The sequence below is a fragment of the Streptomyces sp. NPDC030165 genome, from assembly GCF_055573595.1.
The window spans coordinates 230,169-287,839 of sequence record NZ_JBVIBD010000012.1; the positions used below are offsets into that span (position 1 = coordinate 230,169).

Consider the following 57,671-nt stretch of genomic DNA (forward strand, 5'->3'; position numbering starts at 1 on the left):
GGCCCGTGGTCAGCGCGTTGACTGTCCCGATCGCGCGCAGGTTGACGCCGTCGCGCCCGAGTTCCAGCCCGACGGCGCCCCCGGTGCCGTAGCCGACGGCGGCGATCCGGTCGGGGTCGGTCCGCGGCTCGGCGCGCAACACGTCGAGCGCCGCATGACCGATGCCCCGCATCCGGTCGGGGTCTGCGAGCAGCGGCATGCAACGGGCCAGCATCTCCTCCGGGTCACCCAAATAGCGCCCGCCGTGAAGGTCGAAGGCCAGCGCTACGTATCCCAGCTCGGCGAGAGCATCGGCCCGGCGGCGCTCGACGTCGCTGAGCCCCGTGCCCTCCGGCCCGAGCAGCACCGCGGGCCGGCGATCGACTCCGGCCGGGAGTGCGAGGTGCCCGATCATCGTCAGACCGTCGGCCGGGTACTCGACCGTGCGCGTTGTAATCGTCGTCATGCGACTGGACTTTAGTGATCGTCGAGCCCGGTCGGGCCGGGGTTCACCGCTGGCAGAACAGCGTGGGTGTTCCTGTGAAATGCGGCGATGGCTCACGATCCGCCGCAAACCCCGTTCCCGCGGCAGCGGTTTCGGATAACCTGCCCTGGCCACGGTGCTGGAGGTGGACCTGCCGGTTCTTCCGCCCGGGGCATACCCCGCGCCGGACGAGCAGCCATCGGATGCGCCTTCGGTCGCTACAGGGCGCACGCCCTCACGAAAATCGCTGGTCACCGGCTCTGGCAGCTTGGACGTGTCGCCGTGATGGAGCACATGCAGGACCACCTTCCTCGGGCACTAAAAGGTGCCGAATAGTGATCGTTTTCTTGGTCCGGGAAATCCCGGCCGGCCGGCTTGCGGCTCCCGCACCCGCCCCTGAGTGCCGGTTCACTCCGGTTCCGGGACCGACATCACTCGGGCATGCTGGGTGCCCGGCCTGATTCGGGCTTCTGCCTCGGGGGGCGTGATGGCGGACAAGGAACGCGGCGTACTCGGACAGCTCGTGAGAGTGCTGAGTCTGGCGGTACTGATCACCCTGTACATGGGCGGCACCTTCCTGACATACCGTCAGCTACGGTCGCGGACACCGGAGATCGGCGCCCTGAACGCCCCCGTGTGGACCTACGCGGCGCTGGTGCTGGGGCTGATCATCTGCGGCGGGCTGGGCGTGGCCGCGGCCGTCGTCGACGGGCGCCGGGAGACCCCGTCGTGGGTGATCGCGCTGGCCGGCACCCTCGCCGCGCTGGCCTGGAGCCTGTGGGCCGTCGACAGTCAGGGCGAGGACGCGGTGGGCATGCTCTTCGCCGCCACGCCGCCGCTGACCGCCTTCCTGGTCCTGATGGAGCTGATGCGGCAGTTGCGGGCCAAGCGCCGTCCCCCGGCCACCGTGTGACGACAGCCGACACCGACGAGGCCGCCGTCAGGAACCGGTCCCGTTCGGCGCCGGAACGACGGTGATACAAGGGCCGGGCACTCAATTCGGGGCCAAGAGCGGTCACCGTCGCAAGAAGCCTGTCGCCCGCCCTTCGGACCGGCACATGCTGTGGGCAGCGCAGGCGCGGCGGGCGCCCTCGAAGGCGCCGCGGGGGGACGGATGCTGGATCACGAGGCAGCGGTGCACCGCGAGCGGCGGGTGCGCACCGCACCGGCGGACGACTGGGCCGACGGCACGCTGCTGGCCGAATTGCGCAAGCTCGAACCCGAGTCGCCCGGCCCCGCGCGACTGGCCCTGGAACGGGCCGGGACCGCCCGGGTCCACGCCCGCGGCGAAATCATGATCTTGGCTGGTGGTGCGGACACCTTCGTCCTGCTGCTGCTCGACGGCTTCGCCAAGGTCGCCACGACCGAACGCTCCGGTGTGGCCGCGCTGATGGACATCAGGGCCGCCGGTGACGTGGTCGGCGAGTCCGCCGCGTTCGACGGCCGGCCCCGGTCGGCGACCGTCACCGCCGCGCAGCAGATGCCCGTCCGGCGGATCGCGCAGGACGAGTGGCTGCGGTGGATCAGCCACAGTCCGGTGGCGGGGCTGGCGCTCGGCCGCAGTCTCGCCCATCGCAGCCGTACGGCGGTGCGCCGCCACACCCGGCTCGCGCACGGCCCGGTCATCGCCCGGCTGGCCAGTGCCGTCCTCGACCTGGCGGAGCAGTACGGAATCCGCGTACCGGACGGACTGCTGGTCAGGCCGGGGCTCACCCAGGCGGAGTGGGGCGAGCTGATCGGCGCCCGGGAACGGCGGGTCCACCACGTGCTGCACGAGCTGTCCCGCCTCGGTGTCCTGACGTTCGGACGGCGGCGGATCATCGTGCGCTCCCTGCCCGCGCTGCGGAAGATCGCGGCGACCGGCCGGGACACACCGTGAGCCGGGCCACCGGACAGCACCGAACCGAAAGGAGAAGGCCATTGGCCCCCGACATCCGCCCGGACGCCTCACATCCGGGAGCCCGGCAGGCTTCCGGCGCGGCGCCCGGCGGCCGGCGGCACGGTCGCGCCGACACCGGCTTCGTCCTGCCCGACGACGTTGCCGCGACGGCAGGCCTGTACACGGAGCCACCGGTCCCGGGCACCAAGGCGCCCGAGGCCGAAGGCCCCGAAAGCTCCGTCAGGTTCTACCGCCCGCTCGTCTACCGCCTGCACGGCGATCCGGGAACCGCCGGGCCGGTGGACCTGCTGCTCTGCTTCCCGTACGACCTGGCGCCGCTCACCGGCGGCCGTACGTACGGGGCCACCCAGGTGGGCCTCGACTTCGGGGACAGCGGGGCGCAGGCGCTGGCGGTGCAGCCCGCACCCGGCAGTGTGCAGCCCGACGGCACCGGCGTGTCGGTCTTCGGGCGCGGCCACCACCGTCTGCGCTGGGAGTTCCGCCCGCCGCCGGCGGGTCTGCGCCCGGACGGCCACTGGTGCCAGGTACTGCTGCGCCTGCCGCCCGGCCGCTCTGGCGTGTACTGCCACCTGACCTGCGACGTCGTCGTGCGGCGTACGGTCCTGGGCCGGGTCGTGGGCAGCAAGGCCGGCACACGAGGCAACCTCGGGCTCCGCGTGAACGTCGCGGACGCCTGGGCGGCCCGCCCGCCGCTGCCCGGACTCCCGTACCCGATGGAGGCGCCCGGCGGTCCGGCGCCGCGCGTCCGGGGCCCTGAAGGTGACCGTGGTGAGGGCGCCGCGGAGGACGCGCGGTGGCTCCGGCGCCTCTTCTTCGCCCTGGACGTGGAGCGCTACAGCCGTCGGCACAACACCCACATGGCGCGCGTCCAGCGCGACCTGTGGCGCACCGCGCGGGCCGCCTGCGCCCACGCCTCGGTCGACTGGCACGCGTGCGGACGCCAGGTCAGCGGCGACGGGTACCTCCTGGTCCTGCCCACCGGCATCAGCGAGCCGACGGCCGTCGCAGGGCTGCTCAGGGGCGTCACGCTGGCCCTGCACGCCGTCAACACCGACCCGGAGCGCCCCGTCGGCATCGGCCCGACCCGGATGCGCGCCAGCCTGCACCAGGGGCTGACGTGCGAGGGCGCGAGCGGCTTCCTCGGTACGGCGGTGGTGGAGCTGTTCCGCGTCCTGGACGCGGGGCCGCTGCGCGCGGCGCTGCGCGAGAGCGCGCACGCCGACCTGGCGGTGGCCTGGTCCGACAGCCTGTACCGCGACCTGGTGCCGCACGCCTATCCCGGACTGGACGAGCGCGCCTTCCGCCAGGTCCAGGTCGACCTGCCCGAGAAGGGCTTCACGGCCGGCGCCTGGATCGAACTGCGCGCCCGCCCCCTGGAAGGCGAACGCCCCGCACCCGCCGGGGCGGAGCCCCCCGTCACCGAAGACGGTTCCCCGAACCCGCACTGAGACGGGATGCGCCACCTCCCGGGCCGCTGTACTGGGCCCATCCGGGGCTGGGCGGCCCGTCGTTCGGCGGGTCGCTGCCGGCTGCGGCGGCAGGAGGCCCAGCGGGCGCGGCGGTTCCAGGTGGACGAGCGGCTCTCGGCTTACGGGCGGCAGGCCGAAAACGCCGTGTCCGGAGCGTGCCGCCGGATGCTGCGGGGCCATCCGACCGCCACCTCGTGGGGCGTCGGGCGCGACGGCGTGCGCGTCGGTGGCGCGGGAGAACACGTCACGGTGCTCCGGCCCCGTTGCGGCCGTTGCACGCACTGTTCCGGACCACCGGCGGGAGGCCTTCCATGACACCGGCGAACGAGATCATCGCTCTGCTGCTGGCCACCGGCCCTCCCCTGCCTCAGGGCCCGGCCGGCGGGGCGCCGCTGGTGGCGGCGGCAGGCGCGCTCGCGGTGGGCGAGCCGAAGCGGGCGCTGCGGATGCTCGACGGCATCGGCGGCTCACGGGAGGCCGGTGCGGTGGCCGCCGCCCTGCGCCTCGCGGCCCGCACGCTCGACCTCAACCGGTTCCCGGGGCAGGGCGGGGCCGTCATGGCGTGGGAGGAGATGCGAAGCGCCGCCGGAACGGTACCGGAGCCGGACACCCCCGAGGCGGCTCCGGTCGTCCTGGCCGCGGCACGTCTCGTTCCCGTGCTGCAGTCGGCCCGTGGCATCGCCGGCAACTCCCGCATCGCAGGCGACCCGCAATCCGCCGCGCAGGCCATGGAGTTGCTGCAACAACTGAGCGCAGACATCGAGGCGTCGGGAACGCCGTCGCTGCTGGCGTACCACCGGGTGGCGCTGGCTGACGTGGCCCGCCGGGCAGGCCGTACGGAAGAAGCGGCGACGCGCCTGGAAGCCTGCCGGCCGCTGGTCCGGGGCGACGCTCTGGCCGGCGCCCACCTCGCCCTCGCCGAGGGCGATTTCGCTCTGGAGCCGGAATCCCATCCTGAGTTGCTCGGGCTGCGCCTGGTGGAGACGCCTGGTTCTGCCGCGCTGTCCCCGGCAGGCGATCCCGCGGCCGCCGAGGCGTGCTACGTACGGGCCGAGGCGCTGTACGCACGTCTCGGCGCCGAGCTGGGCGCTGCCGAGATCGCGCTGAGGCGCGCGCACCTGGCACGCCGCCGCGGTGATGCGGCGGCCCGTGACCGGTTCGTCGGGGAGGCGCGGCAACGGGCCGGACGCGCCGGTGGCGGCGCCCTGTCACGGCTCGTCGAGTTCCATCACACGCTCGACCGTCTCGGAGACGGCGTTCAGGTTCCGGACGGCATACTGGACGCCGTCACCGGCTGGACCGTACGGCACGGAAGCACCAGCTTCACGCGCGGGCTGCTCAGGCTGGTCGCCGCCCACTGCCGGGCCTGGCGGGAGGAGGGCGCGACGCTGCCCGCGCTCCGGGCGCTGCGCCTGGCGCGCCGGATCGCCGCCGGGACGGACGCGCCCTCGGAGCGCGACATCGTGGACGCCGCCCACATCGACATCGTCGGAGGGGCGCACTATGGCCGTGCCCCGGCGGTGCTGCTCGCCGCCGACACCGCCCAGGCGGTGTCGGGGCTGCACGGGGCCCCGGCCGGCGTGCTCGGCTGGTCGCGCGCCGCCCTGCTCGCGATGAGGTTCGACCAAGCCGCCGAAACGCTCGCCGACCCTGAGCTGAAGGCGATCGCCGTCGCGCGGCTCGCCGAGATCGAGGCCGTCGGCGCGACGCTCGCCGGCCCTTTCCAGGACGCCGTCGGTCAGGTGGCCGAGGCGGTACGCGAGAGCGCCCGGCGGGCTCGGACGCTGCTCCTGCGCTATCGCGGCCGGCGTGCCGAGTCGGCCGGTTTCCGCGACGAGGCCCGGCTTCTGCTGCTCCGCGCCCTGGCCCTGGCCGAGGAGCAGGGGGACGCCGCGCTGCGCGCGGTCCTGCTGGGCGAACTCGGACGGCAGCCCGAAGCCCGCGCCCTGGCCGGGCAGCTCTTCGACGCGGGCGGACTCCACCCCGACCACGCGGTGAGCCTCTTCCTGGCGGTGCGGGACCCGAGGGCCGCCCAGCGGGCACAGGCCGCCCTGGACGCCTCGGCCCCGGACGCTTGCGGCCGGTCCCGGAAGCCCGAGCGGCCGTGGGAGGGCCCGGCGCGCCGTGCCGAGCTGTACGAGGCGCTGGGGGATCACGCGGCCGCGGCGCGGACGGCCGGATGCGCGGTGGAACTGTTCGAGCACCGGACGGCGCAGCTCGTCCGCGACACCCTCCGTTCCTCGGCCACCGACCACCCGCTCGTCGCCGGCATGTACCACACGGCGGTCCTGGCCCACCTCGGGCTGGCGGCGCGGACGACCGGCTACCGGGCCCGGGCCGAACTGGCCGCCGCGTTCGAACTGGCCGACCGGTGCCGTGGCATCGCCGCGGGTGTCGTGCGCGCCCTCGACGCCCTGCCCACCGGTGCGCCGACGGCAGCGGCCCGGCGTTGGCTGCGTGCGGGTTCGGCCTGGGCGGCCACGTACGAGGGACTGGTCGACGAGGTGTCGGCCGATCCGGCGCGTACGCCGTCCTCGGCCGCCCTGCGGCGCGAGGTGCTCGCCGCCGAGGACATCCTGGACCGCGCGGAGTCCGAGGTGGCACGGTTCGCCCCGCAGTTGCTCGCCCACCGGCGGCTCGCGCTGCCGGACGCCGGCGTGGCGGAGATCCAGCGGGCGCTGCCGGCGGACAGCGCGCTCCTCCTGTACGAGACGCTCGACGACGAGCTGATCGTCTGGACCGTCGAGCGCAAGACCATCCGCTGTCACCGCGCTCCGGCCCGGGCCCGCGACCTGGCCTGCGGCGTCCGGCACTTCCACACGGCCTGCGCCACCGGCCGCCGCGACGAACGCGGCGCCGCCGCGCTGAGCGAACTGCTCCTCGCCCCCGCCGTGCGCCGGCTCGGCTCCTGCGGACGGCTGTTCGTCGTCCCGCACGGCGCCCTGTCGCTCCTGCCGTTCCACGCCCTGCCCGTGCGCGGCGGGCTCCTGGGCGAGCGGTTCACCGTCTCGTACCTGCCGTCCGCCGGGCTGCTCACCCGCGCGGGCGCCGGTGGACGGCCCCGGCTCGACGGGGCACTGGTGGTCGGAGACCCGGATTACGCCCCGGACCGGGGCCTGCCGCGTCTGCCGGGTACGGCGACGGAGGCCGCGACCGTCGCGCGGCTGCTCGGTACGGAACCGCTGATGCGGTCGGCGGCGACGGCGAAGGCCGTGGCCGGAGCCGCTCCCGGGCGTCCCGTCCTGCATCTGGCGACCCACGGGGTGCTCTACGAACAGGGCCCGAACCGGAGCTTCGTGGCCCTTTCGGGATACGACCGGCTGACCGTCGGTGACCTCCTGGGGCTCGACCTCAACGCCGGCCTCGTGGTCCTGTCCGCGTGCCACACCGGGCGCGGCACCGCGACGGCCGGCGGCGATCTCGTCGGGCTGGCCCGGGCGGCGGTCGCGTCGGGGGCCCGGCACGTCGTGGTGTCGCTGTGGCCGGTGGAGGACGAGGCGGGCTGTCTCCTGATGGCCGCCCTGTACGAGGGGCTGGTGTCCGGCCTCGGGGTGTCCGACGCCCTGGCCGCCGCCCAGCGGCGGGTCCGTCCCCTGGACGCGGCGGGACGACAGCGGGCCTACGCGTCCCTGCGGGAGCAGGCGGGCACGGAGGCCGCGGCACCCGGCCCACGGGACGCCCACGTGCCCGCGGCCGTCCGCGCGGCGCGCCCCGAAGGCCCGTACCTCTGGGCCCCGTTCATCCACATCGGCGGCGCGGACGGCCTCCGGGCCACCGGTGATCGCAAGCCCGTCAGCACAGACCGTACCGGCCTTCACGAGACTCCCCCGGGGGACGGACATGCGTAAGCGAGCACTACTCATCGGCTGCCGCACCGGAGTGCTGCGCGGCGTCCACGCGGACGTCCGCCTCATGGACAGCGTCCTGGGCCCGCTCGGATTCGAGACGACCGTCCTCATCGAGGAGGCGGCGACGCGCCAGGGCATCATCGACGCCTACCGGGCGCTCACCGCCGCCACCGCCACGGGTGACACGGCGGTGGTGTACTACACGGGGCACGGTGCCCGCCTGCACAAACCGGGGTGGGCGCGGGACACGGACCTTCCGGACCGGATGCAGTATCTCTGCCCGACGGACATCCGCCACCCCGGGGGCGCCTTCCGCGGGCTGCTGGCCGAGGAACTCAGCCGTCTGCAATGGGAATTGGGCGAGAAGACGCAGAACGTCACGACCATCCTCGACTGCTGCCACGCGGCCCGGATGTCGAGAGACCCGGCGCAGATCCCGAAGGCCGACCCCTGGCCGCCCGGCGCCTCCGGCTGGGAAGCCGTGGCGGCGGCGTGGCGCACGGCCACCTGCGCCGCCCCCGCGACCCGCGCCGCGCACGCCGAGTCGCATCCTTCGGTGGTACGGCTGGTGGCCTGCGCGCCCGACGAGACGGCGTTCGAGCTGGCGGCGGAGGGTTTCGACGGGTGGCACGGCGCGCTGACGGGCACACTCGCCCGCCTGCTGCGCCAGCCCGGCAGCGCGGCGCTGACCTGGGACCGGCTGATCGCTCTGTTGCGCCCGGCCGTCACCGAACTCGCGCCAGGACAGCGGCCGGACGCGGAAGGGCCGACGCGCCGGTTCCTGTTCCAGCTGCGGGAGGAGAACGCCGCCGGGGCCCTGCCGGTGCGTCTGGAGGGCGGGGCCATGTTCCTGGACGGTGCGGAACTCTTCGGCATCGGCGAAGAGGACCGCTATGCGATCGTGGCCCCGGGCAGCGACCGCGCGGCGCCGCCGGTCACCGCCACCGTGGACCTGATCGCGGACGGGCGGGCGCGGCTGCGGCCGGATTCCCCGGTCCCCGCCGGGGAACTCACGGGTCTGGAGGCGCGGCCCTTGCGGGTGGCCCTCGGCCGCCGTCCCGTCGCCGTGGTGCCACCGGGCCACCATCAGTACCAGCGGGTGGCGCGGGAGCTGGGCCGCTCCCCCTTCCTGCGCGTCAGCGGCGGCGGCGAGCCCGTCATGGCCACGGTGGCGCTGGACGACGGCCTGCACCTGCTGGACACGTACGGCGAACCGCTGCTCGCCCGGCCGCACGTCTTCGCCGACGGCGACACGGACCTGCTGGCCGCCGGCCTCCACCAGCTCGCCCGCGCCACCCACCTGCGTACCCTCGGCTCCGGAACGGGCACCGCGCGGCTCGACGGCGACGTGGAATTCGCCTGCGTCCGGCTGCTTCCGGACGGCGGCGAAGAGCCGCTCGCCCGCAGTGGCGCGCACCTCTTCAGCGGCGACGAAGTGGTCGTACGCCTGCGCAACCGGAGCAGCGCCAAGCGTTACGTCTCCGTCTTCGACATCGGGCTGCGCGGAGCCGTCACGCTGCTCTCCACCGCGGAACCCTCGGGTATCGGTATCGAGGCGGCCGGACATTACGAACTGTTCCGGCTCCCGGCCTCGCACGCGCTCGCCGGCGTCGAACTGTACTGGCCGGACGGGCTCCCGGCCGGTCCGCCCCGCCCCGAGACGTTCGCCGGCATCGTCACCGACCGGCCCCAGAACCTGTCCCTGCTCGCCCAGTCCGGCGTGCTCACGCCGCGCTCCGAACCGTACGGCTCGGAGTTGCAGAGCCTGGTGGCGGGCATCGCCACCGGCGTACGCGACGCCCGCCCGCCGGGCCGGCAGGAGCAGGTGCGCTATGAGGTGCGGTGCTTCGATTTCCATCTGCATTCCGGGTCCCGTCCGGCCGAGGAACCGCCGTTCGCCGTCGACGAGCGGCCCGACCTGTCCTTCCGCCTGGTGGCACCACAAGGTGTCGCTCCCCCACCGGCCCATGTCACCGTCAGCCTGCGGGACCTGGTGCTGCACGGCGGTCACACCCTGGGCACGGCCTCGGTACGGATCGACTCCCTCGTCGTCACCCGGCCCGGCGCAGGGCGCGTCCCGTACCGGGCGGCCACCCGCCGCACGATCCGGGCACGCGACGGTGGGCAGCCGCCGGCGGACCACTTCCCGCTGTACGACGGCCCGGTCGGCGGCTTCCTCGACCTGGCCGTCTGGATCTCACCGGACGACGGGGACGAACCGCCCCTCGCCCAGCTCCTGGCCGCGGAGACGGGAGCGGGCGAGACCGGCCGGGCCGTCGCGCTGCTCGCCGCAGCGGACGAAAACACACCGGCGGCCGGCAGCGTGGGAGCCGTCGCCGTCCTCATCAGCACCGGCGCCAGGCTGCTTTCCGGGGCGACCGGTCAGAGTATCGGGGTGTTCCGCACCACCCACCTGCCGCACGAGGGTTTCGGTGCGGCCGGCCCGGGCGGGCGGCATCCGGGGGCGGGGCTGCTGCACGCACCGGGCCTGGCCTTCGCGTACGAGATCGTGGAGAGGCCCAACGGGTCCCGCGGGGACGGGTGACCGGCGGACCCGCGCGGGGACGGGAAACCCGTTGTCTCCGGCCCACCGGTGCCCTACCGTCCCGATCATGCTGCCACCGGTGGAAACGGACGACGACTGGGACGCGATCGTCCCCGACGAGAGCGTGATGCGTCCCGCGGCGGCGGACCTCTGTGCGCGCCTCGGTCTCGCCGGCACACCGCTGACGCGTTTCCCGGACGGGTCGCAGCCGGTCTACGCGGTGGGTGAGGAGCACGTACTCAAGCTGTTCCCCGGAGCCGCCGCCCAGGACGGGGTCGCCGAGGGCCGCGTCCTCACCCATCTCCAGGGGCGGCTGCCGGTACCGACGCCGCTGGTGCGCACCTTCGGTCCGTACGAGAACGGCTGGCAGTACGTCCTGATGTCCAGGCTCCGTGGCGAGAACCTCGCACAGGTCTGGGACCACGTGCCGCAGAACCATCGTGAACGGCTCGTCACCGAGATCGGTCGGACCCTGGCGGTACTGCACTCCCTCAGCCCCGATCCGCTCACGGACGTCCTCGGGCCCGGGGACTGGGGCGCCTTCCTGGACCGCCGGCGTGCCGCCGCGGTGGATCAGCAGCGCTCCCACGGGCTGCCGGACGCCTGGCTGGAGCAGATCCCGGGCTTTCTCGCCGCGGTCCCGCTGCCGCGTGCCCCGCGCCGTTCCCTGCTGCACACCGAGGTCATGCGGCAGCACTTCCTGGTCGATCCCGACGGGTGGCGGCTGGCCGGGCTGTTCGACTTCGAGCCGGCCATGATCGGGGACCGTGCGTACGACTTCGTCGGTGCCGGTCTGTTCGTCACCCGGGGTGAGCCGGACCTGCTGGCCCGGCTCACCAGGGCGTACGGTCACACCTTCGAGCCGTGCGAACTCCTCGCGTACACCTTGCTGCACGTGTACAGCAACCTTCCCTGGTACCTGCGCGAACTGCGCGTACCTGCCGAAGGAACGCTGCATTCGCTCGCGGAGGCGTGGTTCGGCACGGCCGCGGCGCGGGCGCCCGGCATGTAGCACGCCCCCGCTGGTCAGAGCACCCGCACCGCCCGCACGGGCAGGTGCTGCTCGTCGTCGTCCAGGCAGGCGCCGGTGCGCAGGTCGAAGCGCTGCTTGTACATGGGCGAGGTCACCACCGGCACCCCGTCGACCGCCCCGTAGATGCCGCGGGAGATGACATCGGCCCGGGAGACGGGGTCGGTGTCGGAGACGGCGAAGACCTCGCCGTCCGGCGAGCGGAAGAGCGCGACCGGTTCTCCCCCGTCGCCGACGCGGACCGGCACACCGCGCCCCGGTTCGAGTTCCGCCAGCAGGCAGACCGACTGCCAGCCGCCCTCGTCCGTACGGACCTGGACGTGCCCGGGGACGGCCGGGCCGGCGGGGGCGGGGAAGGAACTGGTGAAGCGGCGCAGTTTGGCCGGGTCCTCCAGGACGGCCCGCCACTCGTCGCGGTAGGCGTTCACGTGCCGCTGCATCTGGGATTCCAGTTCGTCGGCCAGTCCCAGGGAGTCGTGCAGGATCACGTCCCGGACGTGGTCGACACCGCCGTCGATGCGTTCCAGCCAGGCCGCGGTGCGTTCCAGGCGGTCCGCGGTGCGGATGTAGAACATCAGGAAGCGGTCGATGACCCGGATCAGTTCCTCGTCGCTCAGGTCCTGGGCCAGGAGGTCCGCGTGGCGGGGTGTGACGCCGCCGTTGCCGCCCACATAGAGATTCCAGCCCTTCGCGGTGGCGATGACGCCGACGTCCTTGCTCTGCGCCTCGGCGCATTCGCGGACGCAGCCGGAGGCGGCCAGCTTCAGTTTGTGCGGGGCCCGCAGTCCGCGGTAGCGCAGTTCCAGCTCCACGGCCATGCCGACGGAATCGCGCTGCCCGAAACGGCACCAGCGGGAGCCGGCGCAGGATTTCGCGGTGCGCAGGGACTTGCCGTACGCGTGGCCCGATTCGAGACCGGCGTCGACCAGCCTGCGCCAGATCTCCGGGAGCTGGTCCACGGTGGCCCCGAACAGGTCGATGCGCTGACCGCCGGTGAGCTTGGTGTAGAGGCCGAATTCGCGGGCGATCTCGCCGAGCACGACGAGGTGGTCCGGGCTGATCTCGCCGGCCGGCAGGCGGGGCACCACGGAGTAGGTGCCGTCCTTCTGGAGGTTGGCGAGGAAGAGGTCGTTGGTGTCCTGCAGCGCGGCCTGCTCGCCGTCCAGGATGTGGTGCAGTCCCAGATCCGGGCCGAGGGTGGCGAGGAGTGAGGCGACGGTCGGGCGGCAGACCGCGCAGCCGTGCGGCGGCTTGCCGTCCGGGCCGGGAACGCCGTACTCCCGTGCCAGGCGCGAGAAGCTGTCGATGCCGGTCACCCGGATGATCTCGTACAGCTCCCGGCGGGTCCGCATGAAGTCCGGGCACAGCCCGCCGGGCCCCGTCTCGACGCCGTCGGCCGCCAGTTGCGCTTCCATGACCGACGTCACGGCGCCGACACAGCCGCCGCACTGGGTGCCGGCGCCGGTGGACTTCTTCACCGCGGCCAGGTCGTGCGCACCGCCCCGGACGGCGTCGCGCAGCGCCTTCTTGGTGACACCGTTGCACGAGCAGATCACCGCGTCGTCGGGCAGCACCGCGGTGGTGTCCACCGGGCCCGTCTCGTCGGCGGGCAGCAGGAAGGAGGCGGCGGGGCCGGGCAGCTGGGCTCCCACGAGGGGGCGCAGGGTGCCGTACGCGTCCGCGTCCCCGACCAGGATGCCGCCCATCAGCTTCCCGTCCGGGCCGAGCACCAGCTTCTTGTAGACCCCGGAACCGGAGTCGGCCCAGAGCACCGAGTCGCCGGCGTCCGGGGCGAAGGGGTCGCCGAAGGAGGCGACGTCCGCGCCCAGCAGCTTGAGTTTGGTGGAGGTGTCGGCGCCGGTGAAGCTGCCTTCCCCGCCGGTCAGGGTGTCCGCCAGGGCTTCCGCCATCCGGTAGCCGGGCGCGACGAGCCCGTACACCTTGCCGTCGGCGGCACGGGCGCACTCACCGAGCGCGTAGACCTCCGGCGCGGAGGTGCGGCAGCGGGTGTCGATGACGATTCCGCCGCGGTCCGCGACGTCGAGGTCGGCCGTCCTGGCGAGTTCGTCGCGGGGCCGGACGCCCACGGAGAAGACGATGAGGTCGGCCTGGACGCTTCCGCCGTCGGACAGCGACAGGCCGCGCACCCGTCCGTCCGCGCCGGTCCACACCTCGGTGATCGCCGTGTCCGTGTGCACATGCACACCCATCGCCTCGACGGTGCGGGCCAGGACGTCGGCGCCGCCCGTGTCCACCTGACCGGGCATCAGCCGGGGCGCGGCCTCCACCACGCTGGTCTCCAGGCCGAGTGAGCACAGGGCACCCACCGCCTCCAGGCCCAGCAGCCCGCCGCCGACGACGGCCGCGGTACGGGCACCGCGCGCCGCCTCCCGGATGGCGCGGACGTCCTCGACGGTGCGGTAGACGAAGCATCCGGGCGCGTCCCGGCCGGGCACCGGGGGGATGAAGGCGTACGAGCCGGTGGCCAGCACCAGCGCGTCGTAGTGCCACGCCGCGCCCCTGCGCGTGGTCACCGTACGGGTGGCGGTGTCGACGGCGGTGGCGGGGTCACCGAGGCGCAGCGTGATGTCGTGCTGTTCGAAGAAGTCGGGTTCGGCGAGGTTCAGTTCTTCCGGGGTGGTGCCGGTGAACAGCGAGGACAGGTGGACGCGGTCGTAGGCGCGGCGCTCTTCCTCGGCGAGGACCACGACGCGCCACCGCCTGCCGTCGCCCATGCCGTCCGGGCTTCCGGCTCCGCCTGTGCCGTCCGGGCCGGCCAGCGCGTCCCGTACGGCCAGCTCTTCCAGCAGCCGTTGGCCGACCATGCCGTGACCGACGAGAACCAGGGTGGGCCGGTCGGTGGATGACACCATGAGAGCACTCCTGCCAGCTGCTTGGCGACGGGACGCGTATTTCCGTTTTTCACGACTGCCGCCCGGAGCCCGCGCCTTCTCAGACCGCAGCGCTTTCAGGCTATGCCCGCCCCGCGCCTGCACCCCGCGCCGAACGGCCTCTTGATCGGGGCCGGTCGTCCTTGGGCAACCGGGACCAGCAGTGCCTTATCGCGGCGACAGGACGCCATTAGCGTGACCGCATGGCCTCCCTTTCCCCTGTATTGATTGCTGCCGCACACGGCAGTCGCGAGGCCCGGGCACAAACGGAGACGAACCGGTTGCTGGCGCGAGTGCGCGCATTGCGTCCCGCTCTGCGGGTGGAAACCGCGTTCTTCGACATTCACCGCCCCACGGTCGACGAAGCCGTGGCCGCCCTGAAAGGCGCACCCGCGATTGTGGTGCCCCTGTTGCTGGGAGCGGGCTTTCATTTCACCGTGGACCTTCCCGCACTGCTCGGGCCCGCGCGCGCCGCGAAACCGCTGGCGCCGCACCCGCTGCTGACCGAAGCCCTCGTGCACCGTCTCCAGGAGGCCGAGTCGCACGCCGGTTCCCCGGCGGACGCCGTCGTCCTGGCCGCCGCGGGCTCACGGCGGCCGGGTGGCAACGACAGCTGTCACGCCGCTGCCCGGGCCCTGAGCACCAGCCTGTACGCCCGGCGAGGCGGCCCCGTTCCGGTACGTCCGGCCCTGCTGTGCGGCGGCCCGGAGGAGGACCGGACCGTGGCCCGTACGGCACAGGACCTGAGGGCCGAGGGCCGTACCCGTATCGCGGTCCTCCCCTACCTGATGGCCACCGGCCGCTTCTCCGACCGCCTCGCCGTGGAGACCGACCGGGCGGGGTGCATGTGCGCCGCCCGCCCGCTCGGGGCCCAGGCCGCCCTGGCCCGCCTTGTTCTCGCCCGGTTCGACGAATGCGCCCGGCTTTCCACGGCGGAGAATGGTGCTGTTGCCCGGTGATGCTCTTGCCCGGTGATCCGATGAGGCCTACCGGACGTGTCGCACAAAGCCGAGCGTCGTTGACTGCGTAACGGTCCTGTCCGGCCGTTCAGCCGTCTCAGAAAAGGATGAACGATGCGTGTCTTCCGTCCAGTCGTCGTAGCCCTCGCGGGGCTCACCTTCGCCGCGACCCTCTCCACGGGCGAGGCATCCGCCGCGAAGGGGTCATTCATCTGGCTGGGGCCGAAGGGCAAGTCGTACGTTGTCGACAACCCGCCGAACGGCCGGTGCTTGACAATGGGACAGCATGCGCGCGGCGCCCACAACGCGACGAAGACGCCGGCCGTCCTCTATTCCGGAAGGAAGTGCAAGGGGCGGGCCACCCCGCTCGCGCCGGGGAAGCAGGCACCGCGCAACGCGGCCTTCTCCAGCGTGCGCTTCGGCTGACGAAGCGTCGGCTCGCACACCGCCGTCAGGCCGGCCCCCTCGAAAGTTCCGCGCGCCGACGCCGTCTCCGACCCGGTGGGGGCCGGTGACCCGCAAGTGGCGGGCGGGGGGGCCAGGACTTGGTGCAGCCGAAGTCGGCGTTGATCCCGGCCCGGAGGCCGAAGGCTCCTCGGTGGGTGGCGGGCCAGGTGCCGGAAGGCCGTTGGTCCCCCGGCGCGGGACCTTGGGGCCGTCCCCACGGTGCCCGTCGTGCCCGGAGAGTGGGGATCGGACGTACTCCCGTTCCTGCCTCAGGAGGCTCGTATGCCCGGGATCATCACCGTCGGCCTGGACGGAACCGATCACAGCCTCGCCGCGGCCGACTGGGCAGCCGCCGAGGCCGTACGCCGCGGAGCGCGCCTGCGGCTGGTGCACGCGTGGATATGGCGTCCCTTGGACGTACCGGTCGCGGCGGACGAGGAGGTGCAGCGCCGCTGGGCCGCGGACGTGCTGCGGGAGGCCGCGGACCGGGTGGCCGAGAACTTCCCCGAGCTGCCCGTCACCCGGGAGATCCTGGCGGCCGAGACCATTGCGGCCCTGCTCACCGAGGCCGCCGCGGCAGACCTGCTGGTCCTGGGCTCACGCGGGCACGGCACGCTGGTCGGCTACCTGCTCGGCTCCGTGGGCCTGCAGGTGCTGCGGCAGACGGCCACCCCCGTGGTCCTCGTGCGCGGCCCGCGTCCCGACGAGGCGGGGCAGCCGCGGGACGAAGTGGTGGTAGGGGTGCAGGACGCTCTGGAGAGCGACCCGGTCCTGGAATTCGCCTTCGCGGCGGCCGCGGCCCAGGGGGCGAGCCTGCGGGCGGTACGGGCCTGGAACATCCCGCCGGTACTGGTGTGGGGCGGCGAAGCCATGCGGGCGGCCGACGACGCCGGCGGCCTGGAGCCGCTGGAGCGCAAACGGCTGGCCGACGTCGTACGGCCGTGGCGGGAACGCTTCCCCCAGGTGGAGGTCGTCGAACACGTCGAGATGGGCGGCGCGGGGCAGGTCCTGCTGGCCGGCAGCGCCCGCGCCCGCCTCCTGGTCGTGGGCCGCCGCAGCCCGGGCCGCCACGACCTGAGGAAGATCGGCGCGGTGGCGCACGCGGCGCTGCACCACGCGCCGTGCCCGGTGGCCGTGGTGCCCCACCCGTAAAGCCTGCGCACCCGCACGCATCCCGGCCGGACGCGCGGACCCCCGACACAGCAGACACAGCAGACACAGCAGACACGACAGCAGACACGGACTTCGACGACACGGCCCTCATCAGGGTCCGTTCGGCCCTGTCCCCGGAAGTCTGCCTCGGAGAGGCTGGCAGTCAGGCAACGAGTGCCCGGACGAGCGCCGCCGGAGCAGAGAGTGTGCAGCATGAACCACGAAGACGCACAGCAGGTCGAGGAACGCCGTGAGCCGGTGGCTCCCCGGGAGATGCAGCAGCTGCCCCGGGCCGAAGCGCTGCGGCTGCTGGGCAGCGTCCCGCTCGGCCGGCTCGTGTTCACCCAGAACGCCCTGCCCGCCATCCGCCCCGTCAACCATCTCCTCGACGGGGAGGACATCGTCGTCCGGCTCAACGACGGGGCGACCCTCACCTCGATCGCGCCGCCCGCGGGCGAGGCGGGCCTCGTGGTCGCGTACGAGGCCGACGCCATCGATCCGCTCACCCACCTGGGCTGGAGCGTCATCGTCACCGGATACGCCCGGCTGGTGGCCGAACCGGCACAGGTGGCCCGCTACGAGGACCTGCTGCGGCCCTGGGTGGCGCAGACCACGAACGGCGTCCTGCGCATCCAGCCGGACCTGGTCACCGGTTTCCGGCTGGTGGCGCAGCCCGCGGTCGTGGTGTGCGCCGCGGGCGGCGAGGGGCGGTGAGGTCTCGGTTCCCGGTGGCTCCCGGTGGCTCCCGGCGACTTTCATGAGCCTCTTCTGAAGGCTGGTCGGGGTCTTGTCGCACCGAATGGCGAGGCCGCGTCACTGGTCCAAGCGGTTGATGCACCCGCTCAAGATCGAAACTGCGGAGATGGCCTTGCCACCAGCGGTCCACCTCGGCGGCTGTGGCGCCGGTGCGGGAGGACCACAACCACACCGGCGGCGCGTCCCGTTCTTTCGACAGGTGCTCGACCTCCAGCCGGATCGAAGTGCCCTCGGTGGCAGGCGGTTCGCCGGAGTGGTCGAGCCAGGCCGGGCGGTGGGTCGGGTCAGCCGGGTGCACCCGGTCCCACGCCTGGGCCTCGGACGAGAACTCACGCATCACACGGAACACGATCGCGCGAGGACCACCCCGACTACCGCAGCCTGCGGCAATTTGCCCCAAGTCGGAACCTGTTCGAGGTGGTGGCACCATGTACGGCATGACGATCAACCGAAAGATCCATGCCGCGTAAACGGCCAGGACGCATCCGGGCCGACCTCCCGCGTCGGCGCCGGACACAGGGCACCACCACGGTCATAAAGGGTCTCTCCTCGCGAGCACTGGCTGAGACAGGCCGCCTTGAGCGCACCCGGAACCACCTGGAACCGGGAGACGTCGGCAAGGCCGTACGCCTGTGGAAGAACTACGTCCACCGCCCGAAGCGAGAGCTGTGGCACGACTTCGACCATCTCCGGCACGACGACAAGTGGTCCGACCTTCACTGGCACTGCTGTGGAAACCCGCTCGAAGCCCGAGAACTCCTCGGCATCGTGCTGCAAGCCCTGCCCCATCACGGAGCCCGAGAGCTCCGAAAGGCCATCAGCAGGCTCGACGCCTTCTGGACCTTGCCCTCACTCCCCTCAGTGACAGACGAGAGATGAAGAACAGGCTCAACGGTTCCGGCGACGGGTGGGGCCCGTACTCGGTTGCCGCCGTCCCTCACCGGTCCTGTGCCGGCGCTCCGGCGGCGGCCGTGAGCCGGTCGCCGAGGGCGCTTCTCCGGTACAGCACATGCCGTCCGTCGCGTGTCCTGGTGACCAGTCCGGTGGCGTGCAGGACGCGCAGGTGCTGGGAGACAGCGCTCGAGGTGACCCTGAGGCGGCGGGCGAGTTCCACGGTCGGCAACGGCTCTTCGAGGAGGCTGAGCAGTCTCGCCCGGGCGGCGCCGAGCAGGGATGCCAGGGCGGCCGTATCGACGGCCGGTACCTCCGGGCTCCACAGCGTGGCCACGCCCCGGCTGGGATAGACCAGGCTCGGCGCCTCGTCCGGGCTGACGGGAGGCGCGGGCTTGTGGGCGAACACGGACGGGAGGAGCAGCAGTCCCCGCCCGGACACCGCGACCCGGTGCCGACTGATCATCTTGTGGACGTGCAGCTCGCCGTCCTGCCAGCGCAGGTTCGGGTGCATGTCGGCGAAGAGCAGCCGGGCGCCTCCCAGGGCGAGCTGACGGGCGCGGTAGGTCATGTCGGCTTCCAGCACCAGTCGCATCTGCGGCCACAGCGACTCGATGGCCACCTTCCAGTACTGCCGCAGGAGATCGCAGAGAGCATCGCGGAGTCCGGCGACAGGTGCGTCGTCGGTTCGGGTGGCGTCGCGAAGAGCCTCGGGAAGAGGGTCGGGGTCGTGCGCGAGCAGCAGGTCGTGGCGGACCCTGGCGGGAGGCACCTGGCGGACGACGGAGAGTTCTTCGTGGAAGGCCGGCGCGAAGCTCGTGGGATTCGGTGTCAGGAAGTCGGGGAGAGTACGCCGCTGCGCGACCAGGGACATCAGCAGACCGGTGTCGAGCGCGCCCAGCTTGCCGAGTACGGACCTGCGCCAGGGCAGGTGCAGCGCGGACAGGCCCGGATCCTGCAGCACCCGCAGGCTGAACAGGGTCTCGTGCAGGGGCGACAGGGCGAAACGGGTGTCCGCGAGGTCCTCTACACCGAGCACAAAACTGATCATTAAGCCATACGCTACATCGATTGGCGTTGCGGCGTCGATGCCGTGGAATTCCGCGCATGGCACTCACAACTCAAGGGCGCAGTAGAGCGTTTGATGCCGGGACGGCGTGCGGCACCGGCGCAGCGGCGGTCGTAGGGACCACCTCCCCGTCAGGCCGGTGGACCGGAGAATGAACCGCCGAACGCTCCTGATCATGGCTGTCACTTGTGCCGTGGCGGTCGGCAACATCTACTTCCCGCAGGCCATCGGTCCGCTTGTCGCCACCGGGCTGCACGTGTCACCCGATGCGGCCGCTGTGGTGGTGACCGCCACCCAGATCGGCTACACGGCCGGGATGGTCCTGCTCGTACCGCTCGGTGACCGGCTGCCGCACCGCTCCTTCCTCGTCGCCCTGCTCGCCCTGACGGGCCTGGCGCTGCTCGCCGCCGGTTGCGCACCGGCTCTGCCGCCCCTCATCGCCGCCGGCACCCTCGTCGGTCTGACCACGGTGGGCGCGCAGATCGTCGGCCCCCTGGCGGCCGGTCTCGTGGGCGCCGACCGCCGAGGAGCGGTCCTCGGCACCCTGCTGAGCGGATCGACCGGCGGCATGCTGCTGGCCCGGACCTTCAGCGGGACGCTCGGCGAGTGGCTGGGCTGGAGGGCCCCCTATCTGGTCGCCGCGGTCCTGGCGCTGCTCCTCGCCACCGTCCTGGCGTTCGCGGTGCCGAGGACGACCCCGTCGTCCCGCCGGCGGTACACAGTCCTCCTGTCCGAGCCGCTGCGCCTGCTACGCGCCGAACCGGACCTGCGCCGCTCGCGCTTCTACCAGGCAAGCGTCTTCGCCGGCTTCTCCGCGGTCTGGACCTGTCTGGCGCTCCTGCTCGCCGGGCCCGCCTACGGGCTGGGCGCCCAGGCGGTGGGATTGATCGCTCTGGTCGGCGCGGCCACCATGCTCTGCACCCCGCTCGCCGGCCGCCTGGTGGACCGTCACGGCCCCGACCCGGTGAACCTCGTCTGCCTGCTCGGCGTTCTCGCCTCGGCCGCCGTCCTCGCCGCCGGCGCCCGGGGCGGCGCGCCCGGCCTGGCCGCCCTCGTCCTCGGCACACTGCTCCTCGACATCACGATGCAGTCCGGTATGGTCGCCAACCAGGTCCGCGTCTACGCCGTACGCGCCGACGCCCGCAGCAGGCTCAACACCGCCCACATGACCTGCGCCTACCTGGGCGGCAGCGCGGGTTCCTGGCTCGGCGTACGCGTATGGAGCCAGGCCTGCTGGCGAGGAGTGTGCGCACTCGTCGCCCTGCTCACCGCACTCGCCCTGGCCCGCCACCTTCTGGCACTGCGCACCGCGAAGGCACTCCAGGGGTGAGCTCTTCAGGACGAGGGTGCGGTCGGCTGTCCGTCACGTCTTCGCGGACAGCGGAGCGCGCCACACCACCTGGCTTCCGCCGCCGGTGGGTGTGCGGATCTCCATCGTGCCGTTCACCCTGTCCGCGCGTTCGGCCAGGTTGCCCAGGCCGCTGCGCCGGCCGGTGGCCGGGATGCCTCTGCCGTTGTCCGTCACGGTCAGTACGACCTCGTCGCCGGTGGCCTGGAGGGCCACCTCGACCCGGGTCGCGTGGGCGTGCCGGGCCGCGTTGCTCAGGAGTTCGGTGAGGGCCGCCACGACGTGGTCGGCGACCTGGGCCGGTACGTCCGTGTCCAGGAGGCCCTCCATGCTCAGGCGGGGCGGGAAGCCCAGCGCCGTGCCGGCCTCCCCCACGGCACGCGCCACGCGGGCCCGCAGGCTCGGTCCGTTGTCCTCCTCCCTGATCCGGAGACCGAAGATCGTCGAGCGGATGATCTTGATGGTCTCGTCCAGGTCGCCCACCGCCCGGGTGACCCGCTCCGCCGCGCCGGCGTGCTCGACCAGCCGGGCGGCGCTCTGCAGCGTCATGCCGGTGGCGAACAGCCGCTGGATGGCCAGGTCGTGCAGGTCGCGGGCGATACGGTCGCGGTCCTCCAGCAGAGCGAGCTGTTCGGCATCGCGCCGGCGCTCGGCGAGTTCCAGGGCGAGGGCCGCCTGCCCGGCGAACGCGTGCAGCGGTTCCAGCTCCCCTTCGGTGAACACCGCCTCGCCCTCGGCGCGCGCCAGCAGGAGCACACCCCGGGCGCTGCCGCCCTCGCTGTCCAACGGCACGGCCACCGCGGGCCCCAGGCCGTCGAACCGCCAGGGTTCTGCGGCGTAACGGTCGTCGCCGGCCAGGCCGGTCGTGGTGACCGGTCCCCCCGCGGTGAGGGCGGCGCCGGACAGCGTGCCGTCGACCGGTACCACCAGCCCGCGGCGCTTCTCGCCGTGCCCGCCGAGCGCCAGCTCGACGACCAGGTCGCCGGTGTCGCGCATGGGGACACAGACGTCCGCGAGCCGGGCCCGGGTGATCTCCTGCGCCCGGCGGGCGATCAGCTCCAGGACCTCCAGGCGCGGCATGCCGGAGAACAGGCTGTTGGTGATCTCCGCGCCCGCCTTCAGCCAGCGCTGCTGGCGCTGGGACCCCTCGTAGAGCCGGGCGTTGTCGATCGCCACGCCGGCGGCGACCGACAGGGTGGCGATGACCGACTCGTCCTCCGCGTCGAAGTCGTGCCCGCCGCGCTTGTCGGTGAGGTAGAGGTTGCCGAAGACCTCGTCGCGCACCCGGATCGGCACGCCCAGGAAGGTGCGCATCGGCGGGTGGTGGGCGGGAAATCCGTAGGACGACGGGTGGGCGCCGAGGTCGGTGAGCCGCAACGGTTCGGGGTTGCGGATCAGTTCGCCCAGCAGGCCGTGGCCGGCCGGCAGCGGCCCGATCGCAGCGACTTCCTCGGGGGTGAGGCCGACGGTGAGGAACTGCGAGAGCCGCTTGCCGTCCGGGCCGATCACGCCCAGTGCCGCGTACTCCGCGTCGACCAGCAGCGCGGCGGCTTCGACGATGCGCCGGAGCACTTGGGGCAGGGCCAGTTCCCGCCCCACCGAGACCACGGCCTCCAGGAGGCTGTGCACCCGGTCCCGGGTGCCGCGCGCGGCGTCGATGCGTGCCTGCAGTTCCTCCAGCAACTCGTCCAGTCGCATCTGCGGCATCCGCGACAACGGCTCCTGCGTGCCCACCGGTCCTCCTTCTTCGGTCGCCCGCCGTACCTGGTCAGCGTATCTCTGTTCGATCAGCGGGTTCGGACCGCCGGGGCCGCCCGCGCCCGTCCGTACCGTGCGCGTGCCGTGCCGGAGAGGTGCCGTACCGGGGGCGAGTGGCCCTCGTACGAAGGCGGATGGACCCTGCTCGCCGGCCCCGCCCTCGGCAAGACTTGATCGGCGGGGAGAAAGCGGGCGGCCCGGAGGCCGGGCCCGTGAGGCACCGACGGAGGGAGGTATCGCCGTGCAGAACCACACCGTGGCCGAGGTGATGACGTGGGAGGTCGTACAGGCCCGCCCGGACACCCCGGCCAGGGAGCTGGCCCGGCTGCTCGACGTCCACCGGATCAGCGGCCTGCCGGTGGTGGACGGTGACGGCAAGGTCATGGGGGTCGTGTCCCGGACGGACCTGCCGGCGCCCCCCGGCGGCCGGACGGTCGGCAGGCCGGCTGCCGCCGGCCTGCCGCGTCCGGTAAGGCACCGTCCGGCCGGCACCGGCAGGCGTGCCGCCTGCGCTACGACCGCGGGCGAGGTGATGACGACACCGGCGGTCACCGTGCACCCGGAGCACCGCGTCGTTGACGCCGCGCGCATCATGCAGCGCCGGCACGTCGACCGGCTGCCCGTCGTGGACGAGGAGGACCGCCTCATCGGCATCACCACCCGCCGCGACCTGCTGCGGGTCTTCCTGCGGCCGGACGAGCAGATCCGCGCGGAGGTGGTCGGCGAGGTGCTGGGCCGCGCCCTGGAGGTGCCGCCGGACGAGGTGCGGGTCTCGGTACGGGACGGCCTGGTGACCCTGGTGGGGACGCTCGTGCACGAGGAGGACATCCCGGCCGCGATCGGCCTGACCTGGCGGGTGGACGGTGTGGTGGGCGTGGTCAGCCGCCTGGTCCCGCGCGCGGGCGAAGGGAGCGCACCGCACGGCGAGTCCTTACGGCGTACGTGGGAGTGACGGGCCGGCCCGGCCGCGCCCGGCGCCACGCCGTACGGCCGGGGAGCCGGGCCTCGTCGGGTCACGCGCCGGGCGCCGATGGCCGCTTCAGCGCGGCGTCGCGGAGGCCGGGCCCGTGCGGGGGTCTTGGCCGGCCGCGAGCGCCTGGGCGGCGATGACCGCGGCCTGGACCCGGCGTTCCACGCCGAGCTTGGCCAGCAGGCGGGAGATGTTGTTCTTGACCGTCTTCTCCGCGAGGAAGAGCCGCTTGCCGATCTCCCGGTTGGTCAGCCCCTCGCCCACCAGCACCAGGATCTCCCGCTCCCGGTCGCTCAGCCCCGGCAGGCCGGCCGGCTGCGGTTCCTCGCGCCGGTGCTCGCCCCGCAGCCGGGCCATGACGCGGGCAGTGGCACCGGCGTCGAGCAGCGACTGGCCCGAGGCGACCGTCCGTACGGCGTTGACCAGGTCGGTACCGGTGATCTGCTTGAGCACGTAACCGGCCGCCCCGGCCATGATCGCATCCAGCAGCGCCTCCTCGTCGTCGAACGAGGTCAGCATCAGACACACCAGGTCCGGCATGCGTGAGCGCAGCTCGCGGCAGACGCTCACCCCGTCGCCGTCGGGCAGCCTGACATCCAGGATCGCCACCCGCGGGCGGAGGGCGGGGACGCGCACCAGCGCCTGCTCGGCGGTGTTCGCCTCCCCCACCACGGTCAGATCCGGTTCGGCGTCCAGGAGGTCGTGCACGCCGCGGCGTACCACCTCGTGGTCGTCGAGCAGGAAGACGCTGACCGGTGCCTGCGTCCGGGCGTCGGCCGGGTTTTCCGTCATCACACAGCTCCGATGTTCCTGATCCGGCCCGCCCCCACAGGCGGCGCCAGGTGCAGCCTGCCGCACGCCAGGGCCGAAGAGCCAGGGCCGGACGGCCCTTCTTCGCGCCGCATCCGGACAGCGGTCCGGGCCGGATGCCCGCGCGACCACGATCACCGGGTGCGCCCCCCGGCCGGGGAGGGCAAGCGCCCAGACGCGCGTCGCGGCTGCGGTGGACGGCGTACGGGCGGGTGAGGTATCCCAGCGGCGCGGTGAGCATGGGGGACGAGCCGGGTGAACGGCCAGACCGCGAACAGGGCCGGCGCGCTGAGCGCGTGGAGCTGGTACAGCAGCGGCACGCCGCTCATCAGCGCCGGATCGGGCCGCAAGGAGAGGACCGGCCGGAACCAGGGGGAGAGCGTGGTGCGGTAGTCGTATCCCGCGCCGGCGATGTTGGCGTCCACCGTCGCGGCCGGGCCCTCGGCCGGCGTGCCGTCCGTGCCGGGGTGCTGCTCCGGCCGGGTTCCGGTACTCACCGCGCCGCTCCGCTTCCGGGCACGCAGGCCCGTTCGTATCGTGATCGGTTCATCGCGAACGGCTCTGGAGCGCTGTCCACGCGAATGACGGGCACCTCATCAGCAGCGGAGCGCCTGCCGGTCAGCGAGGGCGAGCGCTGAGCGCCGTCGTGATCGCCTCGGCCGCCCGCCGGCCGCCCTCGACGCAGCCGGTGATGCCGACACCGTCGTACGCGGCTCCGCAGACCGCCAGCGTGCCGAGCCCTTCGACGTGCTCCAGCACGCGGGCCGCCCGGGCGACGTGGCTGACGGTGTACTGCGGCAGGCCGGTGGCCCAGCGGGTGACGGCCGTGTCGCACGGAACGGCCGCCAGGCCGGTCGCCTCGTGCAGCTCGGCGCGCGAACGGGCCACCATTTCCTCGTCGTCGAGGCGCAGGGCGGTGTCCTCCCCGTACCGGCCGACCGATGTGCGCACCACGGCCTTGTCCGGTGCGCCCTGCCACGCCCACTTGTTGCTGAGGAACGTGGACGCCTTGATGAGGCGGCCGTCCACCGGAGGGACCAGGAAGCCGCTGCCCCGCAGGCCGTCCGGCAGGTCCGCCCGGTCGTAGACCAGGGTGACCAGGGCCGTGTCCGCGTACTCGACGGTGCGCAGTGCGGCGGCCGCGGCCGGCACCTCGTCGGCCAGCAGCCGCGCGGCAGCGGGCGCCGGCACGGCGAGCACGACCGCGTCCGCTTCGAGCCGCTGTTCGCCACCGGCGTCCCGTGCCGTCAGCCGCCATCCGTGCGCGGTACGGCGCAGCGTACGGGCCGCGGTGGCGGTACGGATGTCCACGCCCGCGGACCGGCAGGCCCGGGCGACGGCCAGGGGCAGGCGTCCCAGGCCGCCCCGTACGCTCCGGAACGGGGGCAGGGCGACGCGGCGGCTCGGTGACCGGGGTCCTGCATCGCCGGGCTCCGGTTCGCGCATGCGGCGGATGCCGTCGAGCAGGGACCGCTCCTCGCGGGCGACGGGGAGCAGGTGCGGCAGGGCGGCGCGCAGGGAGATGCGGTCGGCGTGCCCCGCGTACACGCCGCCGAGCAGGGGTTCCACGAGGCGGTCGACCACTTCTCGGCCCAGCCGGGCAGCCACGTACCGGCCTACGGCGATGTCGTCGCCGACTTCCGTGCGCGGAAGGCACGGTTCCTGGCGGGCGCGCGCAAGGCCGTCGGGGGACAGCACCCCGCAAGCGGCCAGGGCTTCGAGGTCCGTGGGAATGCCCATCATGTGCCCCTGGGGCAGGGGGCGCAGCGCGCCTCGGGTCCACAGGGAAGCCTCCGTCGTGACCGGTGGCTCCAGCTCGTCCTCCAGCCCCGCTTCCCGGGCCAGTTCCACGGCGGACGGCTGCCGGACGAAGACCGCCTCGGCCCCCAGGTCCACGGGGACACCGCCCACCTCCGCGCTCAGGAGTTTGCCGCCGAGCCGGCCGGCGGACTCCAGCAGCGTCACCCGGCCCCCGCACCCGGTGCCGCCGGCCGCGCCGCTGAGGCGGGCGGCCGCGGCCAGTCCGGCGATGCCGCCGCCGACCACCACGACGTGCGGCCGCGTCTCCTCCGGGCCAGGCGGTGTGGAGGCGGGCCGGGGGTGCGGGACGACGGATGCGTTCATCGGGGTGCACTGCCTTTCTGAGAGTGTTTCAGGGGTTCCGCGTGGGGCCGCCGGAGGTTGACCGGCCCGGTTCCGCCGACGAGGTGGCGTGGCGTCGGCCCGCTCACGCGGTGCCGGCCTGGGCGGCGGCCCGCCGGACGCGGGTGACGGCGAACGCCAGGGCGACGGCCGAGACCAGGGCCAGCAGGAGCAGGCCCAGGGCGTAGCTCCCCGAGGCGCTGAGGATCCCGCCCATGACCAGCGGGGGGATGAATCCGCCCAGGCCGCCTGCGGCTCCGACCACGCCGGTGACCGAGCCGACTTTGCTCGCCGGTGCCAGGAGGGCCACCAGGGCGAAGGTGGCGCCGCTGCCCGCGCCGAGCGCGGCGGCCATGGCCAGGAAGGCGAGGGTGCCCAGCGGGGCGAGCGGCGGGGTCGTCGACTGTACGGCGGCGCCCACGACGACGATGGCCAGGGTTGCGGTGAGGATGCGGGCCGAGCCGATCCGGTCCGACAGCCAGCCGCCGACCGGGCGCATGGCCACCGCCAGCAGGACGAAGCCGGCCATCCGGTCGGCGGCGTCGGCCTGGCCCAGTCCGTAACCGGTCTTCAGGTAGGTCGGCAGGTAGACCGAGAAGGCGACATAGCCGCCGAACGTCACGGCGTACAGGGCGGATGCCTGCCAGGTGACGGGCAGGCCTACGGTGTCGGCCAGGCGGCGGGCCAGCGGTTCGCCCGGCACGGTGCGGCCGGGCGCGTCCCGCAGCAGTACGGCGGCCAGCAGGGCGTAGACCGCGAGCGCCGCCGCGGTGATCAGGAACGGGTTGGCCATGCCGTGCGCGTCGACCAGCTTGACGGTGGTCAGCGCGCTGACGGCGGTGCCGCCCATGCCGGCGCCGAAGACGCCGATCGCCAGCCCGCGCCGCTCCGGCGGGAACCAGCCGCTGACGAACGGCACACCGACGGCGAAGGCCGTGCCCCCGATGCCCAGGAAGAATCCGCCGACCAGCAGGGCGGCCAGCGAGGAGTGCCCGAACAGGCCCAGGTAGAGCACGGGCACGATCGTCGCGGCGGACACCAGCGGGAACATCACCCGGCCGCCGAACCGGTCGGTCAGCGCCCCCACCGGGATCCGTCCCAGCGACCCCACCACGACCGGCACGGCCACCAGCAGGGACTGCTCGAACGAGCTGAGCGCCAGGGTCTCCTTGAAGCGCGGCCCCAGCGGGCTCAGCAGCGCCCACGCCCAGAAGTTGACGGCGAATCCCAGCGTGGCCAGCGTGAGCATCAGCCAGGGGCGGCCGGCCGGGGAGGTACGGCCTGCTGCCTTCGCTGGTGCGGCGCCGACGGTTTCCTCAAGCGGGCACATCGTGTACCTCTCGTTCGCGTCGTTCCGGAAGCCGCCCGGGTGCGGGACCCGCGTCCCGCGGCCGTCACGCGGCTCCCGTCTTTCAGGTTCATCGGACCCGCCCACCCGAGGACGGGCCATTCGCCCCGCGCGTGCGGAGCCGGGGCTACCGGGGCGCCCGGGACCCGATCAGGTCGCGCCGGTCGCGAGCGGGGGCGGCGGGGTGCCTGCCGGACGCCGGAGCGGCTGTCTTGCGCCGGTAGACCAGGTACGGGCGGCGCAGGTAGCCGACGGGGGCGCTCCACACGTGGACGAGGCGGGTGAAGGGCCAGGCCGCGAAGAGCAGGCACGCGGTCAGGGCGTGCAGCTGGAACAGCAGGGGCGCGCCGGAGACGGCCTCGGGCTGCGGTTGCAGCAGGAACAGTCCGCGGAACCAGACCGATACGGTGGCGCGGTAGTCGTACCCGCCGCCGGCGATGTTGTGGACGACGGTGGCGGCGATGCCCAGCAGCACGGTCGCGGCCAGCAGCGGGAAGAGCAATTTGTCGCTGGGGCTGGTCCGGGTGCGGATGCGCGGGGCGAGCAGGCGCCGGGCGCTGAGCATGCCCAGGCCCACCACCATGGCCGCGCCGGCCACGGAGCCGAGGGCGACCGCCATGGTGTGGTATGCGTGCTCGCCGATGCCCACCGCCGTGGTCCAGGAGGCGGGGACGGCCAGGCCCACGACGTGTCCGGCGATCACGGCGAACGCGCCGAAGTGGAACAGCGGGCTGCCCCAGCGCAGCCAGCGGTGTTCCAGCAGTTGGCTGGTGCGGCTGGTCCAGCCGAACTGGTCCTTGCGGTAGCGCCAGACGTGCCCGACGACGAAGACGGCCAGGCAGGCGTAGGGGATGGCGACCCACAGCAGCAGGCCGGTGCCGTTCGTCGCGGTGAGGGGGCTGCTGGAGGCGCTCATCGGCGGGTCTCCGAATCCATGGGGCCGGTCAGAGGGGGCATCAGGGTCGGCCGGGCCGGCGGGGGCGGTACGAACGTGCCGGGCGGGGCGAAGCCGTTGCCGCTGTACGGATCGAGGCCGACGTCCTCGGCGGGCGGTCCTTCGGCTGCCAGCCTGGCCACCGCCTCCAGGTCGGCGGTGCCGGCGGGCGGAAGCAGGGACAGCAGCGCCGACAGCGGTCCGGCGTACGGGGACCCCACGTCCGACAGGGCGTGGTGGATGAGTTGCAGGCCGCGCCGGTGCCGGCGCAGCGGCGCTTCTCCGGTGCGCGGCCCGGCCAGTGCGGCGAATTCCAGGACGACGGGCAGGTGGTCGGGGAGTTCGCCGCTGTCGGCGCTCCAGCCGGCGGCCCGGTAGGTCTGGGCGAGGGTGAGCAGGGCCATGCCCCGCCGGCGGGTGTCGCCGTGCAGGTAGTACGTGAGGTAGAGGCTGCTTTTACGGCGCAGGTCGAAGACCTCTACGTAGTGGCTCTCCAGCGCCTCGGCCGGCTGGTCCGCGAACCAGGCGGTGAAGGAGGCCAGTTCCTCGGCGGCGGGCGAGGGCGGCAGCGCGTTCACGGCTGCGGTCAACGCGGGCCGCTCGGCCGCCAGTTCCGCGTCCGGATACTGCAACAGGAGCGACAGCAGCCGAAGTACGAACCCGCGCTCTGCGGTGTCTTCGGGGCCGGGACGTGCGCGGCGCCCGGCCGCCGGGCGGATGCGGGCGCGCAGGGCGCTCATACGGTCTCTCCTGCCGGGTTGCCTGAGACGGCGGTCCGGCGCCGCAGGGCGGGAAGGCCGAGCATGACCTTGCGGCCCGAGCCCGTGCCGGACGGGCTGTCGCCGGTGCTCTCCACGGGGCAGCGGTCCTCCATCGCGCTGAGTGCGGCGGCGTCCTCCCGGTGCGCGGCGGGGACGACGTACCGGTCGGTGTACTTGGCGACGGCCAGCAGCCGGTGCAGGTCCTCGGCCTGCGCGGACGTGAGACCGACGGCCTTGAGGGCGCTCTCGTCGGCCTGCTCGCCGAGGGTGCGCTGCCGCATGTGGCTGCGCAGCGCGGTCAGTTTCATCAGCACCCCGGCGACGACATCGGTGTCTCCGGCAGCGAAGAGGTTGGCCAGGTAGTCCAGCGGGATGCGCAGGCGGGTGACGGCGGCGAAGACGTGGTCGGGGTCCTCGGCGTTGCCGCCCGCCTCGCCGACGGCGTCCAGGACCGGGGACAGCGGCGGCACGTACCAGACCATGGGCAGGGTGCGGTACTCCGGGTGCAGCGGCAGGGCCACCTGATACTCGCTGATCAGGGCGTGTACGGGTGAGCGGCGCGCGGCGTCGATCCAGTCCTCGGGGATGCCGGACACCCGGGCGGCCGCGCGGACCTCGGGGTCGGCGGGGTCGAGGAAGACACTGCGCTGGGCGTCGAGCAGATCCTGCTCGTCCGGTACGGCGGCGGCCTCGCCTACGCGGTCGGCGTCGTAGAGGACCAGGCCGAGGTAGCGCAGGCGGCCGACGCAGGTCTCGGAACAGACGGTGGGCTGTCCGGCTTCGATGCGCGGGAAGCAGAAGGTGCACTTCTCGGCCTTGCCGGTGGCATGGTTGACGTAGACCTTCTTGTACGGGCAGGCGGTGACGCACATCCGCCAGCCGCGGCAGCGGTCCTGGTCGACCAGGACGATGCCGTCCTCGGCCCGCTTGTACATCGCCCCGGACGGGCAGGCGGAGAGGCAGGCCGGATTGAGGCAGTGTTCGCACAGCCGCGGCAGGTGGAACAGGAAGGTCTGCTCGAACTCGAACTTCACCCGCTGGGCCAGGCTCCCGCTCAGGTTGGGGTCGCCGGCCGCCGTCTCGGCCGCGCCGCCCAGGCCGTCCTCCCAGTTGGCGCCCCAGGTGATGGAGGTGGGCCTGCCGGTGAGCACCGAGCGGGGGCGGGCGACGGGCACGTCCTGGCCTGCGGGGGCGCTGACGAGGTTGTCGTAGTCGTAGGTGACCGGTTCGTAGTAGTCCTCGATGGCCGGCAGGTCCGGGTTGGAGAACAGGGAGGCCAGGCGCTTGAGGCGGCCGCCGGAGCGCAGTACGAGGCGCCCGCGCCGGTCCAGTTCCCAGCCGCCCTTCCACTGCCGCTGGTCCTCGTAGCGGCGCGGATAGCCGACGCCGGGTTTGGTCTCGACGTTGTTGAACCAGGCGTACTCCACGCCGGTGCGGTTGGTCCACGTCTGCTTGCAGGTGACCGAGCAGGTGTGGCAGCCGATGCACTTGTCGAGGTTCATCACCATCGCCACTTGGGCCATGACGCGCATGTCAGTACTCCACATCCTGGCCGCGGCGGCGGATGACGGTGACCTCGTCGCGCTGGTTGCCGGTGGGGCCGTAGTAATTGAAGGCGTAGGTGAACTGGGCGTAGCCGCCGGCCAGATGTGACGGCTTGAGCAGCAGCCGGGTCAGGGAGTTGTGCATCCCGCCGCGCTTGCCGCTGATTTCGGTCTTCGGGACGTTCACGGTCCGGTCCTTGGCGTGGTACATATACACCGTGCCCTCGGGCATCCGGTGGGTGACCACCGCGCGGGCCGCGACGACGCCGTTGCGGTTGTACGCCTCGATCCACTCGTTGTCCTTGACGCCGATCTTTCCGGCGTCGGCGGTGCTCATCCAGATGACCGGCCCGCCGCGGGAGAGGGCGAGCATGTAGGCGTTGTCCTGGTACTCGGAGTGGATGGACCACTTGGAGTGCGGGGTGAGGTAGCGGACCGTGACCTCGGCGCGGCCGTCCTCGCCCAGGTGCTCGTTCCCGTAGTGCCGGGCGGCGTTCAACGGGGGCCGGAAGACCGGCAGTTGCTCGCCGAGTTCGGTCATCCAGTCGTGGTCGACGAAGAAGTGCTGACGGCCGGTGAGGGTGTGCCAGGGCTTGCGGTGCTCGACGTTGATGACGAACGGGGAGTAGCGGCGGCCGCCGGTCTCGCTGCCGGACCACTCGTAGGACGTGATCACCGAGCGGGGCTGGACGCGGGTGTCGGCGAAGGTGATCCGCTCCGCCTCCCGCTCGGCCGACAGGTGCGCCAGGCCGGTGCCGGTCCGTTCCTCCAGTGCCTTGAAGCCCTCGGTGGCCAGGCGCCCGTTGGTGGTGCCGGACAGGGCGAGGATCGCCTCGCACATGTCCGTCGCGGTGGCCAGCGAGGGGCGCCCGTCCGCCGCGCCGCCGCGCCGGACCCCGTTCGTCCGCCGCAGCCGCTCCAGCTCCTGGTCGGGGTGGACGGTGACGCCTTTGGTGGTGGTCCCGAGCCGGTCGAGGAGAGGGCCGACGGCGCGCATCTTGTCCGCCACCGCCGCGTAGTCCCGCTCGACGGTCACCAGCTTGGGCATGGTGCGTCCGGGGACCGGCGCGCACTCGCCGGCCTTCCAGTCGGCGACGATGCCGCCGGGCTGGGCCAGTTCGTCGGGGGTGTCGTGCTGGAGGGGTACGGCCAGGACGTCCGTACGGGTGCCGAGGTGGTCCTCGGCCAGTTCGCTGAAGCGGTCGGCGATGGTCAGGAAGGCGTCGTAGTCGGTCCGTGCCTGCCAGGGCGGCGCGATGGCCGGGGTGAAGGCATGGACGAAGGGGTGCATGTCGGTGCTGGACAGGTCGTCCTTCTCGTACCAGGTGGCGGCCGGCAGCACCACATCGGCGAACAGGCCGGTCGAGGTCATACGGAAGTCCATGGCGACGAGCAGGTCGAGCTTGCCCTCGGGGGCCTCCTCGTGCCAGGCGACGTCCCGGGGCCGCTTGCCGGGCGGTGTCTCTTCGGAGCGGACGGCCGCGTCGGTGCCCAGGAGGTGGCGCAGGAAGTACTCGTTGCCCTTGCCGGAGGAGCCCAGCAGGTTGGCCCGCCACACGGTCAGGACGCGCGGGAAGTTGGCCGGGTCGTCCGGGTCCTCGGCGGCGAAGCGCAGCGCGCCGGACGTCAGCCCCTCCACGATGTGCTCGGCCACCGGGCGGCCCGCGGCGGCCGCCTCGTCGGCCAGGTCCAGCGGGTTGCGGTTGAAGCCGGGGTGTCCTGGGGTCCAGCCCATGCGGACGGCCTGGGCCAGACAGTCGGCGGTGGCGCGCCCGGCGAACCGCCCCTCGCCCAGCGGGGAGGCCAGTTCGTCCGGGCCGAAGGCCTCGTAGCGCCACTGGTCGGTGGCCAGGTACCAGTAGGAGGTGCCGGCCATGTGGCGGGTGGGCCGCTGCCAGTCGAAGGCGAACGCGAGGTGCTGGAGGCCGGTGACCGGGCGGACCTTCTCCTGGCCGACGTAATGGGCCCAGCCGCCGCCGTTGACGCCCTGGCAGCCCGTCATGGTGGTCAGGGCCAGGAAGGCGCGGTAGATGGTGTCGGAGTGGAACCAGTGGTTGGTGCCGGCCCCCATGGCGATCATGGAGCGGCCCTCGGTGCGCTCGGCGTTGCGCGCGAACTCCCGCGCGATACGGGCCGCCTGCGCGGCGGGGACCGAGGTGACGGTCTCCTGCCAGGCCGGGGTGTACGGCTGGGAGGCGTCCTCGTACGAGGCCGGCCACGTACCGGGCAGTCCGGGACGGCGCACGCCGTACTGGGCCAGCATCAGGTCGAAGACGGTGGTCACCCGCCGGCCGCCGATCCGGCGGACCGGGATGCCGCGCACCATCACGTCGCCGCCCTCGGTGGCGCCCTCGTCGAAGCGCGGCAGCGCCACGGCGGCGGTCTCCTCCGCCCCCTCCAGCAGACTCAACTCCGGCTCGGTGTCGCCCAGTTCCAGGTTCCAGCGCCCCTTGCCCTCCTCGCCCCACCGGAAGCCGAGCGACCCGTTGGGTACCACCGGGTCGCCGTTGCCACGGTCCACCAGGACGGTCTTGAACCGCGCGTTCTCATCGGTGTCGCCGAGGTCGGCCGCGGTCAGGAAGCGGTCCGGCACCAGATCACCGTCCCGCTCCCGCAGCGTCACCAGGAACGGCGCGTCGGTGAACCGGCGCAGATAGTCCTCGAAGTAGGGCGTGGCGCGGTCCACGAGGAACTCGCGCAGGATGACGTGGCCCATCGCCATCGCCAGGGCGCCGTCCGTCCCCGGGTGCGGGGCCAGCCACTCGTCGGCGTGCTTGACGTTGTCGGCGTAGTCGGGGCTGACGGCGACGACCTTGGTGCCGTTGTAGCGGGTCTCGGTCAGGAAGTGGGCGTCCGGGGTCCGGGTGACCGGGATGTTGGACCCCCACATGATCAGGTACCCGGCGTTCCACCAGTCGGCGGCCTCCGGTACGTCCGTCTGGTCGCCGAAGACCTGCGGCGAGGCGACGGGCAGGTCCGCGTACCAGTCGTAGAAGGACAGCAGCGTGCCACCGATCAGTGACATGAACCGCGCGCCGGCGGCGAAGGACGCCATCGACATCGCAGGAATCGGGGAGAACCCGGCCACCCGATCCGGACCGTAGGTCTTGACGGTGTGCACCTGGGCGGCGGCGACCAGCTCGGCCACCTCGTCCCAGTCGGCGCGCACCAGCCCGCCCTTGCCCCTGGCCTTCTTGTACGAGCGGGCCTTGGCCGGATCACCGGTGATCTCCGCCCAGGCGGCCACCGGATCGCCGAGCCGACGGCGCGCCTCCCGCCACATCTTCAGCAGCGTGCCGCGGACGTACGGGTAGCGGACCCGGCTGGGCGAGTAGGTGTACCAGGAGAACGACGCGCCGCGCGGGCAGCCCCGCGGCTCGTACTCGGGGCAGTCGGAACCGATCGACGGGTAGTCGGTGGCCTGGTGTTCCCAGGTGATGATCCCGTCCTTGACGTAGACCATCCAGGAGCAGGACCCGGTGCAGTTGACGCCGTGGGTGGAGCGTACGACCTTGTCGTGGGCCCAGCGGTCGCGGTAGAAACCCTCCCACCGGGGATCCCCCGTGCCGAACACGGCACGCCCGTCCTCGCTCACCTCGTGGCGGTTGAGCAGCCGCCGGCCGGCCAGCGGCCAGCCGCGTTCGTCATCAGCCGCCGTCGGGCCGCTGATCTGTTCGTTCTCCATGAATCCGAACGTTAAATCGCCCTCGTACGGGGAACGGTGGGCGAAGTGTCCCGCAGCGCCGGGCCACAGGGCCCCGAATGTTTTCGGCCACGCGGGACCAACGACCCGCCGCCAGGGCCGTACGCCCCCGGCGGGCGCCACCTCGACCGCATGCTGAAGGAGACCGAATCGGAGGCACCTCTCATGCGCGACCACACCCGGCGGCCGGCCGGCAGCCCCGTTCTGTTCCCCCTCCCCTCCTCCCTCCCCCGGTGACCGGCGCCCCCCGGTCCGCCGGCAGCACCAGGCGGTGGCGGACAAGCCGTTCATCGTCATCTGGGAATCGACCCGCGCCTGCCCCTGGCCTGTCTGCACTGCCGGGCGACCGCGGTCCCCGGCCGAGACCCCCACGAGCTGGACCCCCGGGCCGCCAAGGGCCTGATCGACCAGGTCGCCGACTTCGGCCGGCCCGCTCCGCTGTTCGTCATCACCGGAGGCGACCCCTTCCAGCGCTCCGATCTGCTGGAACTGATCGTTTACGGCACGTGTACGGGGGTAAAGGCCACCGTCTCCCCCTCCGGCACCGTGCACCCCAGCGGCTTCCTCCCGCTGTCCGCGGGCAACGTCCGCACCCGCCCGCTCACGCGGATCTACCGCGAGTCGGACCTCTTCACCGGTCTTCGCGACGCAGACCGCCTGGGCGGCCGGTGCGGCCGGTGCGGCCGGTGCGAGTTCCGCCACGTGTGCGGCGGCTCGCGCTCCCGCGCTCACGCCGTCACCGGCGACCCGTACGCCGAGGAGCCGTGGTGCGGGTATGCACCCGGGTCGTTCCCCTACCAGGAGGAACTGGCGGACGTGCTGCCGTAGCGGATGACCGGTTCGCGTATGCAAAGGGGCGTCCACCTCACGCAGGCGGGCGGTGAGGACCGGCTCACGCACTCGCCGCCGGTGTGCGGGAGATGCTCCAGAAGTGGGCGTAGCGGCCCCCGCGTCGCAGCAGTGCGTCGTGGCTGCCGTCCTCCGTGATCCGGCCGCCGTCCAGGAAGACGACGCGGTCGGCGCGCCGGACGGTATGCATCCGGTGCGCGACCATCACGACCGTCCGGCCCGCCATCAGGCGTTCGATGCCTTCGTGGGCGGCCGCCTCGTTCACCGGGTCCAGTGCGGAGGTCACCTCGTCCAGCAGCACGACGGCAGCGCTCGCGCGATCGAGACACTCTGGCGTTCACCGCCTGACAGCAGCGCGCCGCCCTCGCCCACGTGCGTCGCCCATCCGCCGGGCAGCCGCTCGACCACTTCGTCCGGCCGCGCCGCGGTGGCCGCCGCCCGCACCTCGGCTTCGGTGGCGTCGGGGCGGCCGAGCCGTACGTTCTCCTCGATCGTACCGTCGAAGAGACAGACGGCCTGGAAGACGATGGCGATCTACACCGTCAACACCTCCGTGCTGACGGCGCGTACGTCCACGCCTCCCACGCGCACCGCGCCCGCGTCCACGTCGTGGAACGGGGCCAGCAGTTGCAGCAAGGTGCTCTTGCCCGCGCCCGACGGTCCGACCACGACGAGCCGCTGCCCCGCCGGCACGGACAACGACACGTCGTCGATCACCGTGCGGTCGCCGCGCCGGAAGGTGGCGGACGCGAACTCCAAGCCGTGATCCACCGGCCGGACCGGTTCGGCAGGCTCCGGGAGCGGCTCGGTGCGCAAGATCGCGTCGAGGCTCGCCATCACGGAACGGGCACCGCGGAGCTTGCCTCCGATGTCCGTCAACGACAGCAGCGGGTCCGCGCTGCGGGCGGCCGGCACCAGGATCGTCAGAACCTCCGCCACGCCGATGTCCCCGCCGAGCACGAGGTGGGCGCCCAGAGCCAGCAGTACGGTGAACACCACCTGCACCGTGAGCGTCAGCCCCAGTGCTCCGGGCAGCGCCGACAGCGTGGACCCGCGGGCGGCGCGCTGGACTTCCCGCAGCGAGTCGTCGAGCAGTCGGAAGCGTTCGGCGGTCCGGCCGCCGGCACGCAGCACCGGCTGGGCGCGAAGGTATTCGATCACCCGCCCGGTGGCCTCGTGGTCGCGTGCGGCGCGCTCCGCATCCCCGGCGGCCATCGCGAGCGTCCCGTACGGATCTGGAGCGCCGCCACGACCGGTGCGGCAGCCGCCGCGGCCAGTCCCATGCGCCAGTCGAGGGCGAGCATCACGGCGACGATCGTCAGTGGAGTCACACAGGCGGAGATGAGCGGTGCCAGCAGGTGCGCTACCACGCTCATCGCTTGCAGGACACCGCGGCCGGCGAGGACGGACACCTCCCCGACGCGGCCGGCGCCGTACCAGCCGAGGGGCAGCCGGGCCAGGTGATTGCCGAGCCGGTGGTACGTGCCGCGCAGGAGCGCGGTCCCGACGTGGAAACCGGACCGGTCGCTGACGTACCGCAGTACGGCGTAGACCGCGACCGCGGTACCGAACGCGAGCAGCCAGGGCCAGGCGTCCGCGGGCGCGCCACCGAACAGGGCCCGCAGTACGGGAACCAGCAGGGCGTAGGACAGGCCCTCGGCAACCGCGGCCGCCGTCATCAGGGCCACGGTGCGGAGCGTCGGCCGGGCGTACTCGTGGCCGAGGACGCGCAGCAGCATACGGATCATCGGAGTTCGTCTCCTTGCGGTACGCCACCAGGGATCTCCACGAAGATGTGGTCACTGAGCCCGCGGGGAATCGTCGCCTGCTCGGCGCCGGGCACGCGCACTCCCCTCCCGCCGGTCACTCCCGCTCCGTTCCCGCCCACCGAAGGCCGATCACGTCCGCCAGCAGGCACTCTGCCAGGCGGTGCTTGCGCATGACCCGTACGGCCCGGCGGCGGCCCGGCCCGGCCATCACCAGCCGCCGGTCGTCGGCGGCGAAGGAGTGGTGCTCCTGCACCACCACCGGCCGCGCCCGCGGAGCCGTCGATACGCCGAGTTCTCGCAGTGGCCACCGGCTTCTCCCCCGCACTTCCCTCGGCAACCCTGACGCGCACCCACCTCTCCTCGTACAAATCGAAATGGTCGAAGTGAAGCATCCGGCACGAATTAACGATCCCGCACGGGCTGACCGGGAAATCATGAGTGGCCAGGTCGCTGAAGTCCTTACTGCGAACCTGTTGCATTGTCATTCGCCATCACAGACCTGCCCCGGCAGATTCGGCGGAACATCGAAATGGCGAGATACGGCCCGTCGGCTCCCGGCGCAGGACGGACAGCTACACGCGCCCCGTATTCCGATGGGAGCATCTTTGACATTGCGGGGCGGGCTGACAGGGACCGGTCGTGCGCTGCCGGTCCGGCCGGTGCTCACTGCCGAGCGGTGGCAGGTTCACAGTGGGGGACGATGTGACAGGTACAGAGTGGTGGCTTCCGGTAGCCGCCTGCGCGGTCGTGACGTGGGTAGCGCTCTTGATCCGCTTCCGCGGGGAGGGACGCATACTGGCGACCGCGGCATCACGCGGCCGCTTCGTCATTTTCGTCCTCTGGACGGCATCCGTGGCCGGACTGGCGAGCACCCTGCTCGTTCCGTACGCGTCGAGCGTTCCCCCGGCGATCGTCGGGGCGGCCGCAGGGGTGGCGGTCGTGTTCCGCACCGGCCGTGAACAGCCGAAGCAGTCCACCGACATCGTCTTGAAAGTCCTCACCCTGTACAACTCGGTGCTGCTGGAACGCCTGGCCGAACAGGTTAAGAGCGACGAAGCCGACTGGAGCCTGCACCTGGCCGAAGGATTCTGCGACAGCTTCGAGCTCGAAGGCTTCATCGAGGATGTCAAGAACCACCTGCTGCAACGGGCCGAGATCCCCGGAAGAACGAAACAGCGCACCAACGCGACGAAGCGGGCGATCATCACTACGCACAAAGAAGCTCAGGCCGCAGTGCGGGCATGGACCACACAGGAACGCAACGCACAGAAACTGAATATGGCCGCAGGTGAGGACTCCACGGCGACGGAGAGGAAGATGCGCAGCACCCGGGCCGGCGCCGAGCAGCATTGCTGCTTCCTGCTCGGCATCGCCTACAAGTCCGGCAACCGTGCGGCCGACCGCAAGATCGAGGCCATCAAGGACAAGCAGTCCCACGCTGGTGAACGGCATGGCCTCGATGCCGCGCGCCGGCGTCGATCCTCCTCCGTGACGACTCGCGTCGGCAGCCGCCCGCGGTGAGCTAGCGCGGGGTGGGGACGTACGGGCGGGCCGGCCCGCCCTCCGGGACGTGACGCTCACCGGCGTCCGACTGGGTGGCGTGCGGCGGATCGTAGAACTGGACCTCGACGTGGGCACTCAGCGCCTCGGCGATGTGAGCGAGGGAGTGCAGTGTGAGGTTCTCGTCGCCCGACAGGATCTGACTGACCCTTCCCGGAGTCACGCCCATGCGCCTGGCGAGATCCTTGCGGCTCAAGTTGCGCTCGGCGAGAAGTCCTACGAGCGAGGCCGTGGCTTGGCGAGCGAGTAAAGTGCCTGCGGTTATGCCTGTCCCGGCCATTGCAACCCCCAGTCGCTGAGGCGTCCTGGCGGACGCGCCCTCACTAAGAGCATCCCACGTTTAGGCTTGGCTAAAAGCCCCTTCGGGACAAAGAGTTGTCGAGTCGGCGCACTGGTGTCCGATATTCCATTTCGTGACCAGCCCTGATGGGCCGGTGTCGTGATTCGGCCATCTTCCCTCCGCGAGATGTGACCTCCGGAGCCTCAAAGTCCCCTTTGGATCGTCATTACCGAGCACTGCCCTCTTCAGACTCATGCACCCGAGGACGACACCGAAGTGCCGACCACGGCACCCACGGGCCACCCGTCCACAGCGGGCCACCGCACCAGGCCGACACGAGTCCCGCCACCGGCGGCACCGTCCCCGTACGCACCCAGGAGCCGGACTTCTCGTAGCGGTACATCCTCCATGTTCGATAACGCGACCACAGGAAACGTCAGTATCTTTACGGTCGTCCAGCTTCTTCCGATCGGGGTGGTCCGGCAATGGCTGAACGACAAGCTCTGAATGTCGGCCCGTCGCGGATAAGGGTGGCGTACGAATGCTTCGGCGACGACCATGCCCCGCCCGTATTGTTGGTGATGGGCGGCGGTGCGCAGATGATCGCCTGGCCCGAGGAGTTCTGCGCTGAACTGGTCCGCTGCGGCCTGCGAGTCATCCGGTTCGACAACCGGGACGCCGGCCGGTCGTCGCACCTTCCCGACCTGCCGGTACCCGACCTGCAGACCACACTGGACGGCGGCTTTCCCTCGCCGCCCTACACGTTGTCGGACATGGCCGACGACATCATCGGCCTGCTCGACGTACTGAACCTGGACAGCGTCCATCTGGTGGGCGCGTCGCTGGGCGGCATGATCGCCCAGACCGTGGCCATCGAGCACGCCGAGCGTGTCCGCTCACTGACGTCGATGATGTCGAGCACCGGTGACCGTACGGTGGGCCGGCCCGACTCCACCGCGCTCGCGGTGCTGGGGACGCCCCCACAGGACCGCCAGAGCTTCATCGCCTGGCAGCTCCGGGCCCTGCGAGCCGTGGCGTCCCCGGACTTCGCGTTCGACGAGGCCGCAGTGACCGAGCGGGCCGAACGTGCTTACGACCGGCGTCACGACCCCGCGGGCATGGTGCGCCACTTCGCCGCGGCCATGGCCTCCGGGGACCGCACGGCACAGCTGCGGTCCGTACGACTTCCCGCGCTCGTCATCCACGGCACCGACGACGTGATGATCGACATGAGCGGCGGACGAGCCACCGCCGCAGCCGTCCCTGGCGCCGAGCTCGCCATCATCGACGGCATGGGCCACGACCTTCCCCGCGCGCTGTGGCCCCAACTCACCATGCTGATCGCCCACCTGATCCACCGCGTCGAGACGGCGGCCCGGTCGCACTTCAGAGAGCCCGGCAGGAGGAACGGCTCGATGAGGATCAGCTCCGCGCCCGCCTCGGCGAGGGGCGCGAGCAGTCGGTCTTGACCCGCCTGGACTTCCTCCGCGGTTATCACGTACCCCTGCGGCTCCAGCGTGTGCCGGCCCATGTCGTTGACCCTGACCAGGATCGTCACCCATCACGAACACCAACCTGCTTCCCACGCAAGCCGTCCACAGAATCGACGATTCCTCCCACCACTGGCGACAACCACCCCTGAAAGGAACACGTTCATGGGCCGCCGCAGCTGCCCGACCTCTGCGGCCGCCGACGGTTGGTCCTGTGACCGGGGCGGCCCGGAGGACTGCATGCTCGACCAGCCCACCGGCTGGTGTCCGTCGGTTGCCGCTGTACGGGCAGAAGCCGGCCCGGCCGGAACCCGGCTCACCCAGCCCGGCACCGCGCGTCGGGGCAGAGCCGCACCCGTGCCGGTGACGGGCATTCCGGGCAGTGGCCCCCGCAGTGGCCTACTCGCTGAACCACTTGGCCATCCACCCCTCGTTCTGTGCGGAGATGACCCGTTCGCACTGCTCGACGAAGGCGTCGTCGGTGGCGGCGTCGGGTGCCTCGGCGCGGCGGGCCGTCAGGCTCTCCAGTTCCGCGGCGGTACGGGAGAACTCGACCTCCTGGTAGGCGTATCGGGAGGCCGCCGCGTGCGCGGTGACCGCGGCGGCAACGGTGGTGACCGTCGCGACCCACGCGGTGGTCCAGTCCTGCCCGAAGACGCCGGATATCGCGCCCAGTACCGCGGCGGTGGCGGCCAACGCCAGTTCCACCCGTCGAACCTGGGCGTTCCGTCGGCTCATGTGCGCGGCCCGGGGCCGGTAGTAGCCCTCGACCTGGCCGACGACCCGCAGCTCCAGGTAGGACACGATATCGGTGACGGCGGGCAGCGCGCGCCGGCGCGGGGTGCAGGGGAGGGTGCGGGCAACCAGGTCGGAGGCTTCCGTGATGACCCGCTCGGTGCGGTCCAGGAGTACCTGGGGGGCGTCCGCGTCCCGGTAGGGGGCGACGCGGGCGAGGTACGCGTAGATCTCGCTCTTGAGTTCCTCGCTGACGGAGCGCAACCTGGTCCAGTCGCGCACCTGTTGGGGGCCTGCCCTCTTGGTGGCCAGCGGCACGAGCGCCACCGCGAGGGCCGTCAGGAACGCCAGGGCCTTCCCTGCTTCGTCGCTCCACGCCATGATCTGCGCAGCAGCGGTGCCGGCACAGGCCCCCGTCACGCCCAGCACGAGGGCGACGGTCCTGGCCCGCCCGATCGCGCGCTTGGCGTGGTCGGCCGCCTGCGACCATGAGCTTTGGCGGTCCCATAACCACTGCACGGTTGCGTCCCCTGATGTCCCCACAGGCGGATCTTCTCAGCACTACCGTCAAAAGGACAGCGCGCACCGACCGACCCGTATGGAATGAGATGCCGGAATTACGCCGCACTGAAGGTACGAAGCCGTCCCGGACAAGCCGTCCGCCCCGTCAGGCGGCCGTGATCGAGCAATCTCCGTTACTGGGGCGCAGGTTGAGCACCCTGGGCTGGGTCGCGCTGACGCTGGGCAGTGGGTGCCTGGGCATCCGCTACGGGAGCGCAACGGCCTGGGGAGGCTGGGGGCTGCTGGCGGCCGGGGCGGCCCTGGTGGTGGCCGGGGCATGGGGGGTACTGCGGGGACGGCAGCATCTGACGCCCGTCCTGACCAGCCTTCAGGGACTCCCCGCCGACGAGCGGGTCGTGTTGTTCCTCCGGGCGTTCTCCGACGACACCGGGTTTTCCCGGGTGGCCGCACTGCGGTGGTTTCTTCTGCTGTTCTCGTCATTGCTGCCGACGCCCGCCCATCTGCGCACCGAGGAGGACCAAGTCGGCCGTGCGGTCGCACCGTTCGGGCGGATGGTCGCGCTCGGGCGCCCGTCCGACCGGCTGCCGAGGCTCGGCGCCGAGCGCAGTTACGCCTCGGACGAGACATGGCGGGCCGAAGTACTCGCCGCGCTCGATCGTGCCGCGCTGGTCCTGCTGGTCGCCGGGGCGGGCCGGAGTCTTGCCTGGGAGGTCGATCAGGTGGTGGGCCGCGACGATCCCACCCGCCTGATCCTCGTCGTCAGTCGTGACCGTAAACAATACGGCCGGTTCCGGGAGGCGTTGGGAGGCCGTTTCCCCAACGGGCTGCCGCACCACCCGCCGGCGCGGATGCGACACCGTCTCCTGCGGGGGCGCTACGTCCGTGCCGCGATCTGGTTCGACGGTGACTGGACACCACACTGGGAGATGCTGGACGGCAGGTTCCCGCTGATCGGGCTCGCGCGTCGCACACAGAGGGCGCTGCCACGCGCACTGCGGACGGTCTACCAGCGGGCCGGCGTGCCGGCACGGGTCACGCCCACGACGCCGCGCCCGTGGGCGGTGAAGCTCAGTATGCCGCTGATCGCCGCGTTCTGGCTGATCCCCCTTGCGTTGCCCGCCCTCGCCGCCCTCCTCGCCAAAGCTGTCAACGCCGCCGTCACCAAGGCCTTCGCCGGCTCTTCCGGCACTCCCGTGGATGTCAGCACCGACGCGCCCAGTGATTTCTCCACCACAGGCCACGACAGCGTCCTCGACTTCCTGTCCGCGGCCTGGCCGATGTGGTTGTGGGTGGCCGTCGTGGCCACGTGCGGGTACCGGGTGTGGCGCGGCGGGCCCTACGTCATCATGATGGCCCGCATCCAGGGCGTCTTCGTCCCCGTCTTCCTGCTGGCATTCGTGCTGGCGACGCTTCCCGCCTACGCCAGGTCGGCGTTCGTCGCCTTGAGCCTACTGGTGCTGGTCGTCCTGGGCATGCCCGTAGCCGCCATGCTGCTCTTCCGTCGTGACGTGCGCGATTGGATCGACTCGCGCCTGTAGTAGCAGACCGTCGCCCCACAGGGGCCCCGGTGAGGCATGGGATGCGCCATGGTGCTGCGCACGGCTGGCGCCCCCGTTCCCGTTGGTCCAGGCCAGGAGAGGCCAACGGAATGAATCCCTTGCCCACCATGGAGCCGGCGCCGCAGTGAACGACTTCTACGCTGTCGTGCCACTGGGCTGCCGGTACGGGCCGGCCGGAAACGTCGTCAGGTAGTTGCCACTCATCGCCCGCCCCTGCGCGCCCTGGAAGCGCGCAGCTGAGCGGCGAGTCGAAATACGCCCCACTCCCGACATCTCCCAAGCGAGCAGCAAGCGCGCTTCGGGTTTGAACCTGCGGCTTCGGACAGCCGAGCACGTGTTGGCCGACGCCCGGGCCGAGGGTGTCGTACTGCGGCTGGACGTCACCGAGGTGCAGGTCCGCCGGCTCGCGGCCGACCGCGGGCCACGCGAGCGTTCGTGTCGGGCAAGAAGAAGCAGCACACGCTGAACTGACCGACGAATGCCCACGATCATAGGTAGCTGATCGACATATATTGTTGTGCTACCTATGGTGGGGGCATGAAGAGACGATCTCTGCAGGAGCCGACCTCACTGATCTTGTGCGCGGTGGCGGACCAGCCCCGTCACGGCTACGCGATCACCCAGGAGGTCAAGAAGATCTCGGACGGGCGCGTGACGCTGCGGACCGGCACCCTTTACAGCGCCCTGCAACGCCTGCTCGAAGACGGACAGATTCAGGTCCACAGCGAGGAGACCGTCAGCGGGCGGGCCCGTCGCACCTACGCCCTGACACCGGAGGGGCGCGCCACGCTGTCCGCCGAGGCCGAGCGCCTGCGCGCGACTGCCGTCGAGGCCGAGCGCCGGCTCGCGGTCCACCGGACCGGCCCGAAGGGAGCCAGCGCGTGACCGAGGAACCCGAACAGGCCCCCTCCTCACGGCTTTTGCGTCTGTACCCGGCGTCATAGCACCGCGAGCACGGGCCGGAGATCGCCGCCATCCATGCCGACGTGATCCGGGGCGCCGGGCGCCTGGTGCGCTTGCGAGAGGCCGCCGATGTGGTCCGGCACGCGCTGCGGGTGCACCTGTGCCTGACCTCCGCGGACGGCCCCGGGCGTTTCCTGGCCGCCGCCGCGCCCTACGTCCTGGCTGTCGTGTGCGCCCCCGCTCTGTTCGGTGTGCTGGTGAACAGCACGTCGTGGACCGACGAGTGGACCGCGCAGATATGGGCGGACGGAGGGCAGACGGCAGACCTGGTGGGTGGGTCGTCAATGAGTGTGTCACGTTGGCCTGTGCGCTGGCGGTGCTGTGCGGGGCCGCAGGACGGTGGGCGCCGGCGAGGCTGCTCGCTGTCTTCGGTGTGGTGGCCCCGCCGGTGACCAAGTGGGTGTTCGAGGCGGACTACCTCATCTACCATCAGTACCTGGACCGCCCGCTGGCCGCCACTTCGGACATCCTCCATCCCGTACTGATCGTCTTGATCCTGCTGTGCTGCCCGGCGGACCTGCCACCGGTCCGTGCCGGCGACCGGGCAGTGATCGCGGCCGTGGCCGTGGACCAGTTTCCTCACCCATACGCTCGCCTGGTTCAAAGGCTCCGCCGGGGAGACGACGTGGACCACGCAGACGCTGTGGATGACGGAGATCCTGGCGCCGTTGGCCGTATTGACGGTCTTCCTGTTCGCCGCGCTGGCACGGGGCGGGCCGAGCGCGCGCTCGACGACCGCGGGAGTATTCACGGCCACGTCGCTGTGGCTGTGGCGCGACTACGGATTGCTCGGCACCGTACCGTACGGCGGCCTCCTCGCCATGGCACTGCTCGGCGCGGCCGTCGTGGCGGTCATCGTGATGCGCCGCCGGCGCCGCACGACAAGCAGCAACGGGCCCGTCGCTCGCGGCACCTGACCCGTCGGCCCATTGCGTCAGCGGTTGCTCTTCGCTTTGGGCCAACGGCTTGCCACCACCAGCCGGCTCGCGGCGCAGTTCGACGCGAAGAAGGGCAACGTGGCCCACCACCTCAGAGTGCCGCGAAGCCGGGCTGGTCCTCATAGCCGAGACCCGTCAGGTCCGCTCGCGGTAGCCGGTCCTGGCGAACTTCGGCGGTCGGCCGCCTTGCGAGCCGACCGCCTGGCAGTTGCGGACGCGGTCTGCGGGGGCCGGGATGGTTGCCGTGACGCCGCGACTTCGCAGGTGAGCCCGGTTACTGCGGGAATCGTACGACTTGACGGTCCGCACCCGGCCCAGTCGCCGGCGAGGCCGGCCGCGCCCCAGCCGGGGAACCCGGATCGCTTCCCGGACGGGGGCCGGCCGGTCCGGCCGGCGTGCCAGGCATGGGAGTGATCGACGCCGCGGAGCGCGAAGTCGGCGCCGTTCTTCTCGACGAGCCGGCCGCTGTGCACGTGCGTGACGCCGGTTCGACTCGGATGAGGGCTTGCGTGCTCCGGCGCGCGCGCCGCGTGTCCGTACCACCGGCCGTACGGGGTACGCGCCACCGCATGGGGTGAATCATGGTGCGCAGAGTGCTGCGCGGATACGGGTGGGGCAGGAGCCAAGATGGCGGCGGCCCCGGAAGGAGCGCAAGACGTGTCACGCAGAGGGGAGGTGGGCCACCGGCCCAGTCCGCTCCCCCACGTCTCCTAGTGGGCGCAGAAGCCGGTACCAACAGGACGCCACCGCCCGGGCAACGGCCGGACTCCATCCGTACCCGGGCGATTCCGGGCACGTTAGGTCGAGTTGTGATCAGGACGGGCCAGGACGGAAGGGAGGACCGTAGTTTGCTCGGACCGGAATGCTCCAGTGTGTGACCGAATCCAGTGGGACGAGCCCACCGACACCGCGGCGGGCCCGAAAGGAAGCACGACATGACTACCGTCCGTGCGGCGGAGCGGCCTGCTCCGCCTCCCCTCTTCGCTGTATCGCTGGGCACCTGCTTGTCGATCGCCGCGCTGGATGTACTGACCGGTCCCGATCCGCAGCTCATCGCGCTCCTGATCATCGGCCCGCTGCTTGCCTGCACCCGCCTCGACGTACGCCGCACCCTGCTGGTGGGCTGCTGGGCCGCGCTGGCCGCCGTGGTGACGGGCCTGCTGGGCGGCGCCCTGCTGACGCCCGCGTTCGGCGTACGGTGGTGCGGGTTGCTGCTGGGATGCGGACTGACCGCGTACGGAGCGGGGAAACGCGCCTCCCTGGAGGCCGCCCTGCGCTCCCCGGTCCCCTCCTTGACCACCCCCAGGGACATCCAGGCCGCGATTTCGCTCCCCGCCTCCCCGGCCCCGGACGACGCGCACGCGTGCATCCGCTACCGCAGTGCCACTGACGAGCCGCGGACCGGCGGGGAGTTGCACGATGTCGCGCGCACCCCGTTCGGCCTGCGGGTCCTGGTCGGCGACGTCCGCGGGCCCGCTGCGGACACGGTCCGGCTGAGCGCGGCCGCCGTCGCCGGCTTCCGCGAAATGGCCTGCACCACGGCAGAACTGCCACGACTCGCCTCCGACCTGGAAACACGCCTCGCCCCGACGTTCGGGGCAGGCGGCTCCGTCACGACGGTGTTCGCCGAGTTCGCGCCCGGCGAGGTACGCATCGTCAACTGCGGCCACCCCCCACCCCTGCGCTGCTCGGGCCGGCACGTCGAACTCCTCGAACCCGCCGAGGCGACATCCCCGTTGGGCCGGGGGCCGCAACCGCTTCAGCAGCGTTTCCCCTTGCGGTCAGGGGACCGGCTGCTGTTCTACACCGGCGGCCTGACCGGGGCCCGCAACGCTCAGGGCACGGTCTTCCCCTTGCTGGACGAAGCAGCCGCCGTCCTGAGTGAATCCTCTCCGGAGGAAGCGCTCCGCTCCCTGTACACGCGGCTGTTCCAGCACGCCGGACGGCTCACCCAAGACCTGGCCCTGGTGCTGTGCCAGCCCGTCGAGTCCGGCACCCCCTCCACGGGGCATACGGACTGCCCCCTGGTGGCCACCGCCGTCTGGGACGGCACCGACAGCGAGGCGGCAGCGGCACAGGTCAACGAACTGGCGGCCCTGGTCGAATCCTCGCACGACGCGATCCTGGCCAAGACCCTGGACGGGCGGATCACCTACTGGAACGCGGCGGCCCAGCGGCTGTACGGCTACACCCCGCAACAAGCGGTCGGCTCCCACGTCTCGATGCTCGCACCACACGAGCGCAAGGGCGAGATCGACGAACTGCTGGGCCGGCTCAGCCGCGGCGAGAAGATCGAGCACTTCGAAACCATCCGGGTCACCAGCACCGGCGTACGGCTCGACGTGGACGTCACCCTGTGGCCGACCCGGGCCCCCGACGGGAAGGTCGTCGGAGCCTCCGCGATCGTACGGGACGTGAGCGCGCAGAAGCGGGCCGAGGCCGAAATCACCGCGCTCTACGAACAGCAACGTCACATTGCCATGACCCTGCAGCGCAGCCTCATGGGCATCCCGCCCGAGATTCCCACGGTGCCCACCGCCCACCGCTACCTGCCCGCCACCCAGGGGCCAGGGGTCGGCGGCGACTGGTTCGACCTGGTACCGCTGGGCGCCGGCCGCGTCGGCGCGCTGATCGGCGACGTCATGGGCCGCGGCCTGGACGCGGCCGTCGTCATGGGGCAACTGCGCTCGGCCGCGCACGCCCTGGCCAAGAGCGGCTTGTCGCCGCGGCGGCTGATGCACACCCTGGAAGCGACCGTCGCCGACCTGCCCGACCAGTTCATCACCTGCTGCTACCTGGAGATCGATCCGGACGCGGGCACGGCCACGATCTGCTCCGCCGGGCACCTGCCCCCACTGCTGGCCACACCGGACTCCGGTACCCGCATCCTCCCGGTGCCGGTGAGCGTCCCCCTCGGCGTGGGCGACGTCCCCCACGAGGAAGTCACCGTCTCCCTCCCGCCCGGCGCCACCCTCGTGCTCTACACCGACGGCCTGATCGAAACGCCGGGCTGTGACATCGACGTCCAGGTCGACGCCCTCGCCGCGACGCTGGACGCCGCGTTCGCGACCGGGCCCGACCTTGAACAGGCGGCCGACCACGCGCTGGCCGAGCTGCTGCCGGGCAACGGCGGACCGTACGACGACGTCACCCTGCTCCTGGCCCGCCTGCCGTCCGCCCCGCTCGCCACGGCCAGCCGCGCCCTGGAGGCCGTTCCCGCGGCGGTGGCCGAGGGGCGTGCCTTCGTCACCGAGTTCCTGGCCGCCTGCGACTGCCCCCACCTGACCGACGACGCGCGGCTGCTGACCTCCGAGCTCCTCACCAACGTCGTCTGCCACGCCAGGGGGCCCATCGGACTGCGGCTGTGCCGCAACGCCCGCGAAATCACCGTCGAGGCAACCGACCACAGCACGCACCTGCCGCACCAGCGGACGGCCCGCACCGTCGACGAGTCCGGGCGCGGTCTGACGCTCGTCGACGCGCTCGCCGACTCCTGGGGCAGCCGCCCCACCGAGGACGGCAAGACCATCTGGTTCACCATGTCCGCGGGCGCCCCTGACACACCGGCATGAGAGCCGCTGTGCGATGGAGCTCGAAGGGCACATCACAGGACCGAGCGCGCCGGCCGGCCGCGGCGCAAGCCCCGGAGCCCCTATGCCGACCGCGGCTATGACCACGAGGTCTACCGCCGCCGCCTGCGGCAGCGGAGCATCGTTCCGAAGATCGCTCACCGCGGGCAGCCGTACGGCTCGGAGCACGGCCTTCTTGCGCAGGTGTTCGGGGTCGTCGTCCTCCCAGGCCGCCGCGGAGCGGGCCGCCGCCTCCAGCGGCAGGCGGCGTCGGCGGTCGCAGCGGGCCGGATCGAGGGCGGAGGTGGCACGGTCGAAGGCCCGGTAGAGGCGGCGCGAGAGGGCCCAGAAGGCGGCCTGGGTGACACCGAGCCGCCGCCCGGCGTTGGGCGGGAGGATGAAGGTGAGGATGCGCCAGGCTTCGGCCAGGATGGCCTTGCCGGTGTAGTGGCTGGCCAAGCAGCGGCCCGGCCGGCACCGTCCTGGTAGGCAGCCCCTCGGGGCCGGGCCGCCCGGCCAGCTCCGCCTCAAGCAGCCCCAGGACGCCGGAGCGGTCCAGCAGCGCGGCCATCTGGAAGACCTTCGAATCCGGGATCCGCGCCGGGGCATCAGTCGAGTGCCGTGGCAATCAGGTTCTCCGGCGGCGGATCACGGTGGCCGGGGCGGAACAGGAACTCCTGCCCGGCCTTGTCGGCCAGCTCAGCGAGCGTGTCTTCCCAGCCGACGCGGGCGAACAGGCGCACCTGGAAAACGGTGCGCCAGCGACCGAGGCCGGTACGCCTGACGGCGGGGCATAGCAGGTCGCAGAGCTCGTCGATCGAGACGACCCGGCGCGTACCGGTGCGGGGATCGGTCTTCCGGGGCTCGCTGTGCAGTCTGCACACCCCGCGCCTGCAAGTTGGAGCAGACCGGCGTAGAGACGCGGTCTCCCAAGCCCGCAGGCTGCACTGTGCACCACCGAATCGCGCCGGGAGGAACGTCATGGAACACCCAGACACACCCCAGAGCACGGACGTCGTCATCATCGGCGCCGGCGTCTCGGGCCTTACAGCGGCCCGTCGACTGACCCAGGCCGGCCACTCGGTGATCGTCATCGAAGCGAACGACCGGGTCGGCGGGCGTACCGTCAACCTTGAGGTCGGCGACGATGTGATCACCGAAGGCGGCGGGCAGTGGGTCGGTCCCGGGCAGGACCGCGTCCTGGCCCTCCTGGACGAGCTGGGGCTCAAGACCTTCAAGACCTACGTCGATGGGAAGTCGATCTACCTCCGGAAGGGGAGGAGCAAGCTCTACGAGGGAACGATCCCGCCGTTCAGCCCGGCCGCCCTCGCCGACTACGCTCAGGTGCAGACGCGCCTGGAGCGCATGGCGAGGACGGTACCGCTGGATGCGCCGTGGACCGCCGAGAAGGCCCGCGAGTGGGACAGCACCACGCTCGGCCGCTGGCTCGACAGCAACGTCCTGACCGACGAGGTCCGTTTGCTGCTGACGATCGGGTTCAGCGTCACCGACGGTGAGGACCTCCACAGCACGTCGCTGCTGGTCCAGCTGATCCGTATCGCGGGGTGCGGTGGGATCGGGCACCTGCTCAATGTCACGGGCGGAGCCCAGGAGTCCCGGGTCACGGGGGGCACCCAGCTGATCTCCTTGCGCATGGCTGAGGACCTTGGGGAGCGGGTCGTCCTCAGCTCCCCGGTGTCGGAGATCAGCCAGGACGGACAGGGCGTGCTCGTGAGGTCCGAGAAGATCGATGTCCGGGCCGACCGCGTCATCGTCGCCATGGCCCCGTCCGACACGAACCGCATCCGCTTCTCGCCCGACCTGCCCACGCGCCGGGCCATGCTCCAGCGGCGGTGGTGCAACGGCACCGAAAGCAAGATTTTCGCGGTTTATGACAGGCCGTTCTGGCGGGAGCGGGGATTCAACGGCCAGGCGATCACCGACCTTCCGGTCGCGAACTATGTTGTGGACAACTCGCCGCCCGACGGCAGCGTCGGAATCCTGCTCACCTTCGTGGGCACGGCCGGGGCCGGCTACGGCCTGCACTGGACGGACGAGATCCTTGATGACCCCGACGCTCGCCGCGCGGCGTTCCTGGCCGACCTGAGCACACTGTTCGGCCCCCTGGCTGCCCGTCCCGTCCAGTACCTCGAAAAGGACTGGACGCACGAGCCCTGGATCAGCGGATGCGTCAGCTCACGTCCCCCCGGCGTGATCACCCAGTACACGGACGCCGATCGCCGGCCGGTCGGGCGAATCCACTGGGCCGGTACGGAGACCGCCGTCCTCAACCAGGGCTACATCGACGGCGCGGTGAGCGCGGGTGAACGGGCAGCCGCCGAGGCCCGGCGAGCGGCAAGTGTGCAAGGTGCACCATGGGCGGCCGCAGACTGGCGCACCACGGTGTAGAGGGCGGCTGGTCACGGAGGGCAGGGTGGGCCGCATCGCAAAAGCCGGCCGGACAAGGGGTGAATGTGATGAGGAAATCGAAGAGCGCGGTCGAGGAATTCGACATCGTGATCATCGGCGCCGGGATCTCCGGCATCGGTGCGGCCCGCTATGTGACCGAGTTGTTTTCCGAGAAGAAGGTGGCAGTACTGGAGGGCCGGGACGACATCGGGGGTACCTGGGACCTGTTCCGGTACCCCGGTATCCGGTCGGATTCTGATCTGCACACTTTCGGATACGAGTTCAAGGCATGGCGGGACAGGGCTGCCATCGCCGACGCCCCGCTCATCCGTGACTACCTGCGCGAGACCGTCGAGGAGAACCGGCTCGACCGGCTGATCCGGCTCCGGCACCGGGTCGTCTCCGCGCACTGGTCCAGCACGGAGGCGGCATGGACGCTGGCCGTCGAGGTCGACGGGACCACCGGCGAGGAGCCGACCCGCAAGGAGTTCAAGACGAACTGGGTCTTCGCCGGCACGGGCTATTACCGCTACGACGAGGGATACACACCTCACTTCGAGGGCCGCGAGGACTTCGCCGGTGACATCCTGCATCCGCAGCACTGGCCCGAGGGCTATGACTACGCGGGCAAGAAAGTGGTCGTGATCGGGAGCGGCGCGACGGCGATCACGATGGTCCCGTCGATGGCGACGGGACCGGGGGCGGCCGCGCACGTGACGATGCTGCAGCGCACCCCCACCTACGTACTGCCGGCTCCGCGGGTGGACTCTCTGGCACTGCTGCTGACCAGGTTATTCGGTGAGCAGCGGGGATACGCGTTGGCCCGGTTCAAGAACATCTGGATGGACCAGGGAATCGTGGTCGGTCTCCGCACGTTCCCTCGGGCTGGCCGGGCACTGATCCGCTACGTCAACAAGCGGGCGCTTCCGAAGGACTTCGACGTGGACACGCATTTCAACCCTCCGTACAAGCCCTGGGACCAGCGCCTTTGTCTGGCACCGGACGGGGACTTCTTCAAGGCGCTCAGCGGTGATCGGGCTTCCGTGGTCACCGACAGAATCGTCCGCTTCACCGAGAAGGGAATCCTGCTGGAATCCGGACGTGAGCTGGAGGCCGACGTCATTGTCACGGCGACCGGCTTGAACCTGCGCTTGCTCGGCGGGATCAGTCTCTACAAGGACGGCGAGCTCATCGACCCCTCCCAGGCCATCACCTATCGGGGCACGCTGCTGTCGGGAGTTCCCAACTGGGTCCTGGCCGTCGGGTACACGACCTCGTCATGGACCTTGAAGATCAGCCTGGTCTGCCGCTACTTCTGCGGCCTGCTCAAGCACATGGATGCATTCGGCTACGACACAGCGGTCGCCGTGGCCGGGCCCGGCATGCAGACCCGGCCCGTCATGGACATCAGCGCCGGATACGCGCAGCGCGCGAGCAACATCCTCCCGCGGCAGGGGACAAAGCAGCCCTGGCAGATGGCGATGTCCTACCCGGAAGACGCCAAGCTGCTGCGCGGCCCGCTCTTCGACGAGAACCTGCACTTCACTTCCCGCACCGACTGGACGGGCCGCGAACCGGCCGCCACTGCACCGCACATGGGCGCGTAGAGGAGGAGGCCCGTGTCCGCGATGAGCCAAGCCACCGCGTCGGCACCTGATCAGTTCGTCCGGCTGCCGAACGGCACACGGCTCTGCTACCGCCTTGACGGCCGCCCCGGTGCGCCGGCGGTCCTGCTCCTCGGCGGCCTCGGCGAGCCGCCCACATCGCGACCGCGTAGACAGGCCCACCGGCCGCCTGGACGCGAACGCGTCGCCGCACACCCCGGCCCGGCGACGAGCACCCCGACTCGGGCGAATCGAGCCGGCCGCAACCCCTGACACCGAGCCCGAGGGCGATAGTGCACCATGCACCTATGGACCAGTCCGGATCAGCGGGAGGAAGGCAGGAGCTCGAGGAACTGTGGCCCCCGCCGCGGGACCGGGTGAGCACGCTGATACGCACGGTCGCCGAGCGGCTGCTGCAGTCGTGGCCGCAGATCGTCGACGAACTGCTGGCAGCCTCGCAACGAAGCACCCAGTACCGGCCGATCGCCGACGATCCGGTGCTCGCCGAGAGCGACCGGCGAATGAACAAGGCCAATCTCGTGCACTGGCTCACCGCGAATATGCACCGCCCAGGCCGACGCGTGCCGCCCTGTGTCGAACCGGAGATCCTGGCCTTTGCCCGCGATCTGTTCCGGCGGGGCATGGACATCAACGATCTCGAATCCTGGCGTGCCGTGCAGCGGGCCGTGTGGCACCTGTGGATCCACGCCTGCTTCGCGGCGACCGAGGAACCGGACGATCTTCGCGAACTGGTGGAGGTGTCGGTGTACTCGATCGCCACCTTCACCGACGACTCGATCACCGCGCTGTCCGCCCACATCGACGAGGAACGCCAAAACCTTGTCCGCGGTGCCCAGGCCAAGCGCCAGACGACCGTCCAGCTGCTGCTCGAAGACGCCCCGATCAGCCGTACGAGGGCGGAGGAGCAACTCGGGTATGCCCTGACCGGCGACCATGTCGCGGCGATCGTGTGGGCCGACAGCATCGAACGCGCTCACCACTTGGAGCTCGCGGCCGAACGGGTGACGCGCGCTTGCGGGGTCGGCCACCGACTGACGCTCGTCGCGAGCACAGCCGCTCTGTGGCTCTGGATGCCCACCGGCCGGACCCCTCCCGTTACGGTCCTCAAGCACGAACTGGTCGACCTGCCAGGCGTGCGAATGACTCTGGGCCGACCGGCCAGGGACCTCCAGGGATTCCGCCGCAGTCACCTGGATGCCGCCGCCGCACAACGGCTTCTGGCCCGACTGGGATCGACCCGGTCGGTCATCCGGTACGAGGACGTGCAGCTGGTATCCGTCCTGACGGCCGACCTGGCGCAGGCTGAGCAGTTCGTCACCGACACGCTGGGCGAACTCGCGACCGCGGACACCCAACTGCGGGAGACCGTGCTCACCTATGTAGGCGAGCGGTTCAACGCGTCGAGCACAGCCGAGCGTTTGTACACCCACCGGAACACCGTGGAGCGACGCCTGGCCCGCGCCGACCAGATGCTGCCGCTGCCGCTGGCCCAGAACGCGCCCGGCGTCGCCGCCGCGTTGATGCTGATGCAGCTACGCGACGAGTGACCCGCGGCAGGCAGGACGCTCAGGAATCCTTTCAGGAAGCTGGGAGTCTGCGGGCGAGCACCATGCAGTGAGCGAGCTGGAGGAACGCGTTGTGCATGTCGTCGCGTGCTTCCCAGCGGATGCGGAGCCGGCGGGGGCCGTGGAGGTGGGCGATGGCGGCTTCGGCGACCCGGCGCGCACGGCCCGGCCCCGAGCCGTGCGGCTGCCCGCGATGAGCAATCCTGGGGACGATGTTCCGCTGGCGCAGGCGGCGGTAGACCTCGTGGTCGTAGCCGCGGTCGGCGTACAGGGACCGCGGCCTGCGAAGGGGCCGGCCTCGTCGGCCGCGGACCAAGGGCACGTTGTCGACCAGCACCACCCGGCTCACCGTGCTGCGCGCCGGACGCACCCTTCTCGACCAGCACACCGACTACGGCGGCCCAGCCTCCGCCTGGGACGGTCCCGCCGTGCTCGCTGGACACCGCGCCACCGGCCAACTCCTCACCGTCGCCCCCGACCTGGACACCGATCGCAAGCAGGTCCTGATCAACGAAGTCCACCCCGGCCACGAAGGAGACGGCCCGGCCCGGGGCCAAGCCGTCCTCACACCCCTCGTCGGCGGGCCGGCTCTGCTCGCCACCGCCGTCGCCCCCACCACCGCTCGCCTGCGCCGCCTGCTCGACACCGCGCTCACCCACTCCTTGCCTGCCCGGCCCCAGACGTTTCCCGTCCACCCCACGACCACCGGTTGACGTCAAGGGCCCGGCCCTCGCTCACCGACCGCGGCCCTGCCGCGCCAGGGTGGAACTGGACGTCATGCCTCCGCGAGTTCGTGCACGGTGGCCATGTCGCTGAAGGGGAACAGTTCGTCACCGACGATCTGGTACGGCTCGCTGCCCTTTCCGGCGATCAGGACGATGTCGTCCGGGCCCGCCGCGGCCAGGGCGAAGGCGATCGCCCGGCGGCGGTCGGTGAACCGTTCGAAGGGGGTGCCGGTCTCTGTGAGGCCGGGGGCGATCTGGTCCAGTATGGCCTGGGGGTCTTCGTTGCGCGGGTTGTCCGAGGTGAGGACGCACAGGTCGGAGTGGGTCCCGGCGATCCTTCCCATCGACGCCCGCTTGGTGGTGTCCCGGTCCCCGCCGCAGCCGAAGACGGTGACGACCCGGCCGGAGGCGAAGCCGCGGATGGTGGCCAGGACCTTGTTCAGGGAGTCCGGTGAGTGGGCGTAGTCCACGATCACCAGGGTGCCGCGCGGCGTCTGAAAACGTTCGAAGCGGCCGGGGACAGCGGGCGCCCGTTCGAGCGCGGCCACCAGCGCGTCCAGGTCGTGCCCCAGAATGTGGCAGGCCGCCACGGTGGCAAGCGCGTTGGCCACCGCGAACCGGCCCGGAACCGGGATGGCGGCCGGGTACTTGCGGCCGTCGTGGTGCAGGATGAACCGCGTTCCCAAGGCGTCCGCGACCAGGTCGGTCGCCTGATAGTCCGCCTGCACGTCAAGAGCGTACGTGGTCACCGCGCCGGGCATCATCAGCTGGATCCGGGCACCCACGGCGTCGTCGGCGTTGACCACCGCGCGCCGGCACAGGCCCTGGAACAGACGCAGCTTGGCGTCCCGGTAGTTCTCCATCGTCCCGTGATCGTCCAGGTGATCCTGTGTCAGGTTGGTGAAGACCCCGACATCGATGAACGTACGGTCCACCCGGTGCGTGAGCAGGCCCATGGACGTGGCCTCCAGCACCACACTGCCGGCCCCGGCGTCCCGCATGCACCCCAGCAGGTACTGCAGATCCGGCGACTCGGGTGTGGTCAGCACCGACCGCGGCATCGGGATCAGCTCGTCGCCGATCCGGCTTCCGGCCGTCCCGATGACGCCCACCCTGGCGCCCTCGGAGATCCGCAGCACCGACTCGACCATGTACGACACCGAGGTCTTCCCGTTGGTGCCGGTGATCGCCACCATGTCCATCTGCCGCCCCGGCTCCCCGAAGTAACGGGAGGCGGCAATCGCCGCCACCACGCGGCTGTCCGCAACCCGCACGGCGCACACCTCCGCCGCCCCGGCCCACACCGACTCCGGTACGGCCGGAGCGCTGCCGTCCACGAGCACTGCCGCAGCGCCACGGGCGAGGGCCGGCGCCACGGCACAGGGCCCGCCCCCACGGTGGCCGGGAACCGCGATGAACAGTGAGCCCGGCGTGACCCGGTCGGCGTCGAAGGCCACACCCGCGGTGATCCAGGTCCTGTCCGGATCACCACGGAGAACCTGGTAGTCCTGCCCGGCCAGCAACTCGCTCAGCTTCACAATGAACCCTTCGAAGGTGGCCAGACCCGGTCGTGCGGCCGTAGCCGGGCGACAGCACCGGCGGAACGCCGAGACTGCGGTGATGACGTGGAACGGGTGGCGGCAGAACACGCGACCGAGGCACGTCCGGAGAGAGCCGGACGCGAGCGGCAGGCCGACGCGGCAGAGCAAGCCCCGCGGCGCTCTTCGGAACAACAGGGCGCCAGGGGCGCGTTACGCGTCGCTAGCCGTGGCCGTGGCCGTGCAACGCAAGGCGGCCGGTTTCAGGCACCCCGACATCGACCGCCGCATACGGCCCGGCACCCTCCGGACCCGCAGCGTTCAAGCGCACCACGGAGGGGGCCTGCGGCAGGCTCTCCCTCATGTTATCGGTGCGTCCCATGGGCCGAGTGTACGTCCCACCGAGCGGCTCGAAACCCGCCTCCACCGCGTCCGTGGGCCGAACGGCCCACCGACGGGCCGGACGAGACACGGTTGACCTGCGACAACCGGAACAGTTCGGTGAGCCGAGCCTGACCGGAACGCTTCCCACATGCCGGTCGCCACCCGCGACCGGCTACGCAGCGCGCCCAGCGCCGCGCAGCGAACACGCATGACTGAATTTCCGTTCGGGATACTCAGTTCTCCGGCAGCCGGCGCGATCGTGCTCGTCCTAGGCCTCCTACCCGGCTCACGCCCTCTGTGGTGGCTGGTCTCCGCCTGTATGGTCGGGCGAGCTGCCTCCGGAGAGCGTCCAGGTCCTGCTGCCCGACCCTCGTACCCAAAGGGGCTCCTGGCTTGTCCGGCGCTCGCACGACATGTGCCGATTCGATCCCGCTTCACCCCGGACTGCTCAGG

The 57,671-nt window shown here is 71.8% G+C and carries 41 protein-coding genes and 6 pseudogenes (1 of these 47 only partly in view); 25 read left to right on the forward strand and 22 right to left on the reverse strand.

The genetic code is table 11. The annotated features are described in order from the left end of the window. A protein-coding gene (locus ACZ4Z1_RS23585; protein WP_468488581.1) for a dienelactone hydrolase family protein crosses the window boundary here: on the reverse strand, positions 1-445 show its 5' portion. It extends 281 nt beyond the left edge of the window; 445 of the gene's 726 nt are visible here — the first part of the coding sequence; it begins with the start codon at positions 443-445; the stop codon falls past the left edge of the window. A 505-nt stretch (positions 446-950) separates the two neighbouring features. Between ACZ4Z1_RS23585 and ACZ4Z1_RS23590 the strand changes: the two genes are divergently transcribed. From ACZ4Z1_RS23590 to ACZ4Z1_RS23615, 6 genes are all read left to right on the forward strand, one after another. Continuing rightward, positions 951-1,376 (forward strand): hypothetical protein, encoded by a 426-nt coding sequence (locus tag ACZ4Z1_RS23590; RefSeq protein WP_468488582.1) that lies wholly within the window; start codon positions 951-953, stop codon positions 1,374-1,376. A 201-nt stretch (positions 1,377-1,577) separates the two neighbouring features. Continuing rightward, on the forward strand, positions 1,578-2,342 hold the full coding sequence (locus ACZ4Z1_RS23595) for a Crp/Fnr family transcriptional regulator (RefSeq protein WP_468488583.1): 765 nt from the start codon (positions 1,578-1,580) through the stop codon (positions 2,340-2,342). A 41-nt stretch (positions 2,343-2,383) separates the two neighbouring features. Beyond that, positions 2,384-3,811: a hypothetical protein gene (locus tag ACZ4Z1_RS23600; protein WP_468488584.1), complete on the forward strand. Its 1,428-nt coding sequence runs from the start codon at positions 2,384-2,386 to the stop codon at positions 3,809-3,811. Between the two features lie 332 nt (positions 3,812-4,143). Then, entirely contained in the window at positions 4,144-7,680 is a 3,537-nt protein-coding gene (locus ACZ4Z1_RS23605) for a CHAT domain-containing protein (protein WP_468488585.1), read from the forward strand. Further along, a complete protein-coding gene (locus ACZ4Z1_RS23610) occupies positions 7,673-10,225 on the forward strand; it encodes a caspase family protein (RefSeq protein ID WP_468488586.1) in 2,553 nt (850 codons plus the stop codon). Before ACZ4Z1_RS23605 ends, ACZ4Z1_RS23610 begins: the two co-directional genes overlap by 8 nt. 67 nt (positions 10,226-10,292) lie before the next feature. Beyond that, positions 10,293-11,237 carry a phosphotransferase gene (locus ACZ4Z1_RS23615; RefSeq protein WP_468488587.1) on the forward strand — a complete coding sequence of 315 codons (945 nt, stop codon included), beginning with the start codon at positions 10,293-10,295 and terminating at the stop codon, positions 11,235-11,237. A gap of 14 nt (positions 11,238-11,251) precedes the next feature. Here ACZ4Z1_RS23615 and nirB read toward each other — a convergent pair whose 3' ends face one another. Continuing rightward, positions 11,252-14,128 (reverse strand): nitrite reductase large subunit NirB, encoded by a 2,877-nt coding sequence (gene nirB, locus ACZ4Z1_RS23620; protein ID WP_468488588.1) that lies wholly within the window; start codon positions 14,126-14,128, stop codon positions 11,252-11,254. 221 nt (positions 14,129-14,349) lie between these two features. Here nirB and ACZ4Z1_RS23625 point away from each other — a divergent pair, with 221 nt between their 5' ends. From ACZ4Z1_RS23625 to ACZ4Z1_RS23640, 4 genes are all read left to right on the forward strand, one after another. Then, positions 14,350-15,105 (forward strand): sirohydrochlorin chelatase, encoded by a 756-nt coding sequence (locus ACZ4Z1_RS23625; RefSeq protein ID WP_468488589.1) that lies wholly within the window; start codon positions 14,350-14,352, stop codon positions 15,103-15,105. Positions 15,106-15,219: 114 nt separating this feature from the next. Further along, positions 15,220-15,531 carry a hypothetical protein gene (locus ACZ4Z1_RS23630; protein WP_468488590.1) on the forward strand — a complete coding sequence of 104 codons (312 nt, stop codon included), beginning with the start codon at positions 15,220-15,222 and terminating at the stop codon, positions 15,529-15,531. Positions 15,532-15,834: 303 nt separating this feature from the next. Then, the gene (locus tag ACZ4Z1_RS23635) at positions 15,835-16,704 is read left to right on the forward strand and encodes a universal stress protein (RefSeq protein WP_468488591.1); all 870 of its coding nucleotides are present in this window, start codon (positions 15,835-15,837) and stop codon (positions 16,702-16,704) included. Between the two features lie 213 nt (positions 16,705-16,917). Beyond that, complete coding sequence (locus ACZ4Z1_RS23640; RefSeq protein WP_468488592.1) at positions 16,918-17,418, forward strand: pyridoxamine 5'-phosphate oxidase family protein; 501 nt, start codon at positions 16,918-16,920, stop codon at positions 17,416-17,418. Between the two features lie 127 nt (positions 17,419-17,545). On the opposite strand, the pseudogene ACZ4Z1_RS23645 reads toward ACZ4Z1_RS23640, so the two are convergent. Together ACZ4Z1_RS23645 and ACZ4Z1_RS23650 are read right to left on the reverse strand one after the other, a co-directional pair. Next, positions 17,546-17,782, reverse strand: a pseudogene (locus ACZ4Z1_RS23645) (NF041680 family putative transposase); the annotation flags it as partial. Between the two features lie 615 nt (positions 17,783-18,397). After that, positions 18,398-19,402 carry an ArsR/SmtB family transcription factor gene (locus tag ACZ4Z1_RS23650; RefSeq protein WP_468488593.1) on the reverse strand — a complete coding sequence of 335 codons (1,005 nt, stop codon included), beginning with the start codon at positions 19,400-19,402 and terminating at the stop codon, positions 18,398-18,400. Positions 19,403-19,571: 169 nt separating this feature from the next. Here ACZ4Z1_RS23650 and ACZ4Z1_RS23655 point away from each other — a divergent pair, with 169 nt between their 5' ends. Next, positions 19,572-20,750, forward strand: coding sequence for an MFS transporter (locus ACZ4Z1_RS23655; RefSeq protein ID WP_468488594.1), 1,179 nt, complete (start codon positions 19,572-19,574; stop codon positions 20,748-20,750). Between the two features lie 33 nt (positions 20,751-20,783). Here ACZ4Z1_RS23655 and ACZ4Z1_RS23660 read toward each other — a convergent pair whose 3' ends face one another. Beyond that, positions 20,784-22,502 carry a sensor histidine kinase gene (locus tag ACZ4Z1_RS23660; RefSeq protein ID WP_468488595.1) on the reverse strand — a complete coding sequence of 573 codons (1,719 nt, stop codon included), beginning with the start codon at positions 22,500-22,502 and terminating at the stop codon, positions 20,784-20,786. A gap of 265 nt (positions 22,503-22,767) precedes the next feature. Here ACZ4Z1_RS23660 and ACZ4Z1_RS23665 point away from each other — a divergent pair, with 265 nt between their 5' ends. Beyond that, positions 22,768-23,478, forward strand: a complete 711-nt coding sequence (locus tag ACZ4Z1_RS23665) for a CBS domain-containing protein (RefSeq protein WP_468488596.1) — start codon at positions 22,768-22,770, stop codon at positions 23,476-23,478. A gap of 87 nt (positions 23,479-23,565) precedes the next feature. On the opposite strand, the gene ACZ4Z1_RS23670 is transcribed toward ACZ4Z1_RS23665, so the two are convergent. From ACZ4Z1_RS23670 to ACZ4Z1_RS23705, 8 genes are all read right to left on the reverse strand, one after another. After that, positions 23,566-24,288 carry a response regulator gene (locus ACZ4Z1_RS23670; RefSeq protein WP_468488597.1) on the reverse strand — a complete coding sequence of 241 codons (723 nt, stop codon included), beginning with the start codon at positions 24,286-24,288 and terminating at the stop codon, positions 23,566-23,568. A gap of 152 nt (positions 24,289-24,440) precedes the next feature. Next, entirely contained in the window at positions 24,441-24,803 is a 363-nt protein-coding gene (locus ACZ4Z1_RS23675) for a respiratory nitrate reductase subunit gamma (RefSeq protein WP_468488598.1), read from the reverse strand. Positions 24,804-24,924: 121 nt separating this feature from the next. Further along, complete coding sequence (gene hemG / locus ACZ4Z1_RS23680; RefSeq protein WP_468488599.1) at positions 24,925-26,430, reverse strand: protoporphyrinogen oxidase; 1,506 nt, start codon at positions 26,428-26,430, stop codon at positions 24,925-24,927. 103 nt (positions 26,431-26,533) lie between these two features. Next, the gene (locus tag ACZ4Z1_RS23685; RefSeq protein ID WP_468488600.1) at positions 26,534-27,778 is read right to left on the reverse strand and encodes an MFS transporter; all 1,245 of its coding nucleotides are present in this window, start codon (positions 27,776-27,778) and stop codon (positions 26,534-26,536) included. A 145-nt stretch (positions 27,779-27,923) separates the two neighbouring features. Then, positions 27,924-28,712, reverse strand: coding sequence for a respiratory nitrate reductase subunit gamma (gene narI / locus ACZ4Z1_RS23690; protein ID WP_468488601.1), 789 nt, complete (start codon positions 28,710-28,712; stop codon positions 27,924-27,926). Further along, on the reverse strand, positions 28,709-29,470 hold the full coding sequence (gene narJ, locus ACZ4Z1_RS23695) for a nitrate reductase molybdenum cofactor assembly chaperone (RefSeq protein ID WP_468488602.1): 762 nt from the start codon (positions 29,468-29,470) through the stop codon (positions 28,709-28,711). Before narJ ends, narI begins: the two co-directional genes overlap by 4 nt. After that, positions 29,467-31,023 (reverse strand): nitrate reductase subunit beta, encoded by a 1,557-nt coding sequence (narH, locus tag ACZ4Z1_RS23700; RefSeq protein ID WP_468488603.1) that lies wholly within the window; start codon positions 31,021-31,023, stop codon positions 29,467-29,469. Before narH ends, narJ begins: the two co-directional genes overlap by 4 nt. Position 31,024: 1 nt before the next feature. Beyond that, positions 31,025-34,720 carry a nitrate reductase subunit alpha gene (locus ACZ4Z1_RS23705; protein WP_468488604.1) on the reverse strand — a complete coding sequence of 1,232 codons (3,696 nt, stop codon included), beginning with the start codon at positions 34,718-34,720 and terminating at the stop codon, positions 31,025-31,027. A gap of 564 nt (positions 34,721-35,284) precedes the next feature. On the opposite strand from ACZ4Z1_RS23705, the gene ACZ4Z1_RS23710 reads away from it, so the two are divergent. Further along, complete coding sequence (locus ACZ4Z1_RS23710) at positions 35,285-35,566, forward strand: hypothetical protein (RefSeq protein WP_468488605.1); 282 nt, start codon at positions 35,285-35,287, stop codon at positions 35,564-35,566. Between the two features lie 64 nt (positions 35,567-35,630). Here the strand turns inward: ACZ4Z1_RS23710 and ACZ4Z1_RS23715 are convergent, their stop codons facing one another. The 4 genes and pseudogenes from ACZ4Z1_RS23715 to ACZ4Z1_RS23730 all read right to left on the reverse strand — a co-directional run. Continuing rightward, entirely contained in the window at positions 35,631-35,888 is a 258-nt protein-coding gene (locus tag ACZ4Z1_RS23715; protein ID WP_468488606.1) for a hypothetical protein, read from the reverse strand. Further along, a pseudogene (locus tag ACZ4Z1_RS23720) lies at positions 35,870-36,802 on the reverse strand (ATP-binding cassette domain-containing protein). Before ACZ4Z1_RS23720 ends, ACZ4Z1_RS23715 begins: the two are co-directional and overlap by 19 nt. Beyond that, positions 36,745-37,335, reverse strand: a complete 591-nt coding sequence (locus ACZ4Z1_RS23725) for a hypothetical protein (RefSeq protein WP_468488607.1) — start codon at positions 37,333-37,335, stop codon at positions 36,745-36,747. Before ACZ4Z1_RS23725 ends, ACZ4Z1_RS23720 begins: the two are co-directional and overlap by 58 nt. 118 nt (positions 37,336-37,453) lie before the next feature. Then, positions 37,454-37,585: pseudogene (locus ACZ4Z1_RS23730) on the reverse strand (iron dependent repressor, metal binding and dimerization domain protein); the annotation flags it as partial. A 536-nt stretch (positions 37,586-38,121) separates the two neighbouring features. Between ACZ4Z1_RS23730 and ACZ4Z1_RS23735 the strand changes: the two are divergent. Beyond that, complete coding sequence (locus ACZ4Z1_RS23735; RefSeq protein WP_468488608.1) at positions 38,122-38,877, forward strand: hypothetical protein; 756 nt, start codon at positions 38,122-38,124, stop codon at positions 38,875-38,877. A gap of 1 nt (position 38,878) precedes the next feature. Here the strand turns inward: ACZ4Z1_RS23735 and ACZ4Z1_RS23740 are convergent, their stop codons facing one another. After that, positions 38,879-39,085 (reverse strand): hypothetical protein, encoded by a 207-nt coding sequence (locus tag ACZ4Z1_RS23740; protein ID WP_468488609.1) that lies wholly within the window; start codon positions 39,083-39,085, stop codon positions 38,879-38,881. Between the two features lie 596 nt (positions 39,086-39,681). On the opposite strand from ACZ4Z1_RS23740, the gene ACZ4Z1_RS23745 reads away from it, so the two are divergent. Beyond that, complete coding sequence (locus tag ACZ4Z1_RS23745) at positions 39,682-40,665, forward strand: alpha/beta fold hydrolase (RefSeq protein ID WP_468488610.1); 984 nt, start codon at positions 39,682-39,684, stop codon at positions 40,663-40,665. Positions 40,666-41,085: 420 nt separating this feature from the next. On the opposite strand, the gene ACZ4Z1_RS23750 is transcribed toward ACZ4Z1_RS23745, so the two are convergent. Next, positions 41,086-41,940 (reverse strand): DUF4231 domain-containing protein, encoded by an 855-nt coding sequence (locus ACZ4Z1_RS23750; RefSeq protein ID WP_468488611.1) that lies wholly within the window; start codon positions 41,938-41,940, stop codon positions 41,086-41,088. A gap of 191 nt (positions 41,941-42,131) precedes the next feature. Between ACZ4Z1_RS23750 and ACZ4Z1_RS23755 the strand changes: the two genes are divergently transcribed. The 6 genes and pseudogenes from ACZ4Z1_RS23755 to ACZ4Z1_RS23780 form a co-directional block, all read left to right on the forward strand. Further along, the gene (locus ACZ4Z1_RS23755) at positions 42,132-43,481 is read left to right on the forward strand and encodes a hypothetical protein (RefSeq protein ID WP_468488612.1); all 1,350 of its coding nucleotides are present in this window, start codon (positions 42,132-42,134) and stop codon (positions 43,479-43,481) included. 331 nt (positions 43,482-43,812) lie between these two features. Next, positions 43,813-43,967 (forward strand): annotated as a pseudogene (locus ACZ4Z1_RS23760) (transposase family protein); the annotation flags it as partial. Positions 43,968-44,039: 72 nt separating this feature from the next. Then, a complete protein-coding gene (locus ACZ4Z1_RS23765; RefSeq protein ID WP_468488613.1) occupies positions 44,040-44,387 on the forward strand; it encodes a PadR family transcriptional regulator in 348 nt (115 codons plus the stop codon). 725 nt (positions 44,388-45,112) lie between these two features. Further along, positions 45,113-45,382, forward strand: a complete 270-nt coding sequence (locus ACZ4Z1_RS23770) for a hypothetical protein (protein ID WP_468488614.1) — start codon at positions 45,113-45,115, stop codon at positions 45,380-45,382. 956 nt (positions 45,383-46,338) lie between these two features. After that, positions 46,339-48,975, forward strand: a complete 2,637-nt coding sequence (locus tag ACZ4Z1_RS23775) for an ATP-binding SpoIIE family protein phosphatase (RefSeq protein ID WP_468488615.1) — start codon at positions 46,339-46,341, stop codon at positions 48,973-48,975. A 45-nt stretch (positions 48,976-49,020) separates the two neighbouring features. After that, positions 49,021-49,164: pseudogene (locus ACZ4Z1_RS23780) on the forward strand (IS5/IS1182 family transposase); the annotation flags it as partial. 416 nt (positions 49,165-49,580) lie between these two features. On the opposite strand, the gene ACZ4Z1_RS23785 reads toward ACZ4Z1_RS23780, so the two are convergent. Continuing rightward, entirely contained in the window at positions 49,581-49,715 is a 135-nt protein-coding gene (locus tag ACZ4Z1_RS23785; RefSeq protein ID WP_468488616.1) for a hypothetical protein, read from the reverse strand. Positions 49,716-49,953: 238 nt separating this feature from the next. Between ACZ4Z1_RS23785 and ACZ4Z1_RS23790 the strand changes: the two genes are divergently transcribed. The 3 genes from ACZ4Z1_RS23790 to ACZ4Z1_RS23800 all read left to right on the forward strand — a co-directional run bounded on the left by ACZ4Z1_RS23790 (position 49,954) and on the right by ACZ4Z1_RS23800 (position 54,553). Beyond that, positions 49,954-51,381: a flavin monoamine oxidase family protein gene (locus ACZ4Z1_RS23790; RefSeq protein ID WP_468488617.1), complete on the forward strand. Its 1,428-nt coding sequence runs from the start codon at positions 49,954-49,956 to the stop codon at positions 51,379-51,381. A gap of 68 nt (positions 51,382-51,449) precedes the next feature. After that, a complete protein-coding gene (locus ACZ4Z1_RS23795; RefSeq protein WP_468488618.1) occupies positions 51,450-52,988 on the forward strand; it encodes a flavin-containing monooxygenase in 1,539 nt (512 codons plus the stop codon). 305 nt (positions 52,989-53,293) lie between these two features. Next, the gene (locus ACZ4Z1_RS23800) at positions 53,294-54,553 is read left to right on the forward strand and encodes a PucR family transcriptional regulator (RefSeq protein ID WP_468488619.1); all 1,260 of its coding nucleotides are present in this window, start codon (positions 53,294-53,296) and stop codon (positions 54,551-54,553) included. A gap of 31 nt (positions 54,554-54,584) precedes the next feature. Here the strand turns inward: ACZ4Z1_RS23800 and ACZ4Z1_RS23805 are convergent. Continuing rightward, positions 54,585-54,890 (reverse strand): annotated as a pseudogene (locus tag ACZ4Z1_RS23805) (transposase family protein); the annotation flags it as partial. A gap of 4 nt (positions 54,891-54,894) precedes the next feature. Between ACZ4Z1_RS23805 and ACZ4Z1_RS23810 the strand changes: the two are divergent. After that, positions 54,895-55,284 (forward strand): hypothetical protein, encoded by a 390-nt coding sequence (locus ACZ4Z1_RS23810; protein ID WP_468488620.1) that lies wholly within the window; start codon positions 54,895-54,897, stop codon positions 55,282-55,284. A gap of 62 nt (positions 55,285-55,346) precedes the next feature. On the opposite strand, the gene ACZ4Z1_RS23815 is transcribed toward ACZ4Z1_RS23810, so the two are convergent. Next, positions 55,347-56,834, reverse strand: coding sequence for a UDP-N-acetylmuramoyl-L-alanyl-D-glutamate--2,6-diaminopimelate ligase (locus tag ACZ4Z1_RS23815; protein WP_468488621.1), 1,488 nt, complete (start codon positions 56,832-56,834; stop codon positions 55,347-55,349). Positions 56,835-57,671 lie beyond the last annotated feature (837 nt).

Coding starts and splice junctions, on each gene's coding strand:
- ACZ4Z1_RS23650 (WP_468488593.1), bottom strand. CDS start 19,402: ATGATCAGTTTTGTGCTCGGTGTAGAGGACCTCGCGGACACCCGTTTC.
- ACZ4Z1_RS23795 (WP_468488618.1), top strand. CDS start 51,450: ATGAGGAAATCGAAGAGCGCGGTCGAGGAATTCGACATCGTGATCATC.
- ACZ4Z1_RS23610 (WP_468488586.1), top strand. CDS start 7,673: ATGCGTAAGCGAGCACTACTCATCGGCTGCCGCACCGGAGTGCTGCGC.
- ACZ4Z1_RS23770 (WP_468488614.1), top strand. CDS start 45,113: ATGACGGAGATCCTGGCGCCGTTGGCCGTATTGACGGTCTTCCTGTTC.
- ACZ4Z1_RS23725 (WP_468488607.1), bottom strand. CDS start 37,335: ATGATCCGTATGCTGCTGCGCGTCCTCGGCCACGAGTACGCCCGGCCG.
- ACZ4Z1_RS23685 (WP_468488600.1), bottom strand. CDS start 27,778: ATGTGCCCGCTTGAGGAAACCGTCGGCGCCGCACCAGCGAAGGCAGCA.
- hemG (WP_468488599.1), bottom strand. CDS start 26,430: ATGAACGCATCCGTCGTCCCGCACCCCCGGCCCGCCTCCACACCGCCT.
- ACZ4Z1_RS23605 (WP_468488585.1), top strand. CDS start 4,144: ATGACACCGGCGAACGAGATCATCGCTCTGCTGCTGGCCACCGGCCCT.
- ACZ4Z1_RS23790 (WP_468488617.1), top strand. CDS start 49,954: ATGGAACACCCAGACACACCCCAGAGCACGGACGTCGTCATCATCGGC.
- ACZ4Z1_RS23670 (WP_468488597.1), bottom strand. CDS start 24,288: ATGACGGAAAACCCGGCCGACGCCCGGACGCAGGCACCGGTCAGCGTC.
- ACZ4Z1_RS23775 (WP_468488615.1), top strand. CDS start 46,339: ATGACTACCGTCCGTGCGGCGGAGCGGCCTGCTCCGCCTCCCCTCTTC.
- ACZ4Z1_RS23615 (WP_468488587.1), top strand. CDS start 10,293: ATGCTGCCACCGGTGGAAACGGACGACGACTGGGACGCGATCGTCCCC.
- narH (WP_468488603.1), bottom strand. CDS start 31,023: ATGCGCGTCATGGCCCAAGTGGCGATGGTGATGAACCTCGACAAGTGC.
- ACZ4Z1_RS23745 (WP_468488610.1), top strand. CDS start 39,682: ATGGCTGAACGACAAGCTCTGAATGTCGGCCCGTCGCGGATAAGGGTG.
- nirB (WP_468488588.1), bottom strand. CDS start 14,128: ATGGTGTCATCCACCGACCGGCCCACCCTGGTTCTCGTCGGTCACGGC.
- ACZ4Z1_RS23705 (WP_468488604.1), bottom strand. CDS start 34,720: ATGGAGAACGAACAGATCAGCGGCCCGACGGCGGCTGATGACGAACGC.
- narI (WP_468488601.1), bottom strand. CDS start 28,712: ATGAGCGCCTCCAGCAGCCCCCTCACCGCGACGAACGGCACCGGCCTG.
- narJ (WP_468488602.1), bottom strand. CDS start 29,470: ATGAGCGCCCTGCGCGCCCGCATCCGCCCGGCGGCCGGGCGCCGCGCA.
- ACZ4Z1_RS23740 (WP_468488609.1), bottom strand. CDS start 39,085: ATGGGCGTGACTCCGGGAAGGGTCAGTCAGATCCTGTCGGGCGACGAG.
- ACZ4Z1_RS23640 (WP_468488592.1), top strand. CDS start 16,918: ATGAACCACGAAGACGCACAGCAGGTCGAGGAACGCCGTGAGCCGGTG.
- ACZ4Z1_RS23595 (WP_468488583.1), top strand. CDS start 1,578: ATGCTGGATCACGAGGCAGCGGTGCACCGCGAGCGGCGGGTGCGCACC.
- ACZ4Z1_RS23765 (WP_468488613.1), top strand. CDS start 44,040: ATGAAGAGACGATCTCTGCAGGAGCCGACCTCACTGATCTTGTGCGCG.
- ACZ4Z1_RS23655 (WP_468488594.1), top strand. CDS start 19,572: ATGAACCGCCGAACGCTCCTGATCATGGCTGTCACTTGTGCCGTGGCG.
- ACZ4Z1_RS23635 (WP_468488591.1), top strand. CDS start 15,835: ATGCCCGGGATCATCACCGTCGGCCTGGACGGAACCGATCACAGCCTC.
- ACZ4Z1_RS23800 (WP_468488619.1), top strand. CDS start 53,294: ATGGACCAGTCCGGATCAGCGGGAGGAAGGCAGGAGCTCGAGGAACTG.
- ACZ4Z1_RS23625 (WP_468488589.1), top strand. CDS start 14,350: ATGGCCTCCCTTTCCCCTGTATTGATTGCTGCCGCACACGGCAGTCGC.
- ACZ4Z1_RS23630 (WP_468488590.1), top strand. CDS start 15,220: ATGCGTGTCTTCCGTCCAGTCGTCGTAGCCCTCGCGGGGCTCACCTTC.
- ACZ4Z1_RS23590 (WP_468488582.1), top strand. CDS start 951: ATGGCGGACAAGGAACGCGGCGTACTCGGACAGCTCGTGAGAGTGCTG.